Source organism: Pseudomonas sp. VS40, assembly GCF_018587885.1.
Taxonomy (GTDB): domain Bacteria; phylum Pseudomonadota; class Gammaproteobacteria; order Pseudomonadales; family Pseudomonadaceae; genus Aquipseudomonas; species Aquipseudomonas pergaminensis.
In genome coordinates, this window is record NZ_JAGYWD010000001.1 from 856836 (window position 1) to 912608 (window position 55773).

At 60.1% G+C, this 55773-nt stretch carries 59 protein-coding genes (2 of these 59 running past the window's edge); 21 read left to right on the top strand and 38 right to left on the bottom strand.

Going from position 1 to position 55773, the window contains the following annotated elements; translation table 11 throughout:
• From hisC to KHP07_RS03910, 10 genes are all read right to left on the bottom strand, one after another.
• On the bottom strand, positions 1-832 hold the 5' portion of the coding sequence (hisC, locus tag KHP07_RS03865; protein WP_214496624.1) for a histidinol-phosphate transaminase. 221 nt of this gene lie to the left of the window's left edge; the window shows 832 of its 1053 coding nt (coding positions 1-832); the start codon lies at positions 830-832; its stop codon lies off the left edge, out of view.
• Between the two features lie 3 nt (positions 833-835).
• Positions 836-2158 (bottom strand): histidinol dehydrogenase, encoded by a 1323-nt coding sequence (gene hisD, locus KHP07_RS03870; RefSeq protein WP_025856319.1) that lies wholly within the window; start codon positions 2156-2158, stop codon positions 836-838.
• Positions 2159-2286: 128 nt separating this feature from the next.
• Positions 2287-2922 carry an ATP phosphoribosyltransferase gene (hisG, locus tag KHP07_RS03875; protein WP_071494135.1) on the bottom strand — a complete coding sequence of 212 codons (636 nt, stop codon included), beginning with the start codon at positions 2920-2922 and terminating at the stop codon, positions 2287-2289.
• A 228-nt stretch (positions 2923-3150) separates the two neighbouring features.
• Entirely contained in the window at positions 3151-4416 is a 1266-nt protein-coding gene (gene murA, locus KHP07_RS03880) for a UDP-N-acetylglucosamine 1-carboxyvinyltransferase (RefSeq protein WP_034102217.1), read from the bottom strand.
• A gap of 23 nt (positions 4417-4439) precedes the next feature.
• Complete coding sequence (locus tag KHP07_RS03885; RefSeq protein ID WP_034102215.1) at positions 4440-4679, bottom strand: BolA family protein; 240 nt, start codon at positions 4677-4679, stop codon at positions 4440-4442.
• 114 nt (positions 4680-4793) lie between these two features.
• On the bottom strand, positions 4794-5099 hold the full coding sequence (locus KHP07_RS03890; protein ID WP_214496625.1) for an STAS domain-containing protein: 306 nt from the start codon (positions 5097-5099) through the stop codon (positions 4794-4796).
• Complete coding sequence (locus tag KHP07_RS03895) at positions 5096-5743, bottom strand: MlaC/ttg2D family ABC transporter substrate-binding protein (protein ID WP_078046897.1); 648 nt, start codon at positions 5741-5743, stop codon at positions 5096-5098. Before KHP07_RS03895 ends, KHP07_RS03890 begins: the two co-directional genes overlap by 4 nt.
• A gap of 11 nt (positions 5744-5754) precedes the next feature.
• Entirely contained in the window at positions 5755-6222 is a 468-nt protein-coding gene (gene mlaD / locus KHP07_RS03900; RefSeq protein WP_003171814.1) for an outer membrane lipid asymmetry maintenance protein MlaD, read from the bottom strand.
• A complete protein-coding gene (gene mlaE / locus KHP07_RS03905; protein WP_099494054.1) occupies positions 6222-7019 on the bottom strand; it encodes a lipid asymmetry maintenance ABC transporter permease subunit MlaE in 798 nt (265 codons plus the stop codon). Before mlaE ends, mlaD begins: the two co-directional genes overlap by 1 nt.
• On the bottom strand, positions 7019-7828 hold the full coding sequence (locus tag KHP07_RS03910; protein WP_078046895.1) for an ATP-binding cassette domain-containing protein: 810 nt from the start codon (positions 7826-7828) through the stop codon (positions 7019-7021). The genes mlaE and KHP07_RS03910 overlap by 1 nt, the downstream gene beginning before the upstream one ends.
• A gap of 311 nt (positions 7829-8139) precedes the next feature.
• On the opposite strand from KHP07_RS03910, the gene KHP07_RS03915 reads away from it, so the two are divergent.
• From KHP07_RS03915 to KHP07_RS03960, 10 genes are all read left to right on the top strand, one after another.
• Positions 8140-9114: a KpsF/GutQ family sugar-phosphate isomerase gene (locus KHP07_RS03915; protein WP_078046894.1), complete on the top strand. Its 975-nt coding sequence runs from the start codon at positions 8140-8142 to the stop codon at positions 9112-9114.
• A complete protein-coding gene (locus tag KHP07_RS03920) occupies positions 9115-9639 on the top strand; it encodes a KdsC family phosphatase (RefSeq protein ID WP_034118123.1) in 525 nt (174 codons plus the stop codon).
• A gap of 8 nt (positions 9640-9647) precedes the next feature.
• Positions 9648-10220: an LPS export ABC transporter periplasmic protein LptC gene (gene lptC / locus KHP07_RS03925; protein ID WP_214496626.1), complete on the top strand. Its 573-nt coding sequence runs from the start codon at positions 9648-9650 to the stop codon at positions 10218-10220.
• Positions 10207-10740, top strand: a complete 534-nt coding sequence (gene lptA / locus KHP07_RS03930; RefSeq protein ID WP_078046892.1) for a lipopolysaccharide transport periplasmic protein LptA — start codon at positions 10207-10209, stop codon at positions 10738-10740. The genes lptC and lptA overlap by 14 nt, the downstream gene beginning before the upstream one ends.
• On the top strand, positions 10740-11465 hold the full coding sequence (gene lptB / locus KHP07_RS03935; RefSeq protein WP_003171806.1) for an LPS export ABC transporter ATP-binding protein: 726 nt from the start codon (positions 10740-10742) through the stop codon (positions 11463-11465). Before lptA ends, lptB begins: the two co-directional genes overlap by 1 nt.
• Before the next feature lie 185 nt (positions 11466-11650).
• A complete protein-coding gene (locus KHP07_RS03940; protein WP_016974289.1) occupies positions 11651-13144 on the top strand; it encodes an RNA polymerase factor sigma-54 in 1494 nt (497 codons plus the stop codon).
• Positions 13145-13219: 75 nt separating this feature from the next.
• Positions 13220-13525, top strand: coding sequence for a ribosome hibernation-promoting factor, HPF/YfiA family (gene hpf / locus KHP07_RS03945; RefSeq protein WP_003171804.1), 306 nt, complete (start codon positions 13220-13222; stop codon positions 13523-13525).
• A 10-nt stretch (positions 13526-13535) separates the two neighbouring features.
• The gene (gene ptsN, locus KHP07_RS03950) at positions 13536-14000 is read left to right on the top strand and encodes a PTS IIA-like nitrogen regulatory protein PtsN (protein WP_061435337.1); all 465 of its coding nucleotides are present in this window, start codon (positions 13536-13538) and stop codon (positions 13998-14000) included.
• 2 nt (positions 14001-14002) lie between these two features.
• On the top strand, positions 14003-14860 hold the full coding sequence (gene rapZ / locus KHP07_RS03955; RefSeq protein ID WP_049709982.1) for an RNase adapter RapZ: 858 nt from the start codon (positions 14003-14005) through the stop codon (positions 14858-14860).
• Between the two features lie 16 nt (positions 14861-14876).
• Positions 14877-15149 (top strand): HPr family phosphocarrier protein, encoded by a 273-nt coding sequence (locus KHP07_RS03960; RefSeq protein ID WP_078046891.1) that lies wholly within the window; start codon positions 14877-14879, stop codon positions 15147-15149.
• Positions 15150-15250: 101 nt separating this feature from the next.
• Here the strand turns inward: KHP07_RS03960 and KHP07_RS03965 are convergent, their stop codons facing one another.
• From KHP07_RS03965 to pmbA, 6 genes are all read right to left on the bottom strand, one after another.
• On the bottom strand, positions 15251-16144 hold the full coding sequence (locus tag KHP07_RS03965) for a ZIP family metal transporter (RefSeq protein WP_078046890.1): 894 nt from the start codon (positions 16142-16144) through the stop codon (positions 15251-15253).
• 33 nt (positions 16145-16177) lie between these two features.
• Complete coding sequence (locus tag KHP07_RS03970; RefSeq protein ID WP_078046889.1) at positions 16178-16789, bottom strand: superoxide dismutase; 612 nt, start codon at positions 16787-16789, stop codon at positions 16178-16180.
• A gap of 1 nt (position 16790) precedes the next feature.
• A complete protein-coding gene (locus KHP07_RS03975; RefSeq protein WP_078046888.1) occupies positions 16791-17219 on the bottom strand; it encodes a DUF2753 family protein in 429 nt (142 codons plus the stop codon).
• A gap of 27 nt (positions 17220-17246) precedes the next feature.
• Positions 17247-18623: a class II fumarate hydratase gene (locus tag KHP07_RS03980; protein WP_214496627.1), complete on the bottom strand. Its 1377-nt coding sequence runs from the start codon at positions 18621-18623 to the stop codon at positions 17247-17249.
• Positions 18616-19011, bottom strand: a complete 396-nt coding sequence (locus tag KHP07_RS03985; RefSeq protein ID WP_078046886.1) for a FagA protein — start codon at positions 19009-19011, stop codon at positions 18616-18618. The genes KHP07_RS03980 and KHP07_RS03985 overlap by 8 nt, the downstream gene beginning before the upstream one ends.
• Positions 19012-19161: 150 nt before the next feature.
• Positions 19162-20508, bottom strand: a complete 1347-nt coding sequence (pmbA, locus tag KHP07_RS03990) for a metalloprotease PmbA (RefSeq protein ID WP_078046885.1) — start codon at positions 20506-20508, stop codon at positions 19162-19164.
• A gap of 108 nt (positions 20509-20616) precedes the next feature.
• Here pmbA and yjgA point away from each other — a divergent pair, with 108 nt between their 5' ends.
• Positions 20617-21138, top strand: coding sequence for a ribosome biogenesis factor YjgA (yjgA, locus tag KHP07_RS03995; protein ID WP_017138246.1), 522 nt, complete (start codon positions 20617-20619; stop codon positions 21136-21138).
• Positions 21139-21183: 45 nt separating this feature from the next.
• Here the strand turns inward: yjgA and tldD are convergent, their stop codons facing one another.
• From tldD to mreB, 8 genes are all read right to left on the bottom strand, one after another.
• Complete coding sequence (gene tldD / locus KHP07_RS04000) at positions 21184-22626, bottom strand: metalloprotease TldD (RefSeq protein WP_078046884.1); 1443 nt, start codon at positions 22624-22626, stop codon at positions 21184-21186.
• A 16-nt stretch (positions 22627-22642) separates the two neighbouring features.
• A complete protein-coding gene (locus KHP07_RS04005) occupies positions 22643-23491 on the bottom strand; it encodes a carbon-nitrogen hydrolase family protein (protein WP_099494052.1) in 849 nt (282 codons plus the stop codon).
• A gap of 48 nt (positions 23492-23539) precedes the next feature.
• Complete coding sequence (locus KHP07_RS04010) at positions 23540-27355, bottom strand: YhdP family protein (protein WP_214496628.1); 3816 nt, start codon at positions 27353-27355, stop codon at positions 23540-23542.
• 76 nt (positions 27356-27431) lie between these two features.
• The gene (rng, locus tag KHP07_RS04015; RefSeq protein WP_071491141.1) at positions 27432-28889 is read right to left on the bottom strand and encodes a ribonuclease G; all 1458 of its coding nucleotides are present in this window, start codon (positions 28887-28889) and stop codon (positions 27432-27434) included.
• A gap of 70 nt (positions 28890-28959) precedes the next feature.
• Complete coding sequence (locus KHP07_RS04020; protein ID WP_078046881.1) at positions 28960-29556, bottom strand: Maf family protein; 597 nt, start codon at positions 29554-29556, stop codon at positions 28960-28962.
• Positions 29557-29607: 51 nt separating this feature from the next.
• Complete coding sequence (gene mreD, locus KHP07_RS04025) at positions 29608-30096, bottom strand: rod shape-determining protein MreD (RefSeq protein ID WP_016976217.1); 489 nt, start codon at positions 30094-30096, stop codon at positions 29608-29610.
• Positions 30096-31235, bottom strand: a complete 1140-nt coding sequence (mreC, locus tag KHP07_RS04030) for a rod shape-determining protein MreC (RefSeq protein ID WP_078046880.1) — start codon at positions 31233-31235, stop codon at positions 30096-30098. The genes mreD and mreC overlap by 1 nt, the downstream gene beginning before the upstream one ends.
• 140 nt (positions 31236-31375) lie before the next feature.
• Positions 31376-32413 (bottom strand): rod shape-determining protein MreB, encoded by a 1038-nt coding sequence (mreB, locus tag KHP07_RS04035; protein ID WP_002555108.1) that lies wholly within the window; start codon positions 32411-32413, stop codon positions 31376-31378.
• 210 nt (positions 32414-32623) lie between these two features.
• Here mreB and gatC point away from each other — a divergent pair, with 210 nt between their 5' ends.
• The 6 genes from gatC to KHP07_RS04065 all read left to right on the top strand — a co-directional run bounded on the left by gatC (position 32624) and on the right by KHP07_RS04065 (position 37830).
• A complete protein-coding gene (gene gatC, locus KHP07_RS04040) occupies positions 32624-32911 on the top strand; it encodes an Asp-tRNA(Asn)/Glu-tRNA(Gln) amidotransferase subunit GatC (RefSeq protein ID WP_010213142.1) in 288 nt (95 codons plus the stop codon).
• A gap of 16 nt (positions 32912-32927) precedes the next feature.
• Positions 32928-34379: an Asp-tRNA(Asn)/Glu-tRNA(Gln) amidotransferase subunit GatA gene (gene gatA, locus KHP07_RS04045; protein WP_214496629.1), complete on the top strand. Its 1452-nt coding sequence runs from the start codon at positions 32928-32930 to the stop codon at positions 34377-34379.
• A gap of 10 nt (positions 34380-34389) precedes the next feature.
• A complete protein-coding gene (gene gatB, locus KHP07_RS04050; protein WP_214496630.1) occupies positions 34390-35835 on the top strand; it encodes an Asp-tRNA(Asn)/Glu-tRNA(Gln) amidotransferase subunit GatB in 1446 nt (481 codons plus the stop codon).
• A 144-nt stretch (positions 35836-35979) separates the two neighbouring features.
• A complete protein-coding gene (locus tag KHP07_RS04055) occupies positions 35980-36351 on the top strand; it encodes a septal ring lytic transglycosylase RlpA family protein (protein WP_078046877.1) in 372 nt (123 codons plus the stop codon).
• Positions 36352-36409: 58 nt separating this feature from the next.
• The gene (locus KHP07_RS04060) at positions 36410-37456 is read left to right on the top strand and encodes a calcium/sodium antiporter (RefSeq protein WP_078046876.1); all 1047 of its coding nucleotides are present in this window, start codon (positions 36410-36412) and stop codon (positions 37454-37456) included.
• Complete coding sequence (locus tag KHP07_RS04065) at positions 37453-37830, top strand: carboxymuconolactone decarboxylase family protein (protein ID WP_078046875.1); 378 nt, start codon at positions 37453-37455, stop codon at positions 37828-37830. Before KHP07_RS04060 ends, KHP07_RS04065 begins: the two co-directional genes overlap by 4 nt.
• A gap of 43 nt (positions 37831-37873) precedes the next feature.
• Here the strand turns inward: KHP07_RS04065 and KHP07_RS04070 are convergent, their stop codons facing one another.
• The 5 genes from KHP07_RS04070 to kdgD form a co-directional block, all read right to left on the bottom strand.
• A complete protein-coding gene (locus KHP07_RS04070) occupies positions 37874-38815 on the bottom strand; it encodes an AEC family transporter (RefSeq protein WP_078046874.1) in 942 nt (313 codons plus the stop codon).
• A gap of 187 nt (positions 38816-39002) precedes the next feature.
• A complete protein-coding gene (gene garD, locus KHP07_RS04075) occupies positions 39003-40556 on the bottom strand; it encodes a galactarate dehydratase (RefSeq protein WP_078046873.1) in 1554 nt (517 codons plus the stop codon).
• Between the two features lie 11 nt (positions 40557-40567).
• Entirely contained in the window at positions 40568-41932 is a 1365-nt protein-coding gene (locus KHP07_RS04080) for an MFS transporter (protein WP_078046872.1), read from the bottom strand.
• Positions 41933-42115: 183 nt separating this feature from the next.
• Positions 42116-43561 (bottom strand): aldehyde dehydrogenase family protein, encoded by a 1446-nt coding sequence (locus tag KHP07_RS04085; protein ID WP_214496631.1) that lies wholly within the window; start codon positions 43559-43561, stop codon positions 42116-42118.
• A 54-nt stretch (positions 43562-43615) separates the two neighbouring features.
• Positions 43616-44527 carry a 5-dehydro-4-deoxyglucarate dehydratase gene (kdgD, locus tag KHP07_RS04090; protein ID WP_034102171.1) on the bottom strand — a complete coding sequence of 304 codons (912 nt, stop codon included), beginning with the start codon at positions 44525-44527 and terminating at the stop codon, positions 43616-43618.
• Positions 44528-44771: 244 nt separating this feature from the next.
• On the opposite strand from kdgD, the gene KHP07_RS04095 reads away from it, so the two are divergent.
• Entirely contained in the window at positions 44772-45929 is a 1158-nt protein-coding gene (locus KHP07_RS04095) for a phospholipase (protein WP_214496632.1), read from the top strand.
• A 190-nt stretch (positions 45930-46119) separates the two neighbouring features.
• A complete protein-coding gene (locus tag KHP07_RS04100; RefSeq protein ID WP_214496633.1) occupies positions 46120-46317 on the top strand; it encodes a hypothetical protein in 198 nt (65 codons plus the stop codon).
• Positions 46318-46326: 9 nt separating this feature from the next.
• Here the strand turns inward: KHP07_RS04100 and KHP07_RS04105 are convergent, their stop codons facing one another.
• The 8 genes from KHP07_RS04105 to rplM all read right to left on the bottom strand — a co-directional run bounded on the left by KHP07_RS04105 (position 46327) and on the right by rplM (position 52123).
• A complete protein-coding gene (locus KHP07_RS04105) occupies positions 46327-47076 on the bottom strand; it encodes a FadR/GntR family transcriptional regulator (protein WP_016976230.1) in 750 nt (249 codons plus the stop codon).
• A gap of 157 nt (positions 47077-47233) precedes the next feature.
• Positions 47234-47653 carry a ClpXP protease specificity-enhancing factor gene (locus KHP07_RS04110; protein WP_078046869.1) on the bottom strand — a complete coding sequence of 140 codons (420 nt, stop codon included), beginning with the start codon at positions 47651-47653 and terminating at the stop codon, positions 47234-47236.
• A gap of 17 nt (positions 47654-47670) precedes the next feature.
• Positions 47671-48288 (bottom strand): glutathione S-transferase N-terminal domain-containing protein, encoded by a 618-nt coding sequence (locus KHP07_RS04115; protein WP_024073431.1) that lies wholly within the window; start codon positions 48286-48288, stop codon positions 47671-47673.
• A gap of 149 nt (positions 48289-48437) precedes the next feature.
• Positions 48438-49217, bottom strand: a complete 780-nt coding sequence (locus KHP07_RS04120; RefSeq protein WP_100491488.1) for a cytochrome c1 — start codon at positions 49215-49217, stop codon at positions 48438-48440.
• Complete coding sequence (locus KHP07_RS04125) at positions 49217-50428, bottom strand: cytochrome b (RefSeq protein WP_214496634.1); 1212 nt, start codon at positions 50426-50428, stop codon at positions 49217-49219. The genes KHP07_RS04120 and KHP07_RS04125 overlap by 1 nt, the downstream gene beginning before the upstream one ends.
• On the bottom strand, positions 50428-51021 hold the full coding sequence (petA, locus tag KHP07_RS04130; RefSeq protein ID WP_034102161.1) for a ubiquinol-cytochrome c reductase iron-sulfur subunit: 594 nt from the start codon (positions 51019-51021) through the stop codon (positions 50428-50430). The genes KHP07_RS04125 and petA overlap by 1 nt, the downstream gene beginning before the upstream one ends.
• A gap of 266 nt (positions 51022-51287) precedes the next feature.
• Positions 51288-51680: a 30S ribosomal protein S9 gene (gene rpsI / locus KHP07_RS04135; RefSeq protein ID WP_002555064.1), complete on the bottom strand. Its 393-nt coding sequence runs from the start codon at positions 51678-51680 to the stop codon at positions 51288-51290.
• A 14-nt stretch (positions 51681-51694) separates the two neighbouring features.
• Positions 51695-52123 (bottom strand): 50S ribosomal protein L13, encoded by a 429-nt coding sequence (gene rplM / locus KHP07_RS04140; RefSeq protein WP_003188508.1) that lies wholly within the window; start codon positions 52121-52123, stop codon positions 51695-51697.
• A gap of 248 nt (positions 52124-52371) precedes the next feature.
• Between rplM and KHP07_RS04145 the strand changes: the two genes are divergently transcribed.
• Positions 52372-53412, top strand: coding sequence for an NADP(H)-dependent aldo-keto reductase (locus tag KHP07_RS04145; RefSeq protein ID WP_214496635.1), 1041 nt, complete (start codon positions 52372-52374; stop codon positions 53410-53412).
• 113 nt (positions 53413-53525) lie between these two features.
• Here the strand turns inward: KHP07_RS04145 and KHP07_RS04150 are convergent, their stop codons facing one another.
• Entirely contained in the window at positions 53526-54662 is a 1137-nt protein-coding gene (locus tag KHP07_RS04150) for an acyl-CoA dehydrogenase family protein (protein ID WP_078046868.1), read from the bottom strand.
• Positions 54663-54882: 220 nt separating this feature from the next.
• Here KHP07_RS04150 and KHP07_RS04155 point away from each other — a divergent pair, with 220 nt between their 5' ends.
• Positions 54883-55773, top strand: the 5' portion of a protein-coding gene (locus KHP07_RS04155) for a GlxA family transcriptional regulator (RefSeq protein WP_177409527.1). It continues 30 nt past the right edge of the window; the window shows 891 of its 921 coding nt (coding positions 1-891); its start codon is at positions 54883-54885; its stop codon lies beyond the right edge, outside the window.

The following is a 55773-nucleotide window of genomic DNA, read 5'->3' on the forward strand; positions in this document are numbered from 1 at the left end:
CCACGACTTTCTCACGGCTATCGATAACCAATCGGCAGGTCTTCTCGAAGTACTCACGATCCTCGAACGCCGCCGCTGCGCCGACAATCGCCAGGCGATCCAGCGGGTAGGAGTTGAAGCTGTTCTTGACCCGCTCCAGCGCTTCGATCAGGTCCGGGTGACCCACGGCCAGGCCCACGCGCAAACCAGCCAGTGAACGCGATTTGGACAGGGTCTGGGTCACCAGCAGGTTCGGGTAGCGGTCCACCAGGCTGATCGCGGTTTCACCGCCGAAGTCGATATAGGCTTCATCGACCACCACCACCGAGTCCGGGCTGGCCTTGAGGATCTGCTCCACGGCGTCCAGCGCCAGCACGCAGCCGGTGGGCGCGTTCGGATTGGGGAAGATGATCCCGCCGTTCGGCTTGGCGTAATCCGCCACGCGGATCTGGAACTGTTCGTCCAGCGGCACCGGAGCCGACTTGATGCCATAGAGCCCGCAGTAAACCGGATAGAAGCTGTAGCTGATATCCGGGAACAGCAGCGGCAGATCGTGCTGGAACAGGCCGTGGAAGATGTGCGCGAGGACTTCGTCGGAACCGTTGCCAAGGAACACTTTGCCGGCATCGATCCCGTAATACTTGGCCACCGCCTGCTTGAGCAGGTCGCTGTTGGGGTCCGGGTACAGGCGCAGGTTGTCGTTCAACTCGGCCTGCATCGCCGCCAATGCCTTGGGCGATGGCCCGTAGGGGTTTTCATTGGTGTTGAGCTTGACCAGCTTGGTCAGCTTAGGTTGTTCGCCGGGCACGTAAGGCACGAGGTCCTTGACGAAAGGGCTCCAGAATTTGCTCATGTCTCAGTTCCCCTTCTCTTCAAGGATGCGGTATTCGGCGCTGCGGGCGTGGGCACTCAGGGATTCACCACGGGCCAGCACCGAAGCAGTCTTGCCCAGCTCGGAAGCGCCCTGGGGCGAGCAGAAGATGATCGACGAACGCTTCTGGAAGTCATACACCCCCAGTGGCGACGAGAACCGCGCCGTGCCGGAGGTTGGCAGCACGTGGTTCGGGCCCGCGCAGTAGTCCCCTAGGGCTTCGCTGGTATGGCGGCCCATGAAGATCGCACCCGCGTGGCGAATCGACGGCAGCCAGGCTTGTGGGTCGGCCACGGACAGCTCCAGGTGCTCCGGCGCGATACGGTTGGCCACTTCGATGGCTTGCTCCATGTCGCGCACCAGGATCAACGCGCCACGGCCATTGATCGACTTCTCGATGATCTCGGCGCGCTCCATGGTCGGCAGCAGTTTATTGATGCTGGCCGCGACCTTGTCGAGGAACTCGGCGTCCGGGCTGACCAGGATCGCCTGGGCATCTTCGTCATGCTCGGCCTGGGAGAACAGGTCCATGGCGATCCAGTCCGGGTCGGTCTGGCCGTCGCATACCACCAGGATTTCCGAAGGGCCGGCGATCATGTCGATGCCCACCTGGCCAAATACGTGGCGTTTGGCGGTGGCGACATAGATATTGCCTGGGCCGACCACTTTGTCGACCTTCGGCACGCTTTCAGTGCCATACGCCAGGGCGGCAACGGCTTGGGCGCCGCCGATGGTGAACACGCGATCCACACCGGCGATGCAGGCTGCAGCCAACACCAGTTCGTTGATTTCACCGCGCGGGGTCGGCACGACCATGACCACTTCGGTCACGCCTGCCACTTTGGCCGGGATCGCGTTCATCAGCACCGATGAGGGGTACGAAGCTTTGCCGCCCGGCACGTACAGACCGGCGCGGTCCAGCGGGGTGACCTTCTGGCCAAGCACCGTGCCGTCAGCCTCGGTGTAGCTCCAGGAATCCTGTTTCTGTTTTTCGTGGTAGCTGCGCACGCGCGCCGCCGCCACTTCCAGGGCTTCGCGCTGCGGCGCAGTGATGCGCGTCAGGGCCAGTTCCAGGCGTTCGCGGGGCAGGATCAGGTCAGCCATGGACTTGACGTCCAGGCCGTCGAACTGGCGGGTGAAGTCCACCAGCGCCGCATCACCGCGCTCGCGCACGGCCTTGATGATGTCGAGCACCCGCTGGTTGACCGAATCGTCGGACACGCTTTCCCAGCTCAGCAGATGATCCAGATGATGGGCGAAATCCGGGTCGGCAGCGTTGAGTCGGGCAATTGCAGTGGACGTGGTCATAGCGAGGGCCTCAATAGAATTGGCAAAAACTCAGGCACCCTAAACTAGCAGTCGTTTCCGCTTGGGCACCTGAGAATTCTGGCTATGAGGCGGATAGACGGGCGCAGCCTTCAGGCTACGCGGGTAAGTCAACCGCGGTGTCGCGACTCCACTGCCGTGCGCAGGGTGTCGATCAACGCCTGGATACGGGCATGCTGCATCTTCATCGAAGCTTTGTTGACGATCAGGCGGGAGCTGATGTCGGCAATGAATTCTTGCGGCTCAAGACCGTTGGCACGCAGGGTGTTACCGGTGTCGACCACGTCGATGATCTTGTCGGCCAGGCCGATCAGCGGCGCCAGCTCCATCGAGCCGTAGAGCTTGATGATGTCGACCTGGCGGCCTTGCTCGGCGTAGTAACGCTTGGCAACATTGACGAACTTGGTCGCGACGCGCAGGCGGCCTTTGGGCTCGACATCACCGACACGGCCAGCGGTCATCAACTTGCACAGGGCGATACGCAGGTCCAATGGCTCGTACAGGCCCTGGCCGCCGTATTCCATCAGCACGTCTTTACCGGCAACACCGAGGTCGGCTGCGCCATGTTCAACGTAGGTCGGCACGTCGGTAGCCCGCACGATCAACAGGCGCACGTCGTCCTGGGTCGTGGGGATGATCAGCTTGCGGCTCTTGTCCGGATTCTCGGTCGGCACGATGCCCGCTTCAGCCAGAAGCGGCAAAGTGTCGTCAAGGATGCGGCCCTTGGACAGTGCGATGGTCAACATGGAAACGTCAGTCCTTCATCAGGCTATTGCTGCCCGGTCGCAAACGGCGCCGGACACAGATCGAGGCCATTACAGCCTCGATTTTGAACAAATTTACAGCAAGCCTCTAGTAGTGAGCGGGCTTGCCCTGCGCTGGAGTGCGCAGCGCTCCCCAGACTTTAGGGCCGCTTCGCAGCCCAGCGCGGGGCAAGCCCGCTCACCACAGTGACAGCGTTTTCAGCGGCGGGACTAGCCCGGTACGCGGCGGATTTTGGCGCCGAGCATCTGCAGTTTTTCTTCGATGCACTCGTAACCACGGTCTATATGGTAGATGCGGTCGATGAGGGTGTCGCCTTCGGCGATCAGCGCCGAGATCACCAGGCTGGCCGAGGCACGCAGGTCGGTGGCCATCACTGGCGCGCCCTTGAGTTTCTCGGTGCCGGTCACGATGGCGGTGTTGCCTTCGACCTGGATCTTCGCGCCCATGCGGTGCAGTTCGTACACGTGCATGAAGCGGTTTTCGAAGATGGTCTCGATCACGGCACCGGTGCCTTCGGCAATCGCGTTCAGGGAGATGAACTGCGCTTGCATGTCGGTCGGGAACGCTGGGTAGGGAGCGGTACGCACGTTGACGGCTTTAGGACGCTTGCCGTGCATGTTCAGCTCGATCCAGTCTTCGCCGGTCGTGATTTCGGCACCGGCTTCGCGCAGCTTTTCCAGGACCGCTTCCAGGATGGTCGGATCGGTGTCCTTGACCTTGACGCGACCACCGGTGACGGCAGCAGCAACCAGGTAGGTACCGGTCTCGATGCGGTCCGGCATCACTTTGTAGGTGGCCGGGTGCAGGCGTTTCACACCGTCGATGGTGATGGTGTCGGTGCCGGCGCCGGTGATGTTGGCACCCATGGCGATCAGGAAGTTGGCCAGGTCGACCACTTCCGGCTCGCGCGCGGCGTTTTGCAGGACGCTGCGGCCGTTGGCCAGGGCAGCGGCCATCATGATGTTCTCGGTACCGGTCACGCTGACGGTATCAAAGAAGAAGTTGGCGCCACGCAGGCCGCCTTCCGGCGCCTTGGCCTTGATGTAGCCGCCTTCGACGTCGATAGTCGCACCCATGGCTTCAAGGCCGCGGATATGCAGGTCAACCGGACGCGAGCCAATGGCGCAACCGCCAGGCAATGCGACTTCGGCTTCGCCGAAACGGGCGACCATCGGGCCCAGCACCAGGATCGACGCGCGCATGGTTTTCACCAGCTCGTACGGGGCGATCAGGGTCTTGATGGTGCGCGGGTCGATCTCAACGGCCAGTTTCTCGTCGATCACCGGCTCGATACCCATGCGACCGAACAGCTCGATCATGGTGGTGATGTCGTGCAGGTGCGGCAGGTTGGCCACGGTAACCGGGCCATCGCACAGCAGGGTCGCTGCCAGGATCGGCAAGGCGGAGTTTTTTGCACCGGAGATGCGAATCTCGCCATCAAGGCGGGCACCGCCGGTAATAATCAATTTATCCATAAGAATCTCGACGCCTTGGGGGCTCAGGTGCGCTCGGCCCAGGCCGCGCGGCTGAAAAATTTCATAGTGACCGCATGGATGCTGCCATCGGTGATCCACGGGTTCAAATGGGCATAGATCTGCTGCTGACGCTTGACCGGGCTGAGTGCCGCCAGTTCATCGCTAATCACGTTCAGCTGGAAGTTGCAGCCTTCGCCTTCAACTTCTACGGTCGTTTCCGGCAGCTTTCCTTCAAGAAAGCGCTTAACTTCTAGGGCCTGCATGCTCAACCTCTATCGGCGCCCAGTGCGCGCGGGTCGCACATCATACAAAAAAGCCCCGCGCCTGCGAACCCCGCATAGCAGGACTCTGACGGGGGGCCTCTTTAATAATGGGTATTAAGGATGCGCCAGCAACTCGGTCAGACCGGAAACTTCGGCAATTTCACGCATGTCTTCGGGCATAGCACGGATGCTGACGGGCGTTTTGGCCGCTTCGGCATCACGCATGAAGCACAGCAACAACGATAAGCCGACGCTGCTGGACTTGGTCACAGCCGAACAATCCAGCACCAGCGCAGGGGCAGTGCTGGTCTTGATCAAGGCCTGGCCCTGCTTGCGCAGGTCAGGCCCGGAGCGGTAGTCCAGCACGCCACTGATGAACAGCTCGCCGGCATCGCCTAGACGAACAGCCGACTCGGTCATTGCGCAGGCTTCCCGGCAGCTTTATCGGTTTCTTCCTTGGCCTTGGCGACTTCACCGGCCCAACCATTGATGGTTTTGTCCAGATCGTTGCCATTGCGCTGCATGGCGTCGGCGAACTGATCACGGAACAGCTTGCCAATGTTGATGCCGTTGATGATCACGTTACGCAGCTTCCACTCGCCGTTAACCTTCTCCAGCGTGTACTGCACAGGGTAGACAGCACCGTTGTTGCCTTTGACGCTCATATTGACGCTGGTGCGATCACCCGACTCATCGCCGGCGGGAGCAACGGTAATGCCCTGGTTGTTGTACTCGAGCAGCGCGTTACCGTAGAACTGGAACAGGCCTTTCTTGAAGTTTTCCTGGAAGGTCTGCATCTGCGCCGGGGTAGCCTTGCGCGAATACTTGACCGTCATGATGCTGCGGGAAATGCCTTCAGCGTCGACCACCGGGCCAACAATGGTGTTGAGCGCGTTATAGAACTGACTCGGGTCCTGCTTGTACTTTTCCTTGTTGGCCGACAGGTCAGCCAACATCTTGTTAGTAGTGTCCTGCACCAGATCGTGCGCAGAACCTGCTGCGTTGGCCATCAACGGCAGCGCTGCAAGCAGTACCAGAAGGCCACGTCGCAAGGTAGAGATCATGTACGAATTCCTCATTTGGCGTCTTTATTGACCGTATTGAGCAGGAATTTACCGATCAGGTCTTCAAGTACCAACGACGACTGTGTGTCGTGGATTGTCGAGCCATCCTTGAGCAGGGCTGTTTCCCCGCCCACGCTGACACCGATGTACTTCTCGCCCAGCAGACCCGCAGTGAGGATAGATGCAGTGGAGTCGGTCGGCAGATTATCTACCTTCTTGTCCAATTGCATCGTCACCCGGCCGGTGAAGCTGTCGCGGTCCAGATCGATTGCCGTGACCTTGCCGATGGTTACACCGGCCATGGTCACTTTAGCTCTGACAGTCAAACCGGCGATATTGTCGAAGTACGCGTAAAGTTTATAAGTATCGGCGGTGGGGCTGGCCGAAAGACCGCTGACTCGCAGGGCCAACAACAGTAAAGCCAGGATGCCAGCCAGCAAGAAAAGGCCGACACCGATTTCCACAGTGCGGTTTTGCATCAGAAATCTCCAAACATCAAGGCGGTCAAAATGAAGTCAAGGCCCAGTACCGCCAGCGAGGCGTACACAACGGTCTTGGTGGTGGCGCGACTGATCCCTTCTGAGGTGGGCTCACAGTCGTAGCCTTGGAATACGGCGATCCAGGTGACAACAAAGGCGAAGACGATGCTCTTTATGACGCCGTTGAGCACGTCGCCCGTGAACGTCACGCTGTTTTGCATGTTGGCCCAGTAGGAGCCGTCGTAGACGCCCAGCCAGTCCACTGCCACCCACGAACCGCCCCAGATACCGACCACGCTGAAGATCATCGCCAGCAATGGCAGGGAAATGAAGCCGGCCCACAGGCGCGGGGCAACAATGTACTTGAGCGGGTCCACGCCGATCATTTCCAGGCTGGACAACTGCTCGGTGGATTTCATGTTGCCGATTTCGGCGGTCAACGCGGAACCCGCGCGCCCGGCGAACAGCAAGGCGGTGACCACCGGCCCCAGTTCACGCAACAGCGTCAGGGCGACCATCTGCCCTACCGCCTGCTCCGAACCGTAGCTGGAGAGGATATTGAAGCCCTGCAACGCCAGCACCATGCCGATGAACACGCCGGAGACCACGATGATCACCAGGGACATGACACCTACCGAATGCAGTTGCTTGACCAGCAGGCCAAAGCCGCCGCCAATGCCGCCGCGACCGAGCAGGGCGTGGAAGAGGAAAATCGTCGAACGGCCCAGAACCTCGACGATGTCGATGCCCGAGCGACCGAAAAGGCGAACCTTCTCGATGAGAGATGTCTTGCGCATCAGCGCTTCCCCAGAAGATCTGAGCGGTAGTCCGCTGCCGGAAAGTGAAAAGGCACCGGGCCATCGGGATCGCCGGTCATGAACTGGCGAATGCGCGGGTTATCGGCGTTCATCAGCTCTTGCGGTGTGCCCTGCCCCAGCACCTGGCCATCGCCGACTACATAAAGGTAATCGGCGATGCTCGCGGTTTCTGCAAGATCATGGGAGACCACGATGCTGGTAATGCCCAAAGCATCGTTGAGCAAGCGGATAAGCCGTACAAGCACCCCCATGGCGATGGGGTCCTGGCCGACAAAAGGCTCGTCATACATGAGAATCTGCGGGTCGAGGGCGATGGCACGCGCCAGGGCCACACGGCGCTTCATGCCACCGGACAGTTCATCGGGCATCAGGTCGATGGCACCGCGAAGGCCTACGGCCTGCAGTTTCAGCAACACAATGTCACGAATCATTTCGTCAGACAGCTGGGTATGCACCCGCAGCGGAAAGGCCACGTTCTCGAAAACATCGAGGTCGGTGAACAGCGCACCGCTCTGGAACAGCACACCCATGTGCTTGCGTGCGTCAAACAGATCGCTGCGCGACAGCGTCGGCAGGTTCTGGCCATTGACCCACACTTCACCGGCGCTGGGCCGCAATTGCATGCCCATCAGGCGCAGCAGGGTGGTCTTGCCGCAACCGGAAGGCCCCATGATGCCCGTGACCTTGCCGCGCGGAATGCGGATATCGACGTTATTGAAGATGCTGCGCGTCCCGCGCTTGAAGGTCAGTCCCTTCAGCTCGACCGCGTAGGCGTTATCGGCACTCATCTAAACTCCTTGGGATGCAGCCTCTCACTCAGACACCACGCTTGCGACAAACGTTTGCATCATTCGCGCAATACTTGGCCACATGGGCCGAGCGGACCGAACTGGCGGCGAACTATATCACTGCTGGTACAGGGCGCCCAAGGCCGGAACGGTGCTTGTTCAGATTGAGGACAGGGAAAAAACGTTGCTGCCTATGTTGCCAAGGATGGAATCTCGAGCGCATCGCAAACAAACCCTGACGAACTTGCGTGAGGGAATTGATCATTACCGTTATAATCGCCGACTTTTCGTCAGGCTATACGATTTCAGACATGAGCCAATCCAGCGACCTTATTCAATCCGCACAACGCACCATCCGCCTCGAGCTTGAAGCCGTAGAAGGCTTGCTGGCGCATATCGACGCAGATTTCGTACGCGCGTGCGAGATGATTCTGGCCAGCAAAGGCCGCGTTGTCGTGGTCGGCATGGGCAAGTCGGGCCACGTCGGCAACAAGATCGCCGCCACCCTGGCCAGCACCGGGACCACCGCATTTTTCGTGCACCCCGCCGAAGCCAGCCACGGCGACATGGGCATGATCACCAAGGATGACATCATCCTGGCGCTGTCCAACTCCGGCAGCACCAACGAAATCGTGACCCTGCTGCCGCTGATCAAGCGCCTCGGCATCCAGATGATCAGCATCACCGGCAACCCGGAGTCGACGCTGGCCAAGGCCGCCGAAGTGAACCTGAATGTTCACGTGGCCCACGAGGCGTGCCCGCTGAACCTGGCACCGACCTCCTCCACCACCGCCGCACTGGTCATGGGCGATGCCCTGGCCGTGGCGCTGCTGGAAGCCCGAGGGTTTACCGCCGAGGACTTCGCATTTTCCCACCCGGGTGGCGCCCTGGGCCGCCGTTTGCTGCTGAAAGTGGAAAACGTCATGCACTCGGGCGATGAGTTGCCCCACGTCCAGCGCGGCACCTTGCTGAAGGACGCGCTGATGGAAATGACCCGCAAGGGCCTGGGCATGACCGTGATACTGGAAGCCGACGGCCGCCTGGCCGGGGTCTTCACCGACGGCGACCTGCGCCGCACCCTGGACCGCACCATTGATATCCACACCGCCACCATTGATGCGGTGATGACCCCTCACGGCAAGACCGCGCGCCCTGAAATGCTGGCAGCCGAAGCCTTGAAGATCATGGAAGACCATAAGATAGGCGCGCTGGTGGTGGTCGATGGCAATGACCATCCGATTGGCGCCCTGAACATGCACGATTTGTTGCGTGCGGGAGTGATGTAAATGACCAGCGACCTGTTGCAACGCGGTAAAAACATCAAGCTGGCGATTTTCGACGTCGACGGCGTGCTGACCGATGGCCGCCTGTACTTCCTCGAAGACGGCAGCGAATTCAAGACGTTCAACACCCTCGATGGCCAGGGCATCAAGATGCTGATGGCGGCGGGCGTGCAAACAGCGATTATCAGCGGCCGAAAAACCCCCGTTGTGGAACGCCGTGCACAAAACCTGGGGATTCCTCACCTGTATCAGGGCCGCGAGGATAAACTGGTGGTTCTGGACGAGCTTCTTGGCCAACTCAACCTAAGCTATGAGCAGGTCGCCTACTTGGGCGATGACCTGCCAGACCTGCCGGTGATTCGTCGGGTGGGCTTGGGCATGGCTGTCGCCAATGCGGCGGCATTTGTTCGCGAGCATGCCCATGGCATCACTACCGCCCGTGGCGGTGAAGGTGCCGCCCGCGAGTTCTGCGAGCTGATCCTGCGAGCCCAGGGTAGCCTTGAAGCGGCCCACGCCGCCTACTTATAGAGCGTTTTATGCTGAGCAAAAAGATTCGCAACTTCCTGCTATTCGGGGTCATCGCCGCGCTGTTTCTCGCGGTGGGCTACTGGAATATCAGCCCGGAGCGCTTTCTCGACCAGCCTGCTGCGCAGGTGGACGAGGGCGCTATCGACTACTACGCCATCAATGCCAAGAGCGTGCAATTCCTGCCAGACGGCAAGGTTCAGTACGAGATAACTTCGGACAAGGTCGAGCATGTAAAGGCCAGCGAAGTCACGCTGCTGACCAATCCGGACATGAACATTTACCGCGGTACCGAGTTCCCATGGCACGTCACCAGCAAACGTGGTGAGGTCAACCCGGACGGTACCGAGGTGGAACTGATCGACTCGGTGCGCGTTGCGCGCACGGACGATAAAAAACGTGAGACCGTGATTACCAGCAGTCGCATGACCGTATTCCCGCAGAAGCAATATGCGCAGACCGAGCAAGACGTTAGAATCGACGGCGCTGGCGGTGTATCGACTGGCAAGGGAATGAAAGCGTATTTGAAAGAAAGCAGGATACACCTGCTATCGAACGTAAGAGGACAGTATGAGGCTCGTTAAAACTCTCCCTATTTTGCTCGGTCTGGGCGCAGCACTGGGAAGCGTGAGCGCCTGGGCTCTGCCGAACGATAGCCAGCAACCGATCCACATCTCGGCTGACGATGCACAGCTCGATGACAAGCAAGGCGTCGCCACCTATACCGGCGGTGTGATCATCACCCAGGGCTCGATGAAGATCACCGGCAATACGGTGACACTGACGCGCACCCAATCGGGCGATATCGACGTGGTAACGTCGGTGGGCAACCTGGCTTACTTCGAACAGAAGCAGTCCGCGACCGATACCGGCCCGATGAAAGGCTACGGCAAGACTATCCAGTACCATGCCCAGCAGAACCGCATCGTCCTGATCGACCAGGCCAAGGTGCTCAGCCCCGATGGCAACTCGACGGAAGGTGAGAAGATCACCTATGACACCGTGAAACAGATCGCTAACGCCGGTCGTGCCAATGGCAACAAGGTCACCGCGCCTCGTCCACGCATCGACATGGTTATCCAGCCGAAGAAGAAGGCCGAGTAATGGCAACCCTGAAAGCCCAGCATCTGGCCAAGGCCTATAAAAGCCGTCAGGTCGTGCGCGACGTCAGCCTGTCGATCGACAGCGGCCAGATCGTCGGCTTGCTCGGCCCCAACGGCGCCGGCAAGACCACCTGCTTCTACATGATCGTCGGCCTGGTCCAGGCGGATCAGGGCCGCGTCCTGATCGACGACCTGGACGTGAGCCACCAGCCGATGCACGGCCGCGCACGCGCCGGTATCGGCTATCTCCCGCAGGAAGCGTCGATCTTCCGCAAACTGTCGGTCGCCGATAACATCATGGCCATCCTCGAGACCCGCAAGGAACTCGACCGTGACGGCCGCCGCAAGGAGCTGGAAAGCCTGCTGCAGGAATTCCACATCAACCATATCCGCGACAACCTCGGCATGAGCCTGTCCGGTGGTGAGCGTCGCCGCGTGGAAATCGCCCGCGCCCTGGCCACCGCGCCCAAGTTCATCCTGCTGGACGAACCGTTTGCCGGCGTCGACCCGATCTCGGTGGGCGACATCAAGCAGATCATCCATCACCTCAAGGCCAAGGGCATTGGCGTGCTGATCACTGACCACAACGTCCGTGAGACCCTCGATATCTGCGAAACCGCGTATATCGTCAACGATGGCCAGCTGATTGCCGAAGGCGATTCGGCCACTATCCTGGCCAACGAATTGGTCAAGGAAGTGTACCTGGGTCACGAGTTCCGCCTGTAAACACCGTGGTGTCACGGCCGTTTGCCAAGGTGCGCGGGAGTCAATGAAAACCTCCGGATTTTTATTGTTACCGCGCTCTAGGCAAAGCCCCCGACATCAGGCATATAATTTGCTTATGTTTGGCGCTCACGCGCCCTGTCGTGGATGGCGCATTGCGCCGGCGAATAAGGTGTTAAGCCCCTGCCATGAAACCATCGCTAGTCCTGAGAATGGGCCAGCAGCTGACGATGACACCGCAGCTGCAACAGGCCATCCGCCTGCTCCAATTGTCGACACTGGACCTGCAACAGGAAATCCAGGAGGCCCTGGAGTCCAATCCGATGCTCGAACGCCAGGAAGAAGGCGACGACTTCGATAACGCAGACCCACTGGCCGATAACATCGAGCAAAAACCCAATTCTGACGTGCAGGAACCCTCCTACCAGGAAACCGCCCCTACGGTGGACAACCTTGAGGAAGGCGAATGGAACGAGCGCATTCCCAACGAGCTTCCGGTCGATACCGCCTGGGAAGACGTCTACCAGACCAGCGCCAGCAGCCTGCCCAGCAACGATGACGACGAGTGGGACTTCACCACCCGCACCTCCGCCGGCGAGAGCCTGCAGAGCCACCTGCTGTGGCAACTGAACCTTGCGCCGATGTCGGACACCGATCGCCTGATCGCCGTGACGCTGATCGACTGCATCAACAACCAGGGTTATCTAGACGAGACGCTTGAAGAGATTCTTGAAGCCTTCGACCCTGAACTGGATATCGAGCTGGACGAGATCGAAGCCGTCCTGCATCGCATCCAGCAGTTCGAGCCTGCCGGTATCGGCGCGCGCACGCTCAGCGAATGCCTGTTGCTGCAATTGCGCCAGCTACCCGCCAAGACCCCATGGCTCGCCGAGGCCCAGCGCCTGGTCACCGATTACATCGACCTGCTGGGCAGCCGCGACTACAGCCAATTGATGCGTCGCATGAAGCTCAAGGAAGACGACCTGCGCCAGGTCATCGAGCTGGTACAGAGCCTCAACCCGCGTCCCGGCTCGCAAATCGAATCCAGCGAAGCCGAATACGTGGTGCCCGATGTCATCGTGCGCAAGGACAACGAGCGCTGGCTGGTGGAACTGAACCAGGAGTCGGTGCCGCGCCTGCGGGTCAACCCTCAATACGCAGGCTTCGTACGGCGCGCCGATACCAGTGCCGACAACACCTTCATGCGCAACCAGTTGCAGGAAGCACGCTGGTTCATCAAGAGCCTGCAAAGCCGCAACGAAACCCTGATGAAAGTCGCCACCCAAATCGTCGAGCACCAGCGCGGCTTCCTGGAATACGGCGACGAAGCGATGAAACCGCTGGTACTGCATGACATCGCCGAAGCGGTTGGCATGCATGAGTCGACGATTTCACGGGTAACCACGCAGAAATTCATGCATACCCCACGGGGTATTTATGAACTGAAATACTTTTTCTCCAGCCACGTCAGCACCTCCGAAGGCGGTGAATGCTCGTCCACGGCGATCCGCGCGATCATCAAAAAACTGGTTGCCGCGGAAAATCAGAAAAAGCCATTGAGTGACAGTAAGATCGCTGGTTTACTGGAGGCACAAGGCATTCAGGTCGCCCGTCGAACCGTCGCCAAGTACCGCGAGTCCCTCGGGATCGCGCCTTCCAGCGAGCGTAAGCGTTTGATGTGACGGGCGGGCCACAGCGTTCCAGTGGCAGGTATTCCTACCTGCCGCTTTATGCACTGGCAACGAAGGAGAAGCTGTATGCAAGTCAACATCAGTGGACACCAGCTGGAAGTCACCAAACCCCTGCGTGAATACACCGAAAGCAAGCTGAACAAGCTGGCGGGGCATTTTGACAAGATCACCAATGTGCAGGTCATCATGGAGGTCGATAAGCTCAAGCAGAAAATCGAGGCCACCCTGCACGTACCGAATGCAAAGCTCGTCGCCAATGCAGAACATGAAGACATGTACGCGGCGATCGACTCGCTCTACGACAAGCTGGACCGCCAACTCATAAAGCATAAGGAAAAGAATCTGCACCTGATGCAAGGTACAGGTCGTTAACTCTCCCCACATGATCCGACTTGAAACCATCCTGACCCCCGGCCGTTCCCTCGTGAACGTGCCGGGAGGCAGCAAGAAAAAAGCCCTCGAACAAATTGCCAACCTGATCGCGCGCGAAGTGCCGGATCTGGAGATGCAGGATGTGTTCGATGCGCTGATTGCCCGTGAAAAACTCGGCTCTACCGGTTTTGGTAACGGCATCGCCATTCCTCATTGCCGCCTCAAAGGCTGCGAAACACCCGTCAGCGCCCTGCTCCACCTGGAAGCCCCCATCGATTTCGACGCTATCGACGGCGCCCCGGTCGACCTGCTGTTCGTTCTGCTGGTCCCACAAGCCGCCACCGATGCACACCTGGAACTGCTCAGGCAGATCGCCAGCATGCTCGACCGCAAGGAAGTACGCGACAAACTGCGTAGCGCCAGTAGCAATGAGGCGCTGTACCAGGTTGTCCTGGATGAACAGAACGGGCAGTAATCATGCGTTTGATCATCGTCAGCGGCCGTTCTGGCTCGGGTAAAAGTACCGCCCTCAATGTTCTTGAGGACAGCGGTTTCTATTGCATCGACAACCTGCCCGCCGGCCTGCTGCCGGAACTGGCGGAGCGTGCGCTGATCCACACCGAACTGGCGCAACCCCTGGTCGCCGTTTCGATTGATGCCCGCAACCTGCCCAGCCACCTTGAGCGATTTCCGCAATTACTCGAGGAAGTGCGCGCCAAGCATATTCATTGCGATGTGCTTTACCTGGACGCCGACGAAGAGACTTTGCTCAAGCGCTTCTCCGAAACCCGTCGACGCCACCCCCTCAGCAGCCCCCACCGTTCCCTGGCAGAAGCCATCGAAGACGAAACCAAGCTGCTGGGGCCGATCATTGACCTCGCTGACCTCAAGATCAATACCACCAGCCTCAACCTGTATCAGCTGCGCGACGCCATCAAGCTGCGCCTGCTGAATCAGCCGGAGCCCGGTACGGCATTTCTTGTTGAGTCATTCGGGTTCAAGCGTGGCATGCCGGTGGACGCCGACCTGGTGTTCGATGTGCGCTGCCTGCCCAACCCCTACTGGAAGCCGGAACTGCGCGAACAGTCCGGGCTGGATCAGCCCGTGGCTGATTACCTGGCAGCGCAGCCGGATGTGGAGGAGATGTTCCAGGACATTTCCAGCTACTTGCTCAAATGGTTGCCACGCTTCGCCGCCAGCAACCGCGCCTACGTCACCATCGCCATCGGCTGCACCGGCGGCCACCACCGTTCCGTCTACCTGACCGAGCGCCTGGGCCAGGTGCTGCAACAAACCCTCAAGAACGTCCAGGTCCGCCACCGCGACCTTAGCTGAAAGGAACACCTGCGCGATGCCCGCTCTGGAAATTGAAATCATCAACAAGCTGGGCCTGCACGCCCGGGCCTCCGCCAAATTCGTGGGTGTGGCTGGGCAGTTTCCCTGTCAGATCCGCGCCGGACGCTCACCGGAATCGATGGTCGACGGCAAAAGCATCATGGCGATGATGATGCTGGCAGCGGGCAAGGGCACTAAGATTCACTTGAAGACCGAAGGTGAGCAGGAGCAGGAAGCGATGGACGCCTTGGTGGCGCTGATCAACAACTACTTCGACGAAGGCGAATAACCCTCTGTAGGAGCCCGGCTTGCCGGCGATGGCGTCGCCAAGCGCACCGCACGTCTCAAGGATTGATCGCCGGCAAGCCGGCTCCTACAAGGGAGCGGGCGTTATCCCAACGCCGTGTCCATCACCATCATCAAGCAAAACCCGATGCACAACCCCAAACTGGCGAGCTTTTCGTGACCATTGCGCCGCGATTCGGGAATGACCTCGTGGGTCACCACCAGCAGCATCGCGCCGGCGGCCAGGGCCAGACCCAACGGCAACAATACCTCGGCCAGGCTGACCAGCCAGGCACAGAGCACCGCAAACACCGGCTCAACCAGACCTGACGCCGCACCGATCAGGAACGCCTTGACCCGCGACATCCCTGCCCCGGCCAACACCAACGCAATCACCAGGCCTTCGGGCACGTCCTGCAACGCAATGCCCATCGCCAGGCTGTCTGCATCCGGCATACCGCCGCCTGCGGAGACGCCGACCGCCATGCCTTCGGGGATGTTATGGGCAATGATGGCAAATACGAACAACCAAATGCGCGGTGGAATCACCGGTTTGTCCGGCGTGCCCACCAGCATTTCCGGGCTAGCGCCGGAGACCTTGCGGTCAACCAGATACAGCCCGAATGCTCCCAGCATAATGCCAAAGCTGATCAGGCCACTTGCCCCCCAGGGCGAGAGCCCCAGGCCTTCAGCCGCGGCAATGCCCGGCACGATCAGCGAAAACGCCGTCGCCGCCAGCATCACCCCGGCACCAAAGCCCAGCAATGTATCGCTCAACGCCACCGGCATACGTCGGATGACCAACACCGGCACGGCGCCAAGGGCCGTGCCGAGCGCACAGATGGCGCCGCCCTGTAGGGCACGCAGAATACGCGGTTCCAGGTCCAGCCAGGCCAGCCCGTGGGCCACCAGCAATGCAATACCTGCCAATAGCAGTAGCGAGCCAAACGCATAACGAAACATTCGCCCGCTGCTGATCGCCAGTGTTTCAGTGCCCATAGTCGGCCTTAGATCTTGTTATGAAGGTGAATGTCAGGCCACGGCGGCCTGATAGCGGGCGGCGACTTCTGGCCAGTTGATAACACTGTAGAAGGCATTGATGTATTCCGGGCGACGGTTCTGGTACAGCAGGTAGTAGGCGTGTTCCCAGACGTCCAGACCGAGAATCGGCGTATTGCCGTTCATCAGTGGGCTGTCCTGGTTGCCACTGCTTTCCACCACCAGGGTCTTCTGCGGAGTCACACTCAACCAGGCCCAGCCGCTGCCGAAACGGGTCAATGCAGCCTTGGTGAAGGCCTCTTTGAAACTGTCGAAGCCACCCAACTGTTCATCAATGGCTTTGCCCAACGCGCCTTCGGGTTTGCCGCCACCTTTGGGCGACATCACTGCCCAGAACAACGAGTGGTTGGCATGGCCGCCACCCTGGTTGATGACGGCTGCACGCAGTTTTTCCGGCAGTTGCTGCACACTGGACACCAGCTTCTCCACTGGCCAGCCGGCAAACTCAGTGCCTTCCACAGCCGCATTGAGGTTGTTGATGTACGTCTGGTGGTGCTTGGTGTAGTGGATCTCCATGGTTTGCGCATCGATATGCGGTTCCAGGGCGTCGTACGCGTAAGGCAAGGCAGGCAAGGTATAAGTCATATCAATGTGCTCCGTAATGAGGAGTGGTCGGCTGTGCCGCAGTACCGCCCAGCAAGCGATGGGTACGAGGGTATTCGCCGTGGTCGCTGATGAAATTCAACAGCTCGACGTAGGTTTTGCTGCTCTGACGCAGGGCCGCCTCCCGTAATTGCGGGCTCAAACGCGAGTCCTGCATGGTCTGCAACAGGCGCTGATGAATAGCGCAGAGGTATTCCGCGCTTTCCTCTGGCTGATTCAGGCGCAGGTGCAAATCCGCCAGGTTGTGATGGGAAATGACGCAAGCCGCCACTGCTTCGTCGGCATCCGCCCAACGTTCGAATAACACTTGAGCCAGGGCCAGGGCTTGCAGATAGGCCTCGCGAGCGTCGACCAGTTCGCCTGCCATAAAGCAGCGATTGGCCCGTTCGATCGTGCGTTTCCAGTGCTCCATGGTGAGCCTCCAAAGCAGGGTCGGTGATTACACGCCGCCAGCCGTGAGCTTTTCCGGATCCAGCAGGATCTCCAGTTGGCTGCGCGGCAAGTCGGTGTGCTCCAGTGCGACCTCAATCACCGGGCGGCCCTGCTGATAGGCTTTCTTGGCGATTTCAGCGGCCTTTTGGTAACCGATGATCGGGTTGAGTGCGGTGACCAGAATCGGGTTGCGCGACAGCGCTTCCTTGAGCTTGGCTTCATTGACCTTGAAACTGGCAATGGCCTTGTCCGCGAGAAGGCGACTGGAATTGGCCAGCAGTTCAAGGCTGCTGAGCAGGTTCTGCGCGATGATCGGCAGCATCACGTTCAGTTCGAAGTTGCCTGACTGACCGGCGACGGTGATTACCGTGTCATTGCCAATGACCTGCGCGGCGACCATCGCAGTCGCTTCCGGGATCACCGGGTTGACCTTGCCGGGCATGATCGACGAGCCAGGTTGCAGGCCTTCCAGTTCGATTTCACCCAGGCCGGCAAGCGGACCGGAGTTCATCCAGCGCAGGTCGTTGGCGATTTTCATCAGCGACACGGCGGTGGCTTTCAACTGGCCGGACACGGCCACGGCGGTGTCTTGAGAGCCAATCAGGGCGAACAGGTTTTTGCCGGGGGTGAATTTCACGCCTGTCAGGCTGCTCAGTTGCTGGCTGAAACGCGCAGCGAATTCAGGGTGTGCGTTGATCCCGGTGCCCACTGCCGTGCCGCCCTGAGCCAGGGCTTGCAAACTCGGCAGAAGGTCCTGCAAATGCCCGATATTGGCCTTGAGCTGCTGCGCCCAACCGTTGAGCACTTGGCTCATGCGCACCGGCATGGCGTCCATCAGGTGCGTGCGACCGGTCTTGATGAAAGGATGGAGCTCTTCGGCCTTCCGCTCGATCACCTGCACCAAGTGCAACAGGGCCGGCAGCGTTTGCTCGTGCAGGACCAGCGCGGCACTGACGTGGAGGGTAGTCGGGATGATGTCGTTGCTGCTTTGGCCGCAATTCACGTGATCGTTGGGGTTGACCGACTCGCCCAGCAAACGGCTGGCGAGGGTTGCAATCACTTCGTTGGCATTCATGTTGGAGCTGGTGCCGGAGCCGGTCTGGAAGATATCCACCGGGAAGTGCGGCATGAAATCCCCTTCCAACAAACCTTGGGCGGCATCGACAATGGCTTTGCCCTGCCCCTCGCTGATCTGCTTGAGGTCAACGTTGACCTTGGCAGCGGCGGCCTTGGCCAGTATGAGCGCGCGAATGAATTGCGCTGGCATGCGTTGGTGGCTGATCGGGAAGTTGTTCACCGCGCGCTGGGTCTGGGCGCCATACAGGGCCTCGGCAGGCACGTGCAGTTCGCCCATGCTGTCGCGTTCGATACGGGTGTTACTCATCGGAAGATCCTTGCACCAGGTCAGAAACAGAAATTGAGGGCAGCAATTCGCACGTCGCCAATTGCCAGGCAAAGGTCTGCCAGCGCTTGAGGCGGCAGGCACAGTGAGAGAGTTTTTCCAGGTCACGCAGAGGGCGCCAGGCCTGGTCCAGGCACAAGGAGCGCCAGTGCCAAGGCAGCGCAATATCGCTGGCAGTGTCGAGTAACAGGCGGAATGAGGTTTCGGCGATCGTCCACGGATGGGTTGCAGTGCAGCACGCCAGGTATCGACCTTCATTGAGGTAATGTTCGATCAGGCGCGGTTCGTTGGGGTCGAGACCGCAGCGAATCTGGCGACTCATCCAGCGCCAGCTCTCAAGGTAGGGATCCTCATGCAGGACAGAACTCATGATCCACACTCATCCGGTAATGATATTTATTATTAAATGATATTGAGAATCAAAACAAGGGTGGCACGTTAATCCCGCTGACACGTGGCCACAAAAAAAGGCGCGCCATTTAAGATGGCGCGCCTTTCTTGTTTAACCGGGTCGGAAGGATCAGCTACCGGCGACGGTCATCCGTTCGATCAACACCGAACCCGTGCGGATATTGCTGCGCAGTTCCAGGTCGTTCCCGACCGCAATGATCTGCTTGAACATATCGCGCATGTTGCCGGCGATAGTCACCTCCTGGACGGCAAATTGAATCTCACCGTTTTCCACCCAGAAGCCTGCCGCGCCACGGGAATAATCGCCCGTGACCATGTTCAGGCCGTGGCCCATCAACTCAGTCACCAGCAGGCCGCGCCCCATCTTCCGCAGCAACGCTGCCTGGTCTTCATCGCCATGGGTGACGAACAGGTTGTGCACGCCACCGGAGTTGGCGGTGCTCGGCAAACCAAGTTTGCGGCCGGCGTAGGTACCAAGCACGTAGGACACCAATTCACCGTTTTCGACAAACGGCTTCGCGTACGTCGCTAGGCCATCGCCGTCAAACGCCGAACTGCCCATGGCGCGCATCAGGTGTGGGCGCTCATCGATGGTCAACCATTCTGGAAACAGCTTCTGCCCAATCGCCCCCTCCAGGAACGAGGACTTGCGATAAAGGTTGCCCCCGGAAATCGCGCCAAGGAAGCTGCCGAACAAGCCACCGGCCAATTCCGCCGAAAACAGCACCGGCACTTCACAGGTCGGCACGGGACGCGCGCCCAGGCGGCTCGCGGCACGCTGTGCAGCACGCTGGCCGATGCTGATCGGATCGGCCAGTAAATCGCCCTGGCGGTTTACGTCATACCAGTAATCGCGCTGCATCTGGCCATTGGCTTCGGCGATCATCACGCAGCTCAGGCTATGACGCGTGGACGCGTAACCGCCAATAAAACCATGGCTGTTACCATACACGCGGCAGCCCTGATGGGTGCTCAACGTGGTGCCATCAGCGTTCTTGATGCGGGTATCGGCGTCGAACGCGGCGGCTTCACAGGTCAGTGCCTGTTCAATGGCCTGCTCGGGCGTGATGTCCCAGGCGTGAAACAGATCAAAGTCTTTCAGGTCCTTGGCCATCAACGCCTTGTCAGCCAAGCCCGAGCTTTCATCCTCGGAGGTGTGCTTGGCGATCGCCAATGCCGCCGCCACGGTCTCGCGAATAGCCTCCGGGCCACTGGCCGATGTGCTGGCCGAGCCTTTGCGCTGCCCTACATACAAGGTGATGCCAAAGCCTTGGTCGCGGTTGAACTCCACGGTCTCGACTTCCCGCTGGCGCACCGATGTCGAGAGCCCCTGCTCCAGCGACACCGCCACTTCACAGGCGCTAGCCCCCTGGCGCTTGGCTTCGGCAAGGATCTGCTCGACTTGTTCCTGCAGTGCCGGTAACGCTTGCGGACCGACGCTTTGGGCTGCACTCATGGTTTTCTCCACTCAAATTCTGCTTTCGGTTAAGGCCATCGAGCGACCGGGCCGGACAAGCGGCCCCCGACTGGTTATCATGGCGGCGTTTCTTTGCGGACTGCCACCATGGTTGATTCTTACGACGACTCCCTCGATGGGGAGAAAAGCAAAACCCAGGTCAAACGTGAGCTGCATGCTCTGGTTGACCTCGGCGAGCGCCTTACAACGCTCAAGAAGGATTTGATTGCAAAACTGCCATTGACCGACGAAATGCGCCGGGCCTTGGCGGATGCGCCCAAGCACACCGCGAATATCGCGCGTAAACGGCACATCATGTTTATCGGCAAACTGATGCGCGATCAGGACACTGACGCCATTCTGGCCTTGCTCGATCAAACTGATGCCTCCACTCGCCAGTACAACGAACGCTTCCATAACCTGGAACGTTGGCGTGACCGCCTGATCTCGGGCGATGACGCCGTGCTGGAAAAATTCGTACTGGACTACCCGGACGCGGACCGCCAGCAACTGCGCTCCCTGATCCGTCAGGCCCAGCACGAGCAGGCGCATAACAAGGCGCCGGCCACCAGCCGTAAAATCTTCAAGTACATCCGTGAGCTGGACGAGACTCAACGCGGCCTGCGCTGATCCTCTTCCCCGGGTGGCGGCCTTCGCCACCCGAAGCTCCCGCGTCTACGCCCCCGTGCCACCCACGGTGATCGCATCAATCTTCAGCGTTGGCTGGCCGACACCCACCGGCACCGACTGCCCATCCTTCCCGCACGTGCCCACGCCGCTGTCCAGCGACAGGTCGTTACCGACCATCGACACCTTGCTCATGGCTTCCGGACCGTTACCGATCAACGTTGCGCCCTTGACCGGCGCGGTAATCTTGCCGTCTTCGATCAGGTAAGCCTCGCTGGTGGAAAACACGAACTTGCCGCTGGTGATATCCACCTGGCCACCACCGAGGTTGGCGCAATAGATGCCGCGCTTCACCGACGCAATGATTTCTGCCGGGTCGCTTTCGCCACCGAGCATGTAGGTGTTGGTCATGCGTGGCATCGGCAGGTGCGCATAGGATTCACGGCGACCGTTACCGGTGCGGGCCACACCCATCAGGCGGGCGTTGAGCTTGTCTTGCATGTAGCCCTTGAGCACACCGTTTTCGATCAGGGTGGTGCACTCGGTCGGGGTGCCTTCGTCATCGACACTCAGCGAGCCACGGCGCCCGGCCAGGGTGCCGTCATCAACGATGGTGCAAAGTTTGGACGCAACCATCTCGCCCATACGCCCGCTGTACGCCGAGCTGCCCTTGCGGTTGAAATCACCTTCCAGGCCATGACCGACCGCTTCGTGCAGCAGCACGCCGGACCACCCCGAACCCAGCACCACCGGCAAGGTCCCGGCCGGTGCCGGAATCGCTTCCAGGTTGACCAGCGCCTGGCGCAGCGCTTCGCGGGCATACCCCATGGCACGGTCGTCGGTGAGGAAATAGCGATAGTCGGTACGCCCGCCGCCGCCATGGCCGCCGCGCTCGCGACGACCATTCTGCTCGACGATCACACTGACATTGAAGCGCACCAAGGGGCGCACATCCGCCGCCAGGCTGCCATCGGTGGACGCCACCAGAATGCGTTCCCACACGCCGGCCATGCTCACGGTCACCTGCTGGATACGCGGGTCCAACGCACGCGTCGCGGCATCGACACGCTTGAGCAAGTCAACTTTTTCGGCACGGGTCATCACTTCCAACGGGTTGTCCGGCCCATACAACTGGGTTACGTCCTGGGTGCTGAACGCCTGCACCGTGCCGTTTTGCCCAGCCCGGGAAATAGAGCGCGCGGCACGGGCGGCCAGGCCCAAGGCCTCAAGGGTGATCGCATTGCTGTAGGCAAAGCCGGTTTTTTCGCCGGATTGCGCACGCACACCCACACCTTGGTCAAGGTTGAAACTGCCTTCCTTGACAATGCCGTCTTCCAGGGCCCAGGACTCGGAGATCTGCCCCTGGAAATACAGGTCGGCCGCGTCGATGCCCGGCCCGGCGAGATCGCCCAGCACGGTTTGCAAACTTTCGATGGTCACGCCACCGGGTGCCAGGAGGTGTTCACTGACTGAGGACAACAACTCGCTCATAGGTATGGCCTTAAATTCATCGTTCCGAAGCAGGCCGCTGTGCGCCCTGCGAGAAAAAGCGCCGATGGTTGACCACCGGCATGCGCGCCCTAATCGACGCTTGTTCACTGCTATCGCGTTCGGCCAGCAACACCGCTTCGCCCTGATCCTGTTGTGCCAGCACGCGCCCCCAGGGATCGACAATCGCCGCATGGCCATAGGTTTCCCGTGGCCCCGGATGCACGCCTCCCTGGGCGGCCGCCAGCAGGTAGCACTGGGTCTCGATGGCCCGCGCGCGAATCAGCACGTCCCAGTGCGCAGCGCCGGTTACGGCCGTAAACGCTGAAGGCGCAGTGATCAATTCAGCCCCCGCCGCGCGCAATTCGCTGTACAGCTCGGGGAAGCGCAGGTCGTAACACACTGTCAGGCCCAAGCGACCAACGGGTGTATCCGCCACCACCACATTGCCCCCGAAAGCATAGTCGTCGGATTCGCGATAACGCCCGCGAGCGTCGGCAACGTCCACATCGAACAAGTGCAGCTTGTCGTAACGGGCAACGATTTCACCCTGATCATCGACCAGCAGCGAGCAGGCATTGGACTTGGCGTGCGGTTGGTCTTTAGGCGGCAATGGCAAAGTACCCGCCACTATCCATAAGGTGAGGTCGCGCGCGGTCTGTTTCAACCATGGCAGGATCGGGCCTTCGCCCAGCGCTTCGGCGCGGCCGATGTCGGCCACGTCACGGCGGCCCATGGCAGCGAAGTTTTCCGGCAATACCGCCAGCTTTGCACCGCCTGCCGCCGCTTCCTCCAACAAGCGCCGGGCCTGGGCCAGGTTGGCCAGCACATCGCTCTGGCTGACCATTTGAATTACCGCAAAGGACATGGGCCGACACTCCATAAAGGGCATGCGGCCATGCTACTCCACAGGCTCTCAGTTTGGCTTTTCAAATGGCTTGTCGAAGGTGATTTTCGGATCCTTCCACGGGCCTTCGACCTTGTATTGCACGCTGGCGAAGCGTGAAACACGGTCACCGATCAACTTGTCGATCAGGAACAACGCACCGCCAATGGCCGGCGCCCCGACGATCAACGCCGCAATCGGCAGGTTGTTGGTCACCGGCAGCGTCACCAGCAACTTGGCATCCACGCGGTCAGCCACCAGGTCCAGGGTGCCATTGAGCTCCAGATTGCTTGACGGCCCGGTCATGGTGATCGGCTCGCGGGTCACGAACACGCCATTGCTGGCCGCCAGCAAGCCTTTGACCCGGTCATAGCTCAAGCCCTTGCCAAGCAAGTCCGAGAAGTCCAGGCGCAGCCGACGCCCGATGGAGTTGAAATTCAGCAGGCCGAACACCCGCAGGGCTTGGGCGCCCCCCTCGACTTCCACGAACTGGCCGTTGCGGAACGCCGCATCCAGGCTGCCGGAGAACCGCTTGGGCCCGACATAGGCCGGCGAACCGGGCCAGCGTCCGTCCACATCCAGGTGGAAATCCTGACTGGTCACAGTGGGCGCATAACCCCAGCCCTTGAGGACATCGCCGATATTCTTGCCGTCCAGGCGGCCCTTGTACCAACTGCTGCTGTCACCGGCCCCGCCTTCCCAGCCTCCGGCCCCCTTGAGCTGCATGCCCTTCAGGCCCAGGTCCAGATTGCTGAAGGCCAGGCCCTTGGCGGTCGGGCGGATCTTCAGCGACCAGGCGCCTATCAGGTCCGGGCCTTGGAACAACTGATCAATGGCGATATCCAGCGCAGGAATGTCCTTGGGATCGATATTTGCCAAGGGGTCCGGTGCGTTTTCATCCGCCTGCACGGTTGGGTCTACCGCCGGCAGCTTCACGTATTGCAGGTTGATCGCAATCGGCGCGCCTTTGGCGTCCGGCAGGTTCACCGTGCCCTTGGCTTGCTGGCTGCTGAATTGCAGTCCCCACGCCGCAGGCTTGCGGTCCAGCTGCAAATTGACCTGATCAAACTGGGTACCCATCCCGGTCAGCTTGCCCACCTTGAAGTCGGCGCCGTTGAGCAGTTGCTTGGCACTGCCACCCGGATCGTTGCCCGCGTAGCGGTCCACCAGTTTTTTCCACGGGTCGATATCGAGTTCCGACAAGACCCCACGAATGCGCAAGCCCTTGGCACCCGGCAACACGGCATCGCCATCCCCCAGGAACAGCTCACCACGGCCATCATTGAATTTGTCCGGCGGCGCGGCAAAGGTAAAGTTTGCCAGCTCGCCATAATCGAACCAATAACGGCGCTCGGCACCCTGCAAGGTCATGCGGAACACGCTGTCGCGCCCCTGGCTGGCCGGCATGCCGAACGGCGCCGGCAAATCCACCGCCACGCCCTTGAGGTTGGAGCTGACCATCAGCTGGCTGTCGGCGCCGTCCAGGGTCAGTTGCAACTGGTACGGAATATCGCCGGATACCGGCAACGGCTGGGTGATATTCAGCCAGTCCGTCAGCCGCTTGACCGTGACCTGGCCCTTGGCAGTCACGCGAGTGCTGATATTGCCCGGCTTGCCGTCGGCAAAGATCTGCGCAGTGATCGGGCGGTCAAACGCCTGGGCCCTGATGTTCTGGCCACTGAGGCCCTTGGCGCTGTCGAAACGGAAGTCGCCCTTGAGCTGATTCAGGTCCAGGGTGGGTTCAGCCAGTTGCAGGCGCGACTTATCGGTCTTGAAGTCCACTACGATCTTCGGCTCGGCGCCCTTGGCCAGCGGAATATCGAGGTCCAGGCTCCCCTGCAGGTCGCCCTCGCCTTTCCAGCCAGCGAAGGTCGAGGCGGTACCGATCGGCGCTTCCTGGAGGATTTTGAGCCCATCGCCCAAGCCACCGGCAAAACCACCCGTGAGCAGCAGATGGCTGTCCTTGCCCGCAGGCGCGTGGGGAATATTGACGTAGACATCCTTGACCTTGGTGTCGAGCAATTGGCCCTTGCTGGCCAGGATGCGCACGCCGCTTTCCTCGACAAACACTTCGCCATTGACCTTGCTCACGTGAGGCCAGCCTGGCTGGAATGCCAGTTCGGCGTCATGCACCTTGAAAAACAGGCTGATATTGCGCGAGGCCGGCAGTGCGTCGTGGTTCAACGAACCCTGATACTGGAAGAAGCCTTGGTCCACCGCGCCCTTGAGAATCGCGGTGCGCAACCATTCATCCAACGCCGGGCTCAACACCGCCGGCAGGTATTTGGGGGTGAAACGCCCATCGCCATCGACCATGCCGACCCGCAGGTCCATGTAGTCTTCCTGGTTGTGGTCGAAATGCAGGCGGATCAGGAAGTCGGCGGCCACCTTGCCCTCTTCGCCCAGCACCTTGATATACGGCGCGATCAGGGTGAAGCCTTCCTCGTCCAGCTTCCACGTCAGGCGCGCGTTGGCCTGGATGTATTGCCAAGGCTTGGCAAAGATCGGGTCGAGGTGCAGGGAAAAATCCTTGCTGTCCATGCGCAACTCGCCATGACCCAGGTCGCCGCTGATGCTGCCGGACACATTACGCGCGGCCGGCGCGCCGAAGTAGGCATCAAAGCCAATGCGTTCAAGGTTGGCAGCGAAGCTGACTTTTTGATCGGTGGTGTCATGTGGACGGAAGTCCACCAGCACGTTACGTAGCAGGCCGGTGGCCTTCAGATGCTGCACAGTCTTGGCAAACCCCTCCGGCAACGGCGCCAACGCATTGAGCAGCGGCGTAATCGGCGTGAGATCCAGGCGGTCGGCCTGAAGCTTCCAGACTTCCTGCTCCTTGTCGGTAGCCAGGGTCTGCTGCAATTGCAGGCGCGATTCCCAGCGTGTTTCACCCAGGTTCATCGCCAGGGAATCGAACAACACCTTGAGACCAGTTTTACTGCGCTGCAGGTAGGCGGTAAGGGCGAGATTTTCGATATGGACAGGCTTACGGTCGGCGTAGCTGCCTTTCACCTGTGGCGAGTTGAGGCGCACCACCGCGCTTTGCACGGTGCCCTTGGCCCAGCTCAGCCAGAATTCGCCGCCAGCCTTGAATTGCGTGAGTGTCCACTGTTGGGTCAGCTTGGCCGGGATCCACTTGGCCCAGTCGCTTTGCGGCAGGCTCAGGTAGGCCTGGATTTCGGCATCCTTCCATTGGCTGGCACGAATGCGGGTGCGCAGGTTAACGGCGAGCGGCTGGCCGTCGGGCAGGGTCAGGCGTGCATCGAGGCGCTGACGGACGGCGCCGGTATGCAGGCTCAGGCCGACATATGTCAGGGTCACCGGCGCTTGGTCAAACGGCTGCAACGTCACCTGGCTGTCGAGCAGCGACACACGCTTGACCGTCTGCATGCGCTTTAGCACCTGCTCCGGATCCAGCGGCTGGTCGTCTTGCACGGGCAGGCCCTGCAGGGCCCATTTGCCGTCCTTGTCTTCCTTCACACTGAGTTGCAGGCCACTGACTTGCAGGTGCGCAATGCGCACTTCGCGGGCCATCAGGCTGGCCCAGATATCCGGCACCACTTCGACCTGATCCAGGCGAAGGGCACTGCTGCCCTCGCCCACCATCACATCATGGGCCAGCAATACCGGCGCGAAACCGCTCCAGCGGCCTTCCAGGCTGCCGATATGCAGGGGCATGTCCACAGCAGCCTGGGCCTTGGCCTCGACTTCTGCACGGTACTCGGCCACCAGCGGCGTCAATTCACGGCCCAGGCTCACGTACACGGCCGCCAATACCAGCAGCAAGGCACAGAGGCCCAGGCCCCAACGGGTCAAAGCGGCAAAAAAGCGTATCAGACGCTCCATGTCAGGCGACCCTCAAGGCGGTAGTCGGACGGCAGATCAAGGCCTGCTCGTCTCATAAAAGGAAAACGATTGGGGATCAGAGCAGCACCACGTCGTATTGTTCCTGGGAATACATGGTTTCGACCTGGAAGCGTATCGTGCGGCCGATAAAACCCTCCAGCTCGGCAACGTTACCGGATTCTTCATCCAGCAGCCGGTCGACCACTTTCTGATTGGCAAGCACCCTGTAACCCTCGGCCTGGTAGGCCCGCGCCTCCCGTAGGATCTCACGGAAAATCTCGTAGCAAACCGTTTCCGGGGTCTTCAATTTACCGCGGCCCTGGCAACTGCTGCACGGCTCGCACAGCACCTGCTCCAGACTTTCCCGGGTGCGCTTGCGGGTCATCTGCACCAGGCCCAACTCGGTGATGCCAATGATGTTGGTCTTGGCGTGATCGCGCTCCAGTTGCTTTTCGAGAGTACGCAGTACCTGGCGCTGATGCTCTTCATCTTCCATGTCGATGAAGTCGATGATGATGATGCCGCCCAGGTTGCGTAGGCGCAGTTGGCGAGCAATCGCGGTGGCCGCTTCTAGGTTGGTCTTGAAGATGGTCTCTTCGAGGTTGCGATGGCCCACGAACGCGCCAGTGTTGACGTCAATGGTGGTCATGGCTTCCGCCGGGTCCACCACCAGGTAGCCACCGGACTTGAGTGGCACCTTGCGCTCCAGGGCTTTCTGGATTTCATCTTCGACGCCATACAGGTCGAAGATCGGCCGCTCGCCGGGGTAGTGCTCCAGGCGGTCGGCAATTTCCGGCATCAGCTCGGCAACAAATTGCGTGGTGCGCTGGAAGGTTTCCCGCGAGTCGATGCGAATTTTCTCAATTTTCGGGCTGACCAGGTCGCGCAGCGTGCGCAGGGCCAGGCCCAGGTCTTCATAGATCACGCTGGGCGCGCCGATGGTCTTGATTTGTGCATCGATCTGGTCCCACAGGCGTCGCAGGTAGCGGATGTCCATGAGGATTTCATCGGCACCCGCGCCTTCAGCGGCGGTGCGCAGGATAAAGCCACCAGCTTCCTTGATGCCTTCGGCGGCCACGCAGTCGCTGACTACTTTCTTCAGGCGTTCGCGCTCGGCTTCGTCTTCGATCTTCAGGGAAATACCCACATGCGCGGTGCGCGGCATGTAGACCAGGTAGCGTGACGGAATCGACAGTTGGGTAGTCAGGCGCGCCCCCTTGGAACCGATGGGGTCCTTGGTGACTTGCACCACCAGGCTCTGCCCTTCATGCACCAGGGCGCTGATACTTTCTACCGCAGGGCCTTCGCGCAGGGATATTTCCGAAGCATGGATAAAGGCGGCACGGTCCAGGCCGATATCGACGAATGCGGCCTGCATCCCCGGCAATACGCGCACCACCTTGCCTTTGTAGATGTTGCCGACGATCCCGCGCTTTTGGGTGCGCTCAACGTGGACTTCTTGCAGAACACCGTTCTCTACCACCGCCACGCGCGATTCCATCGGCGTGATATTGATCAGAATCTCTTCACTCATGGCTGGGTCTCGTTCAGGCGTTTTCACAATAGTGACCGGTCGCTTAAGGCTGGGCGCTGGGATACGACGCTCAGCGCACGGTAAGGTTTTGCCAACAGGGTATGCCGAATTGGTCGAGCAGTTGCGCGGTTTCGCACACCGGCAGGCCTACCACGGCCGAATAACTGCCATTGAGCCCGGCGACAAACACCGAGCCCAGCCCTTGGATAGCATAGCCGCCCGCCTTGTCCTGGGGTTCGCCACTGTGCCAGTAGGTTGTAGCCTCCTCGACAGAAATACCGCGAAAACGTACACGACTGCTTACACAAACAGTCTCGCTGCGCTGGCCATCAGTGAGGGCAATGGCGGTGAGCACTTCATGTTCACGCCCCGCCAAGGCCATCAACATGGCCAGGGCATCGGCTTGATCCACAGGTTTGCCGAGAATCTTGCCATCGACAATCACTGCAGTATCAGCCCCCAGCACACAGGCGCCCGAGGTTTGCCCGAGCGCAGCAAAACCCGCCGCAGCCTTGCCGCGCGCAAGGCGCTCGACATAGGCAACGGCGGGCTCATTAGTAAGAGGTGTTTCATCAATAGCGGCGCTGACCACGGTGAAGGGCACACCGATCTGGGTCAGCAGTTCACGCCGCCTCGGAGAGCCCGAGGCCAGGTAAAGCGAATTCATTGCAGACTCTCCCTGTAGGGTTCGATAACCAGGCAGAGCCTCGCAATCCATTCAATTGATTTTATAGCGACGACGCAACCCACGCAGACCGAAGCTGATCCATGGCCACAGCAAAGCACTCACCAGCGCCGGCAGCACCAGCGCCAGGGTGGGTTGGCGGTTACCGGTCAGGGCGCTGAGCCAGAGCTGGACAAGCTGTGCCAGGCCAAAGATCACCAGGATCACCAGGCACTGTTGCCACATCGGGAACATGCGCAGGCGTTGCTGCAACGACAGCACCAGGAAGGTGATCAGGGTCAGGATCAACGCGTTCTGGCCCAGCAACGTGCCATAGAGCACATCTTCTGCCAAGCCCAGGAACATCGCGGTGACCATGCCGACTTTGTGCGGCAGGTTCAGCGACCAGAAGGCCAGCAGCAATGCCAGCCAGAGCGGGCGCAGGATTTCCATGAATTGCGGCAGCGGCGAAACGCTCAGCAGCATACCGATGGCGAAGGTCAGCCAGACGATCCAGCCGTTGCGTGAATGTGTACTGGCCATTATTCCTCCCTCTGGCGCGTGGTGGCCGGAGCGGTCGCCGCTGGGCGGGCAGCCGGGGCAGCAGCAGGCGGTTTGGTGGCCGGCGTGGTGGTGGCCGGCGTCGACGTGGGAGGTTTGGTCGCAGCCGGTTTAACCGGATGCGCCGCAGGCTTGACAGGTGTAGCCACCGGCGCCGCAGTTGCCGGCGCGGTCGCAGGCGTGGCCGGCGTGGTAGTGGCCGGCTTGGGTACGGTGGCAGGAACGATCGGCGCAGTGCCGTTCTTCTTGTCTTCCGCCTCCTGGGCCTGGGCGGCTTCGTTGGCGCGCTCTTCGGGGGTGCGATTGTCGCTGAACACCAGCAATAGGTAGCGGCTGCGGTTCAGCGCGGCAGTGGGCACGGCACGCACGATGGCGAACGGCTGGCCTGAGTCGTGGATCACTTCCTTGACCGTCGCTACCGGGTAACCCGCCGGAAAACGCTGACCGAGGCCGGAACTGACCAGCAGGTCGCCTTCCTTGATATCAGCGGTATCGGCCACATGGCGCAGTTCCAGCCGCTCAGGGTTACCGGTACCGCTGGCAATCGCACGCAAGCCGTTGCGGTTTACCTGCACCGGGATGCTGTGTGTGGTGTCCGTCAGCAGCAATACCCGCGAGGTGTAGGGCATTAGCTCTACCACCTGGCCCATCAGGCCACGGGCGTCGAGCACCGGCTGGCCAAGGACCACACCGTCGCGCTCACCCTTGTTGATAATGATGCGATGTGTGAAGGGATTGGGGTCCATGCCGATCAGCTCGGCCACTTCGACCTTTTCATTGACCAACGCGGAGGAATTGAGCAACTCGCGCAGCCGAACGTTCTGCTCGGTGAGGGCCGCGAGCTTCTGCATGCGCCCCTGCAACAGCAGGTTTTCGGTCTTGAGTTTTTCGTTTTCGGCGACCAGCTCGGTGCGGCTGCCGAATTGGCTGGCCACGCCCTGGTACAGACGTTGCGGCAGGTCGGTGATCCAGTAGGTCTGCATCAACACCAGCGACATCTGGCTACGCACGGGCTTGAGCAGTGCAAAGCGGGCATCGACCACCATCAGCGCGACCGAAAGCACGACCAGCACCAACAGGCGCACGCCCAATGAGGGGCCTTTGGCGAAAAGCGGTTTAATAGGCCGCTCCTCCCAGGCAAATGTTCTCTTTATTCATACGGCATCTAACCGGCCTGGATGCAGATTGAAGAAGATAAACGCCAACAGGCAGCACTGCAAAGTGCTGCCTGCGGGCGAAACATGGGCTAATCAGCAAAGGCTTATTCGCTGGAAAGCAGGTCCATGGTGTGTTTATCCATCATTTCCAGTGCACGGCCACCGCCACGGGCGACGCAGGTCAGCGGGTCTTCAGCGACGATCACCGGCAGGCCGGTTTCCTGGGCCAACAGCTTGTCGAGGTCGCGCAGCAAGGCGCCACCACCGGTCAGCACCAGGCCACGCTCGGCGATATCGGAAGCCAATTCCGGCGGCGATTGCTCCAGGGCGCTCTTCACGGCCTGAACGATGGTGGCCAGGGACTCTTGCAGAGCCTCCAGCACTTCATTGGAGTTCAGGGTGAAGGCACGTGGAACGCCTTCGGCCAGGTTGCGACCGCGCACATCGACTTCGCGCACTTCGCCGCCCGGGTAGGCAGTACCGATTTCCTGCTTGATGCGCTCGGCAGTGGATTCGCCGATCAGGCTGCCGTAGTTACGACGCACGTAGGTGATGATCGCTTCGTCGAAGCGGTCGCCGCCGACGCGTACGGATTCGGCATACACCACACCGTTCAGGGAGATCAGGGCGATTTCAGTGGTACCACCACCGATATCCACCACCATCGAACCGCGCGCTTCCTCTACCGGCAGGCCGGCACCGATCGCGGCAGCCATTGGCTCTTCGATCAGGAACACTTCACGGGCACCGGCACCGAGGGCCGATTCACGGATGGCACGACGCTCAACCTGGGTGGATTTGCATGGAACGCAGATCAGCACACGAGGGCTGGGCTGCAGGAAACTGTTTTCGTGAACCTTGTTGATGAAGTACTGCAGCATCTTCTCGCAGACACTGAAGTCGGCGATCACGCCGTCTTTCATCGGACGAATGGCAGCAATATTGCCTGGTGTACGGCCGAGCATGCGCTTGGCCTCGGTGCCGACGGCAACGACACTTTTCTGATTACCATGGGTCCGAATGGCCACAACCGATGGCTCATTCAGGACGATACCGCGCTCGCGCACGTAAATAAGGGTGTTGGCAGTGCCCAGGTCAATGGAAAGATCGCTGGAAAACATGCCACGCAGTTTCTTGAACATGGGAAAGGGACCCTAGGCAACGCGTGGGTAAAAAAGTGCGGCAAACTCTAACAACGACAGGGATTTTGGGCAAGGCGCCAATGTGCTAAATTGGCCGACTTTCTGTGCACCTAACCCCACAATCGCGGCCGTAAGACCGTAGAAATGCGGTAGTGTTCCGACAATCTAACACACGGACAGCCTCCGTTCTGTTTTCCACTGGAGATTCCCATGACGCTTGAACGCTCCGACGTGGAAAAAATCGCGCACCTGGCCTCGCTTGGCCTCAATGATGCCGATCTTCCACAGACCACCGCAGCCCTGAACAGCATTCTCGGGCTGGTCGACCAAATGCAGGCCGTGAATACCGACGGCATCGAGCCTCTGGCTCACCCGCTGGAAGCCAGCCAGCGCCTGCGCGCAGACGTCGTGACCGAGAGTAATAATCGCGAGGCCTACCAGTCCATCGCGCCAGCGGTCGAAAACGGCCTGTACCTGGTTCCGAAAGTCATCGACTAAAGGGAAAGAGCCTGCAATGCATCACATGACTCTGGCCGAGATCGCCCGCGGTCTCGCCGACAAAAAGTTTTCTTCCGAAGAACTGACCAAGACCCTGCTGGCGCGCATCGCCGAGCACGATCCAAAGGTCAACAGCTTCATCAGCCTCACCGAAGAACTGGCCTTGAGCCAGGCCAAGGCCGCCGACGCACGTCGCGCCAACGGTGAAAACGGCGCACTGCTGGGCGCACCGATCGCCCACAAGGACCTGTTCTGCACCCAGGGCATTCGCACCAGCTGCGGCTCGAAGATGCTCGACAACTTCAAAGCCCCCTATGACGCCACCGTGGTGTCCAAGCTGGCCGCCGCCGGGGCCGTGACCCTGGGCAAGACCAACATGGATGAATTCGCCATGGGTTCGGCCAACGAGTCGAGCTACTACGGCGCAGTGAAAAACCCGTGGAACCTGGACCATGTGCCCGGCGGTTCGTCGGGTGGCTCGGCTGCCGCCGTAGCAGCGCGCTTCCTGCCTGCCGCCACAGCTACCGACACCGGCGGCTCGATCCGCCAGCCAGCGGCCTTCACCAACCTCACCGGCCTGAAACCGACCTACGGTCGCGTTTCCCGTTGGGGCATGATCGCCTACGCTTCCAGCCTGGATCAGGGTGGCCCCCTGGCCCGCACTGCTGAAGACTGCGCAATTTTGTTACAAGGCATGGCAGGCTTCGATAAACAGGACTCCACCAGCATCGACGAGCCCGTGCCAGACTACAGCGCCAGCCTGAACACCTCGCTCAAGGGCCTGCGCATCGGCGTGCCGAAGGAATACTTCAGCGCCGGCCTCGACCCGCGTATTGCCGAGTTGGTGCACAACAGCGTCAAGACGCTGGAAGGCCTCGGCGCGGTGATCAAGGAAATCAGCCTGCCGAACAACCAGCACGCAATTCCTGCGTACTACGTGATCGCGCCGGCAGAAGCCTCCTCGAACCTGTCGCGTTTCGACGGCGTGCGCTTCGGCTACCGTTGCGAAAACCCGAAAGACCTTACCGACCTGTACAAACGCTCCCGTGGCGAAGGCTTCGGCGCCGAAGTTCAGCGCCGAATCATGGTCGGTGCCTACGCCCTATCGGCCGGCTATTACGACGCGTACTACCTCAAGGCGCAGAAAATCCGACGCCTGGTGAAGAACGACTTCATGGCCGCCTTTGAACAGGTCGACGTGATCCTCGGCCCAACCACGCCGAACCCGGCCTGGAAGCTCGGCGCCAAGAACGGCGACCCGGTAGCTGCCTACCTCGAAGACCTGTACACCATCACCGCCAACCTCGCGGGCCTGCCGGGGTTATCCATGCCTGCCGGTTTTGTCGATGGCCTGCCGGTCGGCGTGCAACTGCTCGCCCCGTATTTCCAGGAAGGCCGCCTGCTCAATGTGGCGCACCAGTACCAGTTGAACACTGACTGGCACACTCGCACCCCTACCGGCTTCTGAGGAGAACACTATGCAATGGGAAGTTGTGATCGGGCTGGAGATTCATACCCAGCTCGCCACCCAATCGAAGATTTTCTCTGGTAGCGCCACCACGTTCGGCTCCGAGCCGAACACCCAGGCCAGCCTGGTCGACCTGGGCATGCCCGGCGTACTGCCAGTGCTGAACCAGGACGCGGTGCGCATGGCGGTGATGTTCGGCCTGGCGATTGACGCCGAGATCGGCCAGCACAACGTGTTCGCACGCAAGAACTACTTCTACCCGGACCTGCCAAAGGGCTACCAGATCAGCCAGATGGAACTGCCGATCGTCGGCAAGGGCCACCTGGACATCCCCCTGGAAGACGGCACCATCAAGCGCGTCGGTGTGACCCGCGCCCACCTGGAAGAAGATGCCGGCAAGAGCCTGCATGAAGAATTCCCGGGCGCGACCGGTATCGACCTGAACCGTGCCGGCACGCCGCTGCTGGAAATCGTTTCCGAGCCGGATATGCGCAGCGCCAAGGAAGCCGTGGCCTACGTCAAGACCATCCACGCACTGGTGCGCTACCTGGGCATCTGCGACGGCAACATGGCCGAAGGTTCGCTGCGTTGCGACTGCAACGTGTCGATCCGTCCCAAGGGCCAGGTCGAGTTCGGCACCCGCTGCGAGATCAAGAACGTCAACTCGTTCCGCTTCATCGAAAAGGCGATCAACAGCGAAGTGCGTCGCCAGATCGAGCTGATCGAAGACGGCGGCAAGGTCATCCAGCAAACCCGCCTGTACGACCCGAACAAAGACGAAACCCGCGCCATGCGCAGCAAAGAGGAAGCCAACGACTACCGTTACTTCCCCGACCCGGACCTGTTGCCGGTGGTGCTTGAGGACTCATTCCTCAATGACATCCGCGCTACCCTGCCGGAGCTGCCGCAGCAGAAACGCGAGCGCTTCCAGGCGCAGTTCGGCCTGTCGGTCTACGATGCCAGCGTGCTGGCCTCCAGCCGTGAGCAAGCCAACTACTTTGAAAAAGTCGTGAGCATTGCCGGCGACGCCAAGCTGGCGGCCAACTGGGTCATGGTTGAGCTGGGCAGCCTGCTGAACAAGCAGGGCCTGGAAATCGACGAAGCCCCGGTCACCGCCGAGCAACTGGGCGGCATGTTGCTGCGCATCAAGGACAACACCATCTCCGGCAAAATCGCCAAGACCGTGTTTGAAGCGATGGCCAGCGGTGAAGGCAGTGCCGATGAGATCATCGACAAGCGCGGCCTCAAGCAAGTCACCGACAGCGGCGCGATCTCGGCCGTGCTGGATGAAATGCTCGTGGCCAACGCCGAGCAGGTCGAGCAGTACCGCGCGGCCGACGAAGCCAAGCGCGGCAAGATGTTCGGCTTCTTTGTGGGCCAGGCGATGAAAGCCTCCAAAGGCAAGGCCAACCCGCAACAGGTGAACGAATTGCTGAAAAGCAAGCTCGAAGGCTGACACGTGCAGGACCCGGCTTCTGTGGGAGCCGGGCTTGCCCGCGATGCAGGCGCCTCGGTGCATCAGTGACACCGAGGTGAAGCCATCGCAGGCAAGCCAGCTCCCACACGAGCCAACTCCAACATTTGTAATGGAACTCCTTGCATGAAGCGTCTACTCGGCCTGCTGGCCCTGTTCTCCCTACTGGCCGGTTGCGCCAGCGGCATCATCAACCCCAACGGCTACGACGAAACCGGCACCGCCTCCTATTACGGCGCCAAGCACCATGGCAACAAGACTGCCAGCGGTGAACCCTTCAACCAGAACGCCCTGACCGCCGCCCACCGGCAACTGCCGTTTGGTACCCAGGTCAAGGTCACCAATCTCGACAACGACAAATCCGTGGTTGTCCGCATCAATGATCGCGGCCCGCATACCCGTGGGCGCTTGATCGACCTTTCACGCAAGGCCGCCGAGCAACTGGGTATGATCGGCAGCGGTACGGCGCGTGTGCGCGTACAAGCGCTGAGCAACTAAAGACGGAGCCCTGGCCATTTTCGGATTAACCGCCCTCTCGCCCTGGAGCCTGCTGGAATTGGTCAGCGGCCTGGTGCTGCTGATCATCGGCGCCGAAATCCTGGTGCGCGCCGCCGTGCGCCTGGCCGCAAGCCTTAAGGTGCGGCCGCTGATCATCGGCCTGACGATCGTCGCCTTTGGCAGCAGTGCTCCGCAGATGACCGTCAGCCTGCAGGCCACCCTGGCCGGCAATACCGATATCGCGGTGGGCAGCGTGATCGGCAGTAGCATCTTCAACATCCTGGTGACCCTGGGCCTGTCGGCGTTGATTATCCCGCTGCGGGTCTCACGCCAACTGGTGCGCCTGGATATCCCGGTGATGATCCTGGCCGGGCTGCTGGTGTTCACCCTCGCCGCCAACGAAGAACTTACGCCGCTCGATGGCCTGTTGCTGCTGGTTGCCTTGGTCGCGTACCTCGGTGTCTTGCATTACCAGACGCGCCACTCGCGCCGCCCTCGCACGCTGGACACCGTGGCCCGCGCGCCGTGGCTGAGCAGCGTGCTGTTGATGCTCGGCGGTTTTTTGATCCTGGTGCTGGCCGGGCATTTGCTGCTGGGCGCGGCGGTGGATGTGGCAAGCGACCTGGGCCTGTCGGAACGCGTAATCGGCCTGACCTTGATCGGCGTCGGCACCTCGCTGCCGTGCCTGGCGACGTCCCTGATTGCCGCCCTGCGCGGCGAACGTGAAATTGCCGTGGGCAACGTGATCGGCAGCAACCTGTTCAACCTGCTTGGCGTATTGGGGCTGACTGCCCTGCTCGCCCCTTCGCCGCTGTCAGTGTCGCCCAATGCCCTGGATTTCGATCTGCCGGTGATGCTCGGCGTGGTGGTGCTGTGCCTGCCGGTGTTCTACACCGGCTACCGCGTGACCCGCGCCGAAGGCCTGGTGCTGCTGGGCCTGTACCTGGCGTACGGGCTGCATGTGATGGCATTTACCACCGGCATGCCACTGGCCAACAAGCTTGAACAACTGATGCTGTATTACGTCCTGCCAGTGCTGGTGGCTTTTCTGTTGTTCAGCACGCTGCGAGCCTGGCGCCGCCAACACAAGAGGGAATCGCAATGACCGATCAGAAGAAGCCCGGGGTTGAAATGCGTCGCCAGGTCATGGGCGATGCATTCGTCGACCGCGCCCTGGGCAATGCCACCGAGTTTTCCCAGCCGCTGCAGGACTTCGTCAACGAACATGCCTGGGGCAGCGTGTGGAACCGTGAAGGCCTGCCACTGAAGACTCGCAGCCTGATCACCCTTGCCGCGCTCACCGCGCTCAAGTGCCCGCAGGAACTCAAGGGCCATGTGCGGGGCGCACTGAACAATGGGTGTACGGTGGAAGAGATTCGTGAAGCGTTGCTGCATTGCGCGGTGTATGCCGGTGTGCCGGCGGCGATTGATGCGTTTCGGGCGGCGCAGGAAGTGATCGATACCTACGAGGCACCGTAGGAGCCGGCTTACCGGCGATCGGTCCTCACAGACACCACAACACTCAGATCCAACCACCCGCCTGCAACACAAAGATCCCGATATTCGTGGTCACCGCCGCCATCAAGGTGGTGATCACGATAATGGCCGCCGCCAGCTCATGATTACCCTCGGCCGCCCTGGCCATGACAAAGCTGGCCGCCGCAGTCGGTGCACCGAAGTACAAGAACAGAATCCCCAGCTCCGGCCCCCGGAACCCCAGCAGCCACGCGCCCAGCGTCGCCACCAGCGGCAGGCCGATCATCTTCACCAGGCTGGCGCTCAGGGCCATGCTGCCACTTTTGCGCAACGCTGCCAGCGACAGGGTGCCACCGATGCAGATCAGCGCCAGCGGCAAGGTCATGTCCGCCAGGTACTGGCCCGAAGATTCCAGCCAACCCGGCAAGCCAATCTGGAACACCGCGAACGGCGTGGCCGCAAACACACTGATGATCAGCGGGTTGGCCACCACGCTCTTGCAGATGCTCCACGGGTCGGACTTGATCACCGGGCTGTACACCGCCAGCACGATGGTCGATAGGGTGTTGTAGAACAGGATCACCAGCGCCGCGAGGATCGCGCCGAGGGAAATCCCGTAGTCGCCGTACATGCTCGCGGCCAGCGCCAGGCCGATCACGCCGTTATTGCCACGGAACGCACCCTGGGTATAGATGCCCCGGTCTTCACGCGGGCAACGAAAGATCGCCCAGCCCCAGGCCAGCGCGAAGCTGACCAATGTGGCGACGGCAAAGTAGATCAGCAAACCTGGCTTGAGCGCCGAGTGCAGGTCAGCATGCAGGATGCCGAGAAACAGCAGCGCCGGCATGGTGACGTTAAACACCAGGGACGAGGCTGTATGGATAAAGTTGTCGTTGATCCAGTTGATGCGCTTGAGCAGCACACCCAGGAACAGCATGGCAAACACCGGCGCGGTGATGGTCAGGGTGGTGAGGAAAATTGCCAGCATGCCGGGGAGAACCTTGGTGAGCGTCGTTAGGTGGCCAATGATAAGCCAGTGTAGGCCGCTTCGTCTGGGCAACGCTGATCATATGTGGGAGCCGGCTTGCCTGCGATGGCGGTGTACCGGTCGATACGTTCGTATCTGACACCCCGCCATCGCAGGCAAGCCAGCTCCCACAAGGTCCGTGGCGGGCTCAGGTAATGGGCGCCGGGTTGAACAAGGTGATGTCGTTGTGCAGCTTGTGGTGCTCCGCCCACGTCTGCTTCTTGCCGCTGGCTACATCCAGGTAGAAGTGAAACAGCTCCCAACCCAGCTCCTCGATGGTCGCGCGCCCGGTGGCAATGCGCCCGGCGTCGATATCGATCAGGTCTGGCCAACGCTGCGCCAGCTCCGTACGCGTCGACACCTTCACCACTGGCGCCATCGCCAGCCCGTAAGGTGTGCCGCGTCCGGTGGTGAACACATGCAGGTTCATCCCCGCCGCCAGTTGCAAGGTGCCGCACACAAAGTCACTGGCCGGGGTTGCGCAAAAGATCAGGCCCTTACTCTTGAAGCGCTCACCCGGGCCCAGCACGCCATTGATCGCGCTGCTGCCGGATTTGACGATAGAGCCCAAGGACTTCTCGACAATGTTCGACAAGCCGCCCTTCTTGTTTCCCGGCGTGGTGTTGGCGCTGCGGTCCGCCTCGCCCTTGGCCAGGTAGCGATCGTACCAATCCATTTCCCGGACCAGCTCCTGGGCAACGGCTTCGCTTTCAGCGCGAGAGGTCAGCAGGTAAATCGCATCGCGAACTTCGGTCACTTCGGAAAACATCACCGTCGCCCCGGCCCGCAGCAACAGATCCGAGGCATAGCCCAGCGCCGGGTTGGCGGTGATGCCGGAGAACGCATCACTGCCGCCGCACTGCATGCCCAGGATCAGCTCGGACGCCGGCACCGTTTCGCGGCGGCGCTGGTCGAGCTTCTTCAGGCGCGTCTCGGCCAGCTCCATGATCTGCTCGATCATCTCGGTAAAGCCGTGGCTGGAGTCCTGCAGCCGATACAGCCACGGCTCGCTCAGGTCGACCGAGCTGTCGTTGTCGTGCATCACCTGCCCGGCCTGCAATTTCTCGCAGCCCAGGCTGATCACCAGGGCCTCGCCCCCCAGGTTCGGGTTGCGCGCCAGGTTGCGCACGGTGCGGATCGGGATGTAGGCATCGGTCGCAGTGATTGCCACGCCACAGCCGTAGCTGTGGGTCAACGCCACCACGTCATCGACGTGCGGGTACTTGGGCAGCAATTCGTCCTTGATGCGCTTGACCGCATGGTCCAGCACGCCCGTGACGCACTGCACCGTGGTGGTGATACCGAGGATATTGCGCGTGCCCACGGTGCCGTCGGCGTTGCGGTAACCCTCGAAGGTAAAGCCCTCCAGCGGTGCCTGGGTTTCAGGCACCTCGGTGGACAGCGGCAAGCTGTCCAGTGGTGGCGCGGTCGGCATGCGCAGTTGATCTTCCTGCACCCAACTGCCGCGCGGAATCGGCGCCAGGGCGTAACCAATGGTCTGGCCGTAGCGAATAATCTGACCGCCTTCGGGGATATCTTCCAGGGTCACCTTGTGGCTCTGGGGGATGAAATCCACGGTCACCAGGCCGTCCGGGAACTCGGTCCCGGCCGGTACGCCCTGGTCATTGACCACGATCACCACGTTGTCGCGCTCGTGCAAGCGAATCGAGCGCGGCGAGTCGGCATGTTCAATCAACTGCATCACACGGCCCCTCAGGAATGCGCTTCGGTTAGGTTGGTCAACTCAGGCCCCTTGGTAGGCGGCTCTTTGAGTACTACACGTTTGATCGGGCCAACGATGACCAGGTAGCTGAACACCGCCACCAGGGCATTGGCGCCCACGAACACCAGGGCCCATTTGAACGAACCGGTGGTGCTGATGATGTAGCCGATGACAATCGGCGTGGTAATCGACGCGAGGTTACCGAAGGTGTTGAACAAGCCGCCACTGAGGCCGGCGATTTGTTTCGGCGAGGTGTCGGACACCACCGCCCAACCCAGTGCGCCAACGCCCTTACCGAAGAAGGCCAGGGCCATGAAACCCACCACCATCCATTCGATATCCACGTAGTTGCAGGCCACGATGCTGCTGGAGATCAACAGACCACCGATGATCGGTGCCTTGCGGGCGAAGGTCAGGGAGTGGCCCTTGCGCAGCAAGTAATCGGAAATCACCCCGCCAAGAACGCCACCAATAAACCCGCAGATCGCCGGCAACGAGGCAATGAAACCGGCCTTGAGGATGGTCATGCCACGGTCCTGCACCAGGTACACCGGGAACCAGGTGAGGAAGAAGTAGGTGATGCCATTGATGCAGTACTGGCCCAGGTACACGCCGAGCATCATGCGGTTGGTCAGCAACTGGCGGATGTAATCCCACTTCGGCCCATCGGTTTTCTTGCCCTTGCCTTTGTCCTGGTCCATGTCGACCATCGCCCCATTGGCGGCGATGTGGTTGAACTCGGCTTCGTTGATCATCGGGTGCTGGCGCGGGCTGTGGATCACTTTCAGCCAGATCAGCGAGAACACGATGCCGATCACGCCCATCACGATAAACACGTGCTGCCAGCCAAAGCTGTAGACGATCCAGCCCATCAGTGGCGCAAATAGCACGGTGGCGAAGTATTGCGCCGAGTTGAAGATCGCCGATGCCGTACCGCGTTCAGCGGTCGGGAACCAGGCGGCGACAATTCGAGCGTTGCCGGGAAAGGACGGCGCTTCGGCCAGGCCCACCATGAAGCGCAGCATGAACAGCGCAACGACGGCGGTGGAGACGCCAAATTCACCCACATAGCCTTGCAGCACAGTGAACAGTGACCAGGTGAAGATGCTCAGGGCATAGACTTTTTTCGAACCGAACCGGTCCAGCAGCCAGCCGCCGGGGATTTGCCCGGCCACGTAGGCCCAACCGAATGCAGAGAAGATGTAACCGAGGGTGACCGCGTCGATGCCGAGGTCTTTTTGCAGGCTGGAACCTGCGATAGCGATGGTGGCCCGGTCGGCGTAGTTGATCGTGGTCACCAGGAACAGCATGAGCAGGATCAAATAGCGGACGTGGGTCGGCTTGGTCGCTTGCATGTAGAAGTACTCCCACTAATTATTTTTTTTGCGGGTAATGGTCTATTTGTCGGTGGGGACCGCTTTCATGCGGAAGCCGGGCTTGCTCGCGATTCAGGCACCTCGGTGTGTCAGGCACACACCGGTGATGCTATCGCAGGCAAGCCAGCTCCCACACAAAGCGGGCGCCACGGGTGTCGCGTATTACGAACCGATGTAGCTGGTCTTCACCACGGTGTAGAACTCTTGCGCATAGCGACCTTGCTCACGCGAACCATAGGACGAGCCCTTACGGCCACCAAACGGAACGTGATAGTCCACGCCGGCAGTCGGCAGGTTGACCATCACCATCCCGGCCTGGGAATGGCGCTTGAAGTGGTTGGCGTACTTGAGCGACGTGGTGGCAATGCCCGCCGACAACCCGAACTCGGTGTCATCGGCCATCGCCAGCGCTGCTTCGTAGTCCGCCACGCGCACCACGTTGGCCACAGGGCCGAAGATCTCTTCACGGCTGATACGCATGGCGGCTTCGCTGTCGGCAAACAACGTCGGTGCCAGGTAATAGCCTTCGGTGTCACAGGTCACCAGGCCACCACCGCTCACCAGCCGCGCACCTTCGCTCTGGCCGATGTCGATGTACTTGAGGTCCTGGTCCAACTGGGCCTGGGAAACCACCGGGCCGATGTCGGTGCCGCTCTTGAGGGCGTGGCCGACCTTGATCGACTTCATGCGCTCAGCCATGGCCGCGACGAACTGGTCGTGGATACCGGCGGTGACGATCAAGCGGCTGGAGGCCGTGCAACGCTGGCCGGTGGAGTAGAACGCGCTCTGCACCGACAGCTCGACGGCCTGCTTGAGGTCGGCGTCGTCGAGGATGATCTGCGGGTTCTTGCCGCCCATTTCCAACTGCACCTTGGCCTGGCGCGACACGCAGCTGACTGCAATCTGGCGCCCAACTCCGACGGAACCGGTAAAGCTGATGCCATCGACCTTCGGGCTGTTGACCAGCACATCACCCACGACGCGACCGCTGCCCATCACCAGGTTGAACACGCCGGCAGGGAAACCGGCGCGGGAAATGATTTCGGCCAGGGCCCAGGCGCAGCCGGGCACCAACTCGGCAGGCTTGATCACCACGCAGTTACCGTAGGCCAGGGCTGGGGCGATCTTCCAGGCGGGGATGGCGATGGGGAAGTTCCACGGCGTAATCAGGCCGACCACACCCAGGGCTTCGCGGGTGACTTCAACGTTGACGCCCGGACGCACCGACGGCACGTAGTCGCCGGACAGGCGCAGGCATTCACCGGCGAAAAACTTGAAGATGTTACCGGCACGGGTCACTTCGCCGATGGCTTCGGGCAGGGTCTTGCCCTCTTCACGGGCCAGCAGGGTGCCGAGTTCTTCGCGGCGCGCGAGGATTTCGCTGCCGACTTTATCCAGGGAATCATGTCGCGCCTGGATGCCGGAAGTGGACCAGGCCGGGAATGCGGCGCGGGCAGCGTCGATGGCAGCGTTGACTTGGGCAACATCAGCCTTGGCGTATTCACCAATGACATCGGACAACTCCGACGGGTTGAGGTTGACGCAATAGTCGGCACCGGCCACCCATTGGCCGTTGATGTAGTTATCGAAACGTTGGGCTTGGGACACAAATCTTCTCCTGACGCAAAAGGCCGCTGATTACTCAGCGGCCTTGTAGATGGGTTATTGCGCGCCTTGCTTGTCGATCAGCGCGGCCAGGGCTTCATATTCTTCCGGCAGCAGGTCGGTCAGCGGCGTACGCACCGGGCCTGCGTCATAGCCGGCGATTTTTGCACCGGCCTTGACGATGCTCACCGCATACCCGGCCTTGCGGTTACGGATGTCCAGGTACGGCAGGAAGAAGTCGTCGATGATCTTGGCGACAGTGGCGTGATCGTCCTTGGCGATGGCGTGGTAGAAGTCCATCGCAGTTTTCGGGATGAAGTTGAATACCGCCGAGGAGTACACCGGCACACCCAGGGCTTTGTAGGCAGCGGCGTAAACCTCTGCAGTCGGCAGGCCGCCGAGGTAGCTGAAACGATCACCGAGGCGACGGCGGATCGACACCATCAACTCGATGTCACCCAGGCCATCCTTGTAGCCGATCAAGTTCGGGCAACGCTCGGCCAAGCGTTCCAGCAACGGCGCGGTCAGGCGGCAGACGTTACGGTTGTACACCACCACGCCGATCTTGACTGACTTGCACACCGCTTCCACGTGGGCGGCAACCCCGTCCTGGCTGGCTTCGGTGAGGTAGTGCGGCAGCAGCAACAGGCCTTTGGCACCGAGGCGCTCGGCTTCCTGGGCGTACTCGATGGCCTGGCGGGTCGAACCGCCTACACCGGCCAGGATAGGCACGCTGGTGGCGCAGGTATCAACGGCGGTTTTCACCACCTGGGAATATTCGCTGGCAGCGAGGGAGAAAAACTCACCGGTACCGCCGGCAGCGAACAAGGCAGTGGCGCCGTAAGGGGCAAGCCATTCCAGGCGCTTGATATAGCCCGCTTGATGGAAGTCACCCTGGGCGTTGAAATCGGTCACCGGGAAAGACAGCAGACCGTGGGAGAGGATGGACTTCAGTTCTTGTGGATTCATTATTCGAACACCCTGGGCGAAGACTTTCTGTCGAAAGGTTGTTGTTGGTTTTGGTGATGTCGTACGTCATCGTACAACTATAAATAATTTCGTCAACTCCAATTCATCGACCGTTCGCAGATGCAGGGGCGGAACACTTCAAAACCGCTGTTCTTGACGTGTGACTTTTTTCCTCTATGCTCGCAAAGGCTGTATATACAAACAGCATTTAAGGAAAATTCATACGACATAGCAAGGAGCTAACATGTCAGGTCTTGAACTCGCAGCACCCGAAAAAAAACCGCCCACCCTGCGTTTTGAAGGGGGTGAACACACCGCCATCGGCGATGACACCCTGTTGCGCTTCGTCAAAGATGCCGCGCCGATTCCCGCGCGCCAGATCGAACTGCACCTGCCCAACGGACTGGCGCTGACGTATGGCCAAGTCATCGCCCTGGGCGGCGACTTCTATGGCATTCCTGGCCAGCCCATCAGCGATGGCACCTCCCCTGCCGAACGCGTGCAACGCTTTACCGCAGCCTTCAACTCTCTGGCCGTGCTGCCCGCCGCGCGCGAAGAAGCACACAAGATCCTTGCCGTGATGCAAAAGGAGATTTCTGCGGTCCAGCAGGCGGTCAAGGAGGGCAAGCAGGCCCATGAGGCTTACGACGCGCTGGGCGATACGTTGTCTGGAGAATGGAACCGCATCACCGGCGGAGGCAGCGCAGTGTCGGCGCTGATTCCACTGGGACGCTATTTGAAGTTGGCGGCGGACAATGCCGACCACTTCGGCGAGTGGGCGCTGTCAGCCTATCTGGCGGGGCATATGGCGGCGTTGCAGCAAGCTGTCGTGGCTCATCAGACCGGCACCGACCAGGCGCTGGAACTGGCGTATGCCATGAACGGTTTTGCTGATCACTTTTTGACCGATCTGTTTTCGGCAGGCCATTTGCGTGTGCCGCGCAAACAACTCGCAGCGGTGGTGACACCCGGTGAACTGGGTTCGCTGATCAGCCGTTTCATGCATGACGAAGACAGCAAGTTCGGGCTCAAGGTGCGTAATGCCATGGGCGATCAGTGGCACGCCTATGGGGATAAACGCTACTTCGACGCGATTGATGCGGACAATCGGGTGCAGGTCAAACGTGCGGTGCAGGCTTCGGCGGATGAGGTCTTCGAGACGTTTATCAGCGGTGTCGCGCCCTCCCCGGCCAACTTCAAGGCGCCGATGTATGTTCCGGACCTGAATGCGGCGCAGAACCCGGCGAATAACTTCTCGCCGCTGTTCAAGATGGAGGGAGATAAGGTGCTGCGCCGCAAGGAGGTGAATGACCTGAACGACAAGCACTGGACGAATGATTGGTGGGGGTGGAGTACGTATTTGTTGTTGAAGGATTACAAGCCGAATAACCCTCTACCTTGAGACAGCCCCAGATCCTAGCTGATCGACTCAAGTGCTAACTACCGCATGTCGCTACTGTCAATTCTGACAGTAGCCCCTTATCTATCGAACCCATATCGTTCATTCGACCTCCCGAAAGAACGCTATGCAATGAATGTCGACGCAGAAAGTTCGGGCGGCCCAGTACTTGTTATCATTCTAGAGGTGACCCATGTCGAAGAGTCTGAAAGTAAAAATCGTGGCAAAAGGCAAATCACCACGCTCAATAGATTTCGAGCCGAATATTGGTGATGAAATCTACAACAATGTAGATGGTTTGCAAAAAGTACGGCGCAAGGTTTTTGATGAGGAAACGAACGACACTGTCATCTACTCCGTTTCGTCTACAGATCCATATCCTGAGCCTTAACCTCAGTCCTTATCCGCGCTGCGCCTCCGCCTCTTCATGGGCATGGCGCAGCCGCTCGCGGCTGTTGGTCAAATGCAACCTCATGGCCGCCCGCGCCGCATCCGAATCCTGACGCGCAATCGCTTCATAAATCTCTTCATGCTCACGACTCAAGCGCCCCATGTAGTGCTGCTGGTCATCATGGGCCAGGCGCGCCGAATTCAGGCGGGTGCGTGGAATGATACTGGTGCCCAGGTGGGTCATGATGTCGGTGAAGTAGCGGTTACCGGTGGACAGGGCAATTTCCAGGTGGAATGCAAAGTCGGAGGCCACTGCGTCACCGGCGTGAGCCGCGCTTTCATTCAGGGCGTCGAGCGCCGCACGCATGGCGGCCAGTTGCTCGTCGCTGCGGCGCAACGCGGCCAGACCTGCGGATTCCACTTCCAGGCTGATCCGCAACTCCAGGATCGCCAGCACATCACGCAGGGTCACCACGGTGGCCGGGTCGATACGGAAACCGCTCGGGCTTGGCGTATCCAGCACAAAAGTGCCGATACCATGACGGGTCTCGACCTGCCCCGCCGCCTGCAAGCGTGAGATGGCTTCACGCACCACGGTGCGGCTGACCCCATGGGCGTCCATGATCGCTGACTCGGTGGGCAGCTTGTCACCCCGCTTGAGCTGGCCGTCGCGGATCTGCTCGGACAACACCGTGACCAATTCCTGGGCAAGGCTGCGGCGCTTGCGGGGAAGACGAGGGGCGGTGTTGGCGTTTTCCATGATGAATCATCTTTCTCGGTGAGCTTGAGCACGCATCATAGCCCATGGTGGTTGTACGATCACCGTCTGGGCGCGACTTTCATCCTTATCCTGCACGCAAAAAAATGCCCCGACACAGGTCGAGGCATTTTTCCAGCCACCCCAAGGGGACAGCTCGTTATTTCACGACTTTCAGGCTCGGCCGGCCACTGGGGCGCGGTGGCTCGGAATCCGGTGGCGGCAGATCATCGCCCTCTTCGGTTTCAATCGATTCGTCATCCTCGAAAGGCGACTCCAGATCAAACACCATGCCTTGGCCGTTCTCCCGGGCATAAATGCCAAGGATGGCGCCAATCGGCACGTACAGCGTATGCGGCACACCGCCGAAACGCCCTTCGAAGCTAACCGCTTCATTGTCCATGTGCAGGTGGCGCACAGCACTGGGTGATACGTTCAGCACAATCTGCCCGTCACTGGCAAAACCCTGCGGCACCTGAACCGCAGCAAATTCGGAATTGACCAGCATGTGCGGGGTGCAATCGTTGTCCACAATCCACTCATAGAGCGCGCGGACCAAGTAGGGTCGACTGGAGTTCATCAGCGGCTCCTTAAGCCTTAGCGCATATCGCGTTCGACACCAGACAGACTCGCCTGGAAAGCCTCACGCGCAAACTGGCGCTCCATATAATCAAGCAGCGGCTTGGCAGGCCGCGGCAGTTCAATACCGAGAATCGGCAAACGCCAGAGTATCGGTAATAGGCAGCAATCGACCAAACTTTGTTCCTCACTGAGGAAAAAAGGTTTATCGGCGAACAGCGGCGAAACGCCGGTCAGGCTCTCGCGCAATTCCTTACGCGCCTGTACACGTGCCGCCTCTTTACTGCGGGTATCCAGAATCACATCCACCAGCCCGCACCAGTCACGCTGGATCCGATGGATCAGCAGGCGGCTATTGGCACGGGCCACCGGGTACACCGGCAGCAAGGGTGGATGTGGGTAACGCTCATCCAGGTATTCCATCACGACGGTCGACTCCCACAACGCCAGGTCACGATCGACCAGGGTGGGCAAGCTGCCGTAGGGGTTCACTTCGATCAGTTTGGGTGGATGACGACCTGCTTCCACACTGATGATCTCGGCGCTGACACCCTTCTCTGCGAGCACGATACGTACTCGGTGGGAATAGTGGTCGGCGGGGTCGGAGTAACAGGCCAACCGGTTGGTCACGCCCATGGCGGTCCTCCTCGCTTGTTGAAATTATCGAAAGCTCAAAAACGAGCGCGCCCAGAGAGCATCTCTGTAACGCCTGGTACAACCAGACCGCTATGTATTCAGAGATGCCGCTGGGCGCGCAAGATTAACAGCAATTGCTTACGGTTGGATCAATGCACATCCTTCCAGTATTCGCGTTTGAGCAGATAGGCGAATACGAAGAAGAAGGCCAGGTACAGCAACACATACGTACCGATGCGCTGATGCTGCAGTTTGACCGGATTGGCCGAGTAGGCCAGGAAGGTCACGAGGTTCTTGACCTTCTCGTCGAACTGCTCGTCTGTCAACGAACCTGGGGTTTCTATCTTCAGTTGATCGCACGCTTCATGAGTCAAAGGCGTGCCAGTCAACGGATCGTATTGCTTCTTGCCGTCTTCAACGACCTGAATCTGCTTGCATCCTACCACTTGCTTGCCTTGCAGGCCGACCAGAACGTTAGGCATGCCGACATTCGGGAACACACGGTTGTTCACGCCATAAGGGCGCGCCGGGTCTTCGTAGAAGGATTTCAGGTAGCCGTAGAGCCAGTCGGTGCCGCGCACACGTGCCACCAGGGTCAGGTCAGGCGGTGCTGCGCCGAACCAGGTCTTGGCGTCGGCGGGCTTCATGCCGATGGTCATGTGGTCGCCGATCTTGGCACCGGTGAACACCAGCTTTTCCAGCATCATTTCATGCGGGATACCGAGGTCATCGGCCACCCGTTCGTAACGCTGGAACTTGGCGCTGTGGCACCCCATGCAGTAGTTGGCGAACGTACGTGCGCCGTCTTGCATGGCTGCCTTGTCAGACACGTCGATATCGACTTTTTCCAGTTCCGGGCCGCCGTGCTCGGCACCGAAGGACAGTAGCGGCAGGGCCGCAAGCATCAATGCAACGAATAACTTTTTCATCAGCCAGTCACCCTTTCCGGAACCGGTTTGGTCTTCTCGAGCCGGGTGTAGAACGGCATCAGAATGAAGTAGGCGAAGTACAGGAAGGTGCAGACCTGCGACAGCAACGTACGCTCAGGGGTCGGCGCCAGTACGCCCAGTACACCCAGGATCACGAACGCAATGCAGAACACCCACAGCCAGATCTTGCTCATCCAGCCCTTGTAGCGCATGGACTTGACCGGACTGCGGTCGAGCCAAGGCAACACGAACAGCACCGCGATGGCCGCGCCCATGGCGATTACGCCCATGAGCTTGTCGGGGATCGCCCGCAAGATCGCGTAGAACGGCGTGAAGTACCAGACCGGGGCAATGTGCTCAGGTGTCTTGAAGGCGTTGGCCTGTTCGAAGTTAGGCTTCTCCAGGAAATACCCGCCCATCTCCGGGAAAAAGAACACGATCGAGCAGAACACGAACAGGAACACCACCACGCCGACAATGTCTTTCACGGTGTAGTAAGGGTGGAACGGAATGCCGTCCAGCGGGATGCCGTTTTCGTCCTTGTGCTTCTTGATGTCCACGCCATCCGGGTTGTTGGAACCCACTTCGTGCAGCGCCAGGATGTGCAATACCACCAGGCCCAGGATCACGATCGGCAAGGCCACCACGTGCAGGGCGAAGAAGCGGTTCAGGGTGATGCCCGAGATCAGGTAGTCACCACGGATCCACTGGGTCAGGTCGTTGCCGATCACCGGGATCGCACCGAACAACGAGATGATCACCTGGGCGCCCCAGTACGACATCTGGCCCCACGGCAGCAGGTACCCCATGAAGGCTTCGGCCATCAGCGCCAGGTAGATCAGCATGCCGAACACCCACACCAACTCGCGGGGCTTCTGGTACGAGCCGTAGAGCAGGCCGCGGAACATGTGCAGGTAGACGACGATGAAGAACGCCGACGCGCCGGTAGAGTGCAGCAGGCGCAGGATCGAGCCGTACTCGACGTCACGCATGATGTACTCGACGGAGGCAAATGCCTCTTCCGCCGACGGGGTGTAGCTCATCGTCAGCCAGACGCCAGTGACAATCTGGTTGACCAGCACCAGCAATGCCAGGGAGCCGAAGAAGTAGAAGAAGTTGAAGTTTTTTGGCGCGTAATATTTGCTGAGATGGTCTTCCCACATTTTAGTGGCGGGGAAGCGCGCATCCACCCAATCCATGAACTTGCTCATCACGCGTTCTCCTTATCGAGGCCAATGACAATGAGGTCGTCAGTTTCGTAGGTATGCGGAGGCACAGGCAGGTTCAGGGGCGCGGGCTGGGACTTGTAGACACGGCCAGCAAGGTCGTAGTGGGAGCCGTGGCAGGGGCAGAAGTAACCGCCAACCCAATCCTTGCCCAGGTCGACTGGGGCCACTTCCGGGCGGAAGGTAGGCGAGCAACCCAGGTGGGTACAGAGACCGACCAGCAGCAGGATCTCTGGCTTGATCGAACGCACTTCGTTCTTGGCGTAGGCGGGTTGGTCGGAATTCTCGGATTTTGGGTCAGACAACTGGCCTTCGATCTTTTTCAGATTCCCCAGGATTTCCTCGGTACGACGAACAATGAAGACCGGCTGGCCGCGCCACTCAGCAATCATCTGCTGTCCTGGCTCGATCTTGCTGATATTCACCTTCACCGGTGCACCTGCGGCTTTCGCCTTGGCACTGGGAAACCATGACCCCACGAACGGGACCGCAGCCCCCACCGCTCCTGCAGCACCCACCACGGATGTGGCTGCTACCAAGAAGCGACGCCGGCCTGCATTCACGCCGTCATTGCTCATTCAGTCCTCTCCCATCAGCTTTTTGGCCTGTTAAATCAGGCGTCTACTAAGTGTTGAATCTTTACTTATAAAAATTTTGCCGAATGGTAATGAAAAGCCCCACGTATGACAAGGGAATTGCCCTGGGCTCAGCCTCCAGGCCTTGTAGTATAGGGGGTCTACGGATGTGGCAAGTTGTCACGGCGATTTTTCTGCATAAATTGCAGGCAATAAAAAACGCCCAGCTCCGTGAGGAGGCTGGGCGTTTTTGTGGAACGTAAAGCGAATTAACGCTTCGAGTACTGCGGACGCTTACGCGCTTTACGCAGACCGACTTTCTTACGTTCAACTTCACGGGCATCGCGAGTTACGAAGCCAGCTTTGCGCAGAGCGCCACGCAGGGTTTCGTCGTACTGCATCAGAGCGCGAGTGATACCGTGGCGGATTGCGCCAGCTTGACCACTTACACCGCCACCGATAACGGTGACGTAGATGTCGAACTTTTCAACGGTCTCGGTCAGTTCCAGCGGCTGACGAACTACCATGCGGGCAGTTTCGCGGCCGAAGAAGTTGTCCAGGGAGCGGTTGTTGATCGAGATGTTACCAGTGCCCGGACGCAGGAAAACGCGTGCGGTTGCGGTTTTGCGACGGCCAGTGCCGTAATTTTGAGTCGCCGACATAATGAACTATTCCGTTAAAACTTCAGTTCTTGGGGCTGCTGAGCAGCATGAGGGTGTACAGCGCCCGCATAGACTTTCAGCTTGCGAAACATATCGCGACCCAGTGGGCCCTTAGGCAGCATGCCTTTGACCGCGATTTCGATCGGGGCTTCAGGCTTCTTAGCAATCAGGCCTTCGAAGTTGGAAGACTTGATACCGCCTGGGAAACCGGAGTGACGGTAGTACATTTTGTCGCTTGCTTTGTTGCCGGTTACACGAACCTGCTCAGCGTTGATGATCACGATGTAGTCACCGGTGTCAACGTGAGGGGTGTACTCAGGCTTGTGCTTGCCACGCAGACGGCTGGCGACTTCAGTGGCCAGACGACCCAGGGTCTGACCAGCGGCGTCGACGACAAACCAGTCGCGCTGAACTGTTTCCGGTTTTGCAGTAAAAGTTGTCATTCTTTAATAGCCTCAGGGGCCGCCCTGTAAATTAGACGGCGGATCTTACTGAATAGTGCGTACTTTGACAAGTCAAAGGCAGCCGGATACAGACGCTATCGGGGGCTCGGGTCGGCGCGTCCGTTCAACGGCAAGATTCTTCGGCAGGCGGCGCATCACTTCCACTGCAGAAAGAGGTGGGCAATTATGCAGATTGCGAAAAAAAATTCAACCTGCTTTTATGATTGTTTTACCTGAAGGAGCACCCGATGGATTATCGACAGCTGGGCCGTACGGATCTGAACGTGAGCGCGATAGCCCTGGGCACCATGACGTGGGGCGAGCAGAACAGCGAGGCAGAGGCCTTCGCACAGATCGAGCGGGCCAAGGCCGCGGGGATCAACTTCCTCGACACAGCCGAAATGTACCCGGTGCCGCCCAAGGCCGACACCTACGCCACGACCGAGCGCTACATCGGTAATTACTTCAAAAGCCGTGGCGACCGCGCCGACTGGATCCTCGCCAGCAAGATCGCCGGCCCCGGCAACACCATCGACTACATCCGCGATGGCCACCTGCGCCATAACCGCAAGCACATCGTCGACGCACTGGATGCCAGCCTCAAGCGCCTGCAAACCGACTGGATCGACCTCTACCAGCTGCATTGGCCAGAACGCAGCACCAACTTCTTCGGCCAACTGAGCTACAAGCACAAGGACGAAGACGACCTCACCCCACTGGAAGAAACCCTCGAGGCGCTGGACGAGCAAGTGAAGGCGGGCAAGATCCGCCACATCGGCCTGTCCAACGAGACCCCGTGGGGCACCATGAAATTCCTGGCCCTGGCCGAAGCCCGTGGCTGGACCCGTGCGGTGTCGATCCAGAACCCCTACAACCTGCTCAACCGCAGCTTTGAAGTGGGCCTGGCGGAAGTCGCGATTCGCGAACAATGCGGCTTGCTGGCCTACTCGCCACTGGCGTTCGGCATGCTCAGCGGCAAGTACGAAAACGGCGAGCGCCCGGCAAAGGCACGCCTGACGGAATACAGCCGCTTCAGCCGCTACTTCAACCCGCAGTCGGAGGCGGCGTGCAGCAGGTATGTGGCACTGGCACGCGAACACGGCCTGGACCCGGCGCAAATGGCGCTGGCGTTCGTGACCCAGCAGCCATTCGTGACCAGCAATATCATTGGCGCCACCAGCCTGGAGCAGCTGGACAGCAACATTGCCAGTGCTGACCTGAAACTGTCGAAAGAGGTATTGGAAGGGATTGAAGCGATTCAGAAGGATCACCCAAACCCAGCGCCTTGATTGACCGTTAGATCGCTATCGCAGGCAAGCCAGCTCCCACATCTCACGGTGTTCACGCGCCAAAATGTGGGAGCTGGCTTGCCTGCGATGGCGCCCTTAAAAGCCCCACAAGCTCAAAGCGCCCGCGCAATGATCTCCTTCATGATCTCATTGGTCCCCGCATAAATGCGCTGCACGCGCGCATCCGCCCACGCCCGGGCAATCGGGTACTCCCACATGAAGCCGTAGCCGCCGTGCAGTTGCACGCACTCATCGAGCACCTTGCATTGCAGGTCGGTGGCCCAGTACTTGGCCATCGCCGCCGTGGGCACATCCAGCTTGCCCTCCAGGTGCAACGCCATGCACCTGTCGACGAATACTCGGCCGATCTGAATCTCGGTGGCCATCTCCGCCAGCTTGAAGCGCGTGTTCTGAAAGTCCGCGATCGCCTTGCCAAACGCCTTGCGCTCGCGGGTGTATTCCAGGGTCCATTGCAACGCCGCCTCGGCTGACGACAACGCGCCAATCGCCACGGTTAGGCGCTCCTGGGGCAACTCCTGCATCAAGTACGCGAAGCCCATGCCCGCCTGGCCCAGCAGGTTTTCCTTGGGCACCCGCACATCCTGGAAGAACAGCTCCGAGGTGTCCTGGGCCTTCATGCCCACCTTCTCCAGGCGCTTACCCTTGTCGAAGCCTGGCGTGTTGGCTTCCACCAGGAACAGGCTGGTGCCCTTGGCGCCCGCCTTGGGATCGGTTTTGGCGACCACGATCACCAACTCAGCCAGGTAGCCATTGGTGATGAACGTCTTGGAGCCGTTGATCACGTACTCATCGCCATCCAGCACAGCAGTGGTCTTGACGCCTTGCAGGTCGGAACCGGCCCCCGGCTCGGTCATGGCAATGGCCGTGACCATCTCGCCGGAGATCAATTTGGGCAGGTATTTGTGCTTCAGCGCCTCACTGCCGTAATGCAGGATGTACGGTGCAACAATGTCCGAGTGCAGGGAAAAACCGATGCCGGTCAGGCCCAGCCGGCTGATCTCTTCGATCACCACCGCGCTGTACAGGAAGTCCGCGCCCAGCCCGCCATATTCCTCCGGCAAGTGCGAACACAGCATGCCCGCCTCTCCCGCCTTGCTCCACAAACTGCGGTCGATGTAGCCCTGCTTCTCCCATTGCCCATGGAACGGCGCGGCGTCCTTTTCGAGGAAGGTGCGCACGCTCTCGCGGAAGAGTTCGTGTTCCGGGCTGAACAAGGTTCTGGGAATCATGGGTCACCTGCGTGGATTGTCGGACAAGGACGAGCCCACAGAGACTATGCCGCGAAGGCAGCACGGGACACTGGACACATGCGACAAAAAATAAGACGATCCAGCCGTCTGGTGACCACTTTCCCCTATAAGAATAAATGAAATTATGTCTAACCAAATCTCCACGCCGTTGCGGCGCGTCAGCATTTTGGCCATTGATCGGGTATTCGCTTCAACCCTCATGCAAGCCAAGGATTTCTTCCACCTCGCCAGCCTGCGTTACGGCAAGCAACAAGGATTGGGCCTGACTCCCGCGTTCGAATCGCGCCTGGTCAGCCCCGACGGGCAATCGGTACGCAGCTTCAGTGATGTAATCATGCCGGTGGACGGCGGCCTGGAAGACGCCGACATCATTGTGCTGCCAGCCTTCTGGGATGACTTCGACGCCTTGTGCACACGCTACCCGCAGGTGTTGCCCTGGCTGCGCGATCAGCACGCACGCGGTGCGGTGTTGTGCGGCGAAGCCACCGGGGTGTTCTGGCTTGCTGAAGCCGGCCTGCTCGATGGCAAGGAGGCGACCACCTATTGGCGTTTCTTCAATGCGTTCAGCGAACGCTTCCCCAAGGTGCAACTCAACCAGGACAAGCACCTCACCGACGCCGACAACCTGTACTGCGCGGGCGGCACCACCTCGGCGTGCGACCTCTACATCTACCTGATCGAACGTTTCTGCGGCGCCAACATCGCCCAGGCCGTGGCCCGCGACATTCTCTATGAAGTACAGCGCAGCTATGCACCCGGACGCATCGGGTTTGGCGGACAAAAGCTGCATCAGGACGTGATCATCCTGCAGATCCAGCACTGGCTCGAAGAACACTTCGCCGACAAATTCCGCTTCGAAGACGTGGCCCGGGAACACGGCATGAGCATCCGCAACTTCATGCGCCGCTTCCAGACCGCCACCGGCGACAAGCCTTTGCATTACCTGCAACGGCTGCGTATCGAAACGGCCAAAGGCCTGCTCTCGGGCAGCCGCAAGAGCATCAAGACCATCAGTTATGAGGTGGGTTACGACGATGCGAGTTTCTTTGCGCGGCTGTTCCGGCAGCACACGGAGTTGTCGCCTAACCAG

Bases quoted from the DNA above. Each gene is read 5' to 3' on its own strand.
- hisD (WP_025856319.1), bottom strand. From the start codon at position 2,158: ATGACCACGTCCACTGCAATTGCCCGACTCAACGCTGCCGACCCGGAT.
- hisG (WP_071494135.1), bottom strand. From the start codon at position 2,922: ATGTTGACCATCGCACTGTCCAAGGGCCGCATCCTTGACGACACTTTG.
- murA (WP_034102217.1), bottom strand. From the start codon at position 4,416: ATGGATAAATTGATTATTACCGGCGGTGCCCGCCTTGATGGCGAGATT.
- KHP07_RS03885 (WP_034102215.1), bottom strand. From the start codon at position 4,679: ATGCAGGCCCTAGAAGTTAAGCGCTTTCTTGAAGGAAAGCTGCCGGAA.
- KHP07_RS03890 (WP_214496625.1), bottom strand. From the start codon at position 5,099: ATGACCGAGTCGGCTGTTCGTCTAGGCGATGCCGGCGAGCTGTTCATC.
- KHP07_RS03895 (WP_078046897.1), bottom strand. From the start codon at position 5,743: ATGATCTCTACCTTGCGACGTGGCCTTCTGGTACTGCTTGCAGCGCTG.
- mlaD (WP_003171814.1), bottom strand. From the start codon at position 6,222: ATGCAAAACCGCACTGTGGAAATCGGTGTCGGCCTTTTCTTGCTGGCT.
- mlaE (WP_099494054.1), bottom strand. From the start codon at position 7,019: ATGCGCAAGACATCTCTCATCGAGAAGGTTCGCCTTTTCGGTCGCTCG.
- KHP07_RS03910 (WP_078046895.1), bottom strand. From the start codon at position 7,828: ATGAGTGCCGATAACGCCTACGCGGTCGAGCTGAAGGGACTGACCTTC.
- KHP07_RS03915 (WP_078046894.1), top strand. From the start codon at position 8,140: ATGAGCCAATCCAGCGACCTTATTCAATCCGCACAACGCACCATCCGC.
- KHP07_RS03920 (WP_034118123.1), top strand. From the start codon at position 9,115: ATGACCAGCGACCTGTTGCAACGCGGTAAAAACATCAAGCTGGCGATT.
- lptC (WP_214496626.1), top strand. From the start codon at position 9,648: ATGCTGAGCAAAAAGATTCGCAACTTCCTGCTATTCGGGGTCATCGCC.
- lptA (WP_078046892.1), top strand. From the start codon at position 10,207: ATGAGGCTCGTTAAAACTCTCCCTATTTTGCTCGGTCTGGGCGCAGCA.
- lptB (WP_003171806.1), top strand. From the start codon at position 10,740: ATGGCAACCCTGAAAGCCCAGCATCTGGCCAAGGCCTATAAAAGCCGT.
- KHP07_RS03940 (WP_016974289.1), top strand. From the start codon at position 11,651: ATGAAACCATCGCTAGTCCTGAGAATGGGCCAGCAGCTGACGATGACA.
- hpf (WP_003171804.1), top strand. From the start codon at position 13,220: ATGCAAGTCAACATCAGTGGACACCAGCTGGAAGTCACCAAACCCCTG.
- ptsN (WP_061435337.1), top strand. From the start codon at position 13,536: ATGATCCGACTTGAAACCATCCTGACCCCCGGCCGTTCCCTCGTGAAC.
- rapZ (WP_049709982.1), top strand. From the start codon at position 14,003: ATGCGTTTGATCATCGTCAGCGGCCGTTCTGGCTCGGGTAAAAGTACC.
- KHP07_RS03960 (WP_078046891.1), top strand. From the start codon at position 14,877: ATGCCCGCTCTGGAAATTGAAATCATCAACAAGCTGGGCCTGCACGCC.
- KHP07_RS03965 (WP_078046890.1), bottom strand. From the start codon at position 16,144: ATGGGCACTGAAACACTGGCGATCAGCAGCGGGCGAATGTTTCGTTAT.
- KHP07_RS03970 (WP_078046889.1), bottom strand. From the start codon at position 16,789: ATGACTTATACCTTGCCTGCCTTGCCTTACGCGTACGACGCCCTGGAA.
- KHP07_RS03975 (WP_078046888.1), bottom strand. From the start codon at position 17,219: ATGGAGCACTGGAAACGCACGATCGAACGGGCCAATCGCTGCTTTATG.
- KHP07_RS03980 (WP_214496627.1), bottom strand. From the start codon at position 18,623: ATGAGTAACACCCGTATCGAACGCGACAGCATGGGCGAACTGCACGTG.
- KHP07_RS03985 (WP_078046886.1), bottom strand. From the start codon at position 19,011: ATGAGTTCTGTCCTGCATGAGGATCCCTACCTTGAGAGCTGGCGCTGG.
- pmbA (WP_078046885.1), bottom strand. From the start codon at position 20,508: ATGAGTGCAGCCCAAAGCGTCGGTCCGCAAGCGTTACCGGCACTGCAG.
- yjgA (WP_017138246.1), top strand. From the start codon at position 20,617: ATGGTTGATTCTTACGACGACTCCCTCGATGGGGAGAAAAGCAAAACC.
- tldD (WP_078046884.1), bottom strand. From the start codon at position 22,626: ATGAGCGAGTTGTTGTCCTCAGTCAGTGAACACCTCCTGGCACCCGGT.
- KHP07_RS04005 (WP_099494052.1), bottom strand. From the start codon at position 23,491: ATGTCCTTTGCGGTAATTCAAATGGTCAGCCAGAGCGATGTGCTGGCC.
- KHP07_RS04010 (WP_214496628.1), bottom strand. From the start codon at position 27,355: ATGGAGCGTCTGATACGCTTTTTTGCCGCTTTGACCCGTTGGGGCCTG.
- rng (WP_071491141.1), bottom strand. From the start codon at position 28,889: ATGAGTGAAGAGATTCTGATCAATATCACGCCGATGGAATCGCGCGTG.
- KHP07_RS04020 (WP_078046881.1), bottom strand. From the start codon at position 29,556: ATGAATTCGCTTTACCTGGCCTCGGGCTCTCCGAGGCGGCGTGAACTG.
- mreD (WP_016976217.1), bottom strand. From the start codon at position 30,096: ATGGCCAGTACACATTCACGCAACGGCTGGATCGTCTGGCTGACCTTC.
- mreB (WP_002555108.1), bottom strand. From the start codon at position 32,413: ATGTTCAAGAAACTGCGTGGCATGTTTTCCAGCGATCTTTCCATTGAC.
- gatC (WP_010213142.1), top strand. From the start codon at position 32,624: ATGACGCTTGAACGCTCCGACGTGGAAAAAATCGCGCACCTGGCCTCG.
- gatA (WP_214496629.1), top strand. From the start codon at position 32,928: ATGCATCACATGACTCTGGCCGAGATCGCCCGCGGTCTCGCCGACAAA.
- gatB (WP_214496630.1), top strand. From the start codon at position 34,390: ATGCAATGGGAAGTTGTGATCGGGCTGGAGATTCATACCCAGCTCGCC.
- KHP07_RS04055 (WP_078046877.1), top strand. From the start codon at position 35,980: ATGAAGCGTCTACTCGGCCTGCTGGCCCTGTTCTCCCTACTGGCCGGT.
- KHP07_RS04065 (WP_078046875.1), top strand. From the start codon at position 37,453: ATGACCGATCAGAAGAAGCCCGGGGTTGAAATGCGTCGCCAGGTCATG.
- KHP07_RS04070 (WP_078046874.1), bottom strand. From the start codon at position 38,815: ATGCTGGCAATTTTCCTCACCACCCTGACCATCACCGCGCCGGTGTTT.
- garD (WP_078046873.1), bottom strand. From the start codon at position 40,556: ATGCAGTTGATTGAACATGCCGACTCGCCGCGCTCGATTCGCTTGCAC.
- KHP07_RS04080 (WP_078046872.1), bottom strand. From the start codon at position 41,932: ATGCAAGCGACCAAGCCGACCCACGTCCGCTATTTGATCCTGCTCATG.
- kdgD (WP_034102171.1), bottom strand. From the start codon at position 44,527: ATGAATCCACAAGAACTGAAGTCCATCCTCTCCCACGGTCTGCTGTCT.
- KHP07_RS04095 (WP_214496632.1), top strand. From the start codon at position 44,772: ATGTCAGGTCTTGAACTCGCAGCACCCGAAAAAAAACCGCCCACCCTG.
- KHP07_RS04100 (WP_214496633.1), top strand. From the start codon at position 46,120: ATGTCGAAGAGTCTGAAAGTAAAAATCGTGGCAAAAGGCAAATCACCA.
- KHP07_RS04105 (WP_016976230.1), bottom strand. From the start codon at position 47,076: ATGGAAAACGCCAACACCGCCCCTCGTCTTCCCCGCAAGCGCCGCAGC.
- KHP07_RS04110 (WP_078046869.1), bottom strand. From the start codon at position 47,653: ATGAACTCCAGTCGACCCTACTTGGTCCGCGCGCTCTATGAGTGGATT.
- KHP07_RS04115 (WP_024073431.1), bottom strand. From the start codon at position 48,288: ATGGGCGTGACCAACCGGTTGGCCTGTTACTCCGACCCCGCCGACCAC.
- KHP07_RS04120 (WP_100491488.1), bottom strand. From the start codon at position 49,217: ATGAAAAAGTTATTCGTTGCATTGATGCTTGCGGCCCTGCCGCTACTG.
- KHP07_RS04125 (WP_214496634.1), bottom strand. From the start codon at position 50,428: ATGAGCAAGTTCATGGATTGGGTGGATGCGCGCTTCCCCGCCACTAAA.
- petA (WP_034102161.1), bottom strand. From the start codon at position 51,021: ATGAGCAATGACGGCGTGAATGCAGGCCGGCGTCGCTTCTTGGTAGCA.
- rpsI (WP_002555064.1), bottom strand. From the start codon at position 51,680: ATGTCGGCGACTCAAAATTACGGCACTGGCCGTCGCAAAACCGCAACC.
- rplM (WP_003188508.1), bottom strand. From the start codon at position 52,123: ATGACAACTTTTACTGCAAAACCGGAAACAGTTCAGCGCGACTGGTTT.
- KHP07_RS04145 (WP_214496635.1), top strand. From the start codon at position 52,372: ATGGATTATCGACAGCTGGGCCGTACGGATCTGAACGTGAGCGCGATA.
- KHP07_RS04150 (WP_078046868.1), bottom strand. From the start codon at position 54,662: ATGATTCCCAGAACCTTGTTCAGCCCGGAACACGAACTCTTCCGCGAG.